The sequence below is a fragment of the Pseudomonas sp. B21-028 genome, assembly GCF_024749045.1.
Taxonomy (GTDB): Bacteria; Pseudomonadota; Gammaproteobacteria; order Pseudomonadales; family Pseudomonadaceae; genus Aquipseudomonas.
The window spans coordinates 2,922,511-2,980,181 of the sequence record NZ_CP087184.1 but is presented as its reverse complement, the minus strand read 5'-3'; the positions used below and the strand labels follow the sequence as shown (position 1 = coordinate 2,980,181).

Sequence of the window (57,671 nt, the reverse complement as noted above, 5' to 3'; positions counted from 1 at the left end):
TAAAGGAATGGAACCCTACCGAAGCCTTGAGCATTGTTGAAAACGCCCTGACGCGGAACAACAACAAGATCGACGGCATCGTCGCCTCCAACGACGCCACCGCAGGCGGCGCCATCCAGGCCCTGGCCGCGCAGAAAATGGCCGGCAAGGTGCCGATCTCGGGCCAGGACGCCGACCTGGCAGCGGTCAAGCGGGTGATCGATGGCACCCAGACCATGACCGTCTACAAGCCCCTGAAGCTGATCGCCTCCGAAGCCGCCAAGCTTTCGGTACAACTGGCGCGTAACGAGAAGCCGTCCTTCAGTTCGCAGTACGACAACGGCAGCAAGAAAGTCGACACCATCCTGCTCACCCCGACCCCGTTGACCAAGGACAACATCGACCTGCTGGAAAAAGACGGCTTCTATACCAAGGCGCAGATCGCCGGGCAGTAAGTTGAACACCACCGGTCAGTGAAGCACAGTCTGTGGGAGCGAGCCTGCTCGCGATGGCGGTAGCACATTCAATATTGATGCAAGCTGAACCACCGCTATCGCGAGCAGGCTCGCTCCCACAGGGAACTGATCGGCAGGTTTATGTGTAAGACCTTCCCACGAGTCCTTGCCATGTCCGATTACCTGCTGCAAATGAACGGCATCGTCAAAACCTTCGACGGTGTCAAAGCCCTGAATGGCATCGACATCAAGGTCCGGCCGGGGGAATGCGTCGGCCTGTGTGGCGAGAACGGCGCCGGCAAATCGACCTTGATGAAAGTCCTTTCGGCGGTCTATCCCCATGGCACCTGGGACGGTGAAATCCTCTGGGACGGCCAGCCGCTCAAGGCGCAGTCCATCAGCGAAACCGAAGCCGCCGGGATCGTCATCATTCACCAGGAGCTGACGCTGGTACCCGACCTGTCGGTGGCCGAGAACATCTTCATGGGGCACGAGCTGACCCTGCCCGGCGGACGCATGAACTACCCGGCGATGATCCATCGCGCCGAAGCCTTGATGCGTGAGCTCAAGGTACCGGACATGAACGTCTCGCTCCCGGTATCGCAGTACGGCGGTGGCTACCAGCAACTGGTGGAGATCGCCAAGGCGCTGAACAAACAGGCGCGCCTGCTGATCCTCGACGAACCTTCATCGGCCCTGACCCGCTCGGAAATCGAGGTGCTGCTGGATATCATCCGTGACCTCAAGGCCAAGGGGGTTGCCTGCGTCTACATCTCCCACAAGCTCGATGAGGTGGCGGCGGTCTGCGACACCATCTCGGTGATCCGCGACGGCAAGCACATCGCGACCACCGCCATGGCCGACATGGACATCCCACGGATCATCACCCAGATGGTCGGGCGGGAAATGAGCAACCTCTACCCCACCGAACCCCATGACATCGGCGAGGTGATTTTCGAAGCGCGCCACATCACCTGTTACGACGTCGATAATCCCCGGCGCAAACGGGTTGACGATATCTCGTTCGTGCTCAAGCGTGGTGAAATCCTCGGCATCGCCGGGCTCGTCGGTGCCGGTCGCACGGAACTGGTGTCGGCGCTGTTCGGTGCCTACCCTGGCCGCCATGAAGGAGAAGTCTGGCTGGATGGCCAAGCGATCGACACCCGCACACCCCTCAAGTCGATCCGCGCCGGCCTGTGCATGGTCCCCGAGGACCGCAAGCGCCAAGGGATCATTCCAGACCTGGGCGTCGGCCAGAACATCACCCTCGCCGTGCTGGAGAATTTCTCGAAGCTGACCCGCATCGACGCCGAAGCCGAACTGTGCAGCATTGAAAAGGAAATCTCGCGCATACATCTGAAAACCGCGAGCCCGTTCCTGCCGATCACCAGCCTCTCCGGTGGTAACCAGCAAAAAGCCGTGCTGGCGAAAATGCTCCTGACCAAACCCCGCGTACTGATTCTCGATGAGCCGACCCGGGGCGTGGACGTCGGCGCCAAGTACGAGATCTACAAGCTGATGGGCGCACTGGCGGCCCTGGGTGTGTCGATCATCATGGTTTCCTCGGAGCTGGCCGAAGTGCTGGGGGTTTCCGACCGCGTGCTGGTGATCGGCGAAGGCCAGTTGCGCGGGGACTTCGTCAACCACGAACTCACCCAGGAACAAGTGCTCGCTGCTGCGCTCAGCCATCCCGATGGCCATAACAATAATGATCGGAAGTCCGCGTAGATGAATCAGGTCAAACAACTCTTCACCCGCTACAAAATGCTCGCGCTGGTGATCGCCGTGGCGATCATCTGGCTGTTCTTCAGCTGGCAGACCGACGGCGGTTTCCTGACCCCGCGCAACCTGTCCAACCTGCTGAGGCAGATGTCCATCACCGGGATCCTCGCCTGCGGCATGGTGCTGGTGATCATCAGCGGCGAAATCGATCTGTCGGTGGGCTCATTGCTCGGGTTGCTGGGTGGTCTGGCGGCGATTCTCGACGTGGTCTATCACATACCGCTGCTGGCCAACCTCAGCCTGGTGGCCCTGTGCGGCTTGGTCATCGGCCTGGCCAACGGCTTCATGACCGCCTACCTGCGCATCCCTTCGTTCATCGTGGGTCTGGGCGGCATGCTGGCGTTTCGCGGGGTTCTGCTGGGCATCACCGGCGGCACCACCATTGCCCCGGTGTCGCCGGAGCTGGTCTACGTCGGCCAGGGTTACCTGCCGCAAACCATGGGTATAGCGTTGGGCATACTGCTGTTCGCCCTCACCGTTTTCCTGACCTGGAAACAACGCCGCAACCGCGCCCTCCATGGCTTGTCGGCACATTCCCTGGTGCGTGACGTGTTGCGCGTGGTGACGATTGGCGCGGTGCTGGCCGGGTTCGTCCATACCCTCAACAGCTACGACGGCATTCCGGTTCCGGTACTGCTCCTGCTGATCCTGCTGGGGGTGTTCAGCTACGTCACCAGCCAAACCGTGTTCGGACGCCGCGTCTATTCGGTGGGCAGCAACATGGAAGCCACGCGCCTGTCTGGCATCAACGTACAGGCAGTGAAACTGTGGATCTTCGGCATCATGGGCGTAATGTGCGCCCTCGCCGGCCTGGTCAACACCGCACGCCTGGCCGCGGGCTCACCCTCGGCCGGCAGCATGGGCGAACTCGACGCCATCGCCGCCTGCTTCATCGGCGGCACCTCCATGCGCGGTGGCTCCGGCACCGTCTACGGAGCCCTCCTCGGCGCGCTGGTCATCACCAGCCTGGACAACGGCATGTCGATGCTCGACGTCGACAGTTACTGGCAGATGATCGTCAAGGGCAGCATCCTGGTGCTGGCGGTGTGGGTGGATGTGAGTACGCGGGTGGGGCGGCGTTGATGGGGCATGGCGGCATCAACAACCCTTGAGCCCTCTGGCGAGCAATGCTGTCACTTAAGGTTTGCTTGATTCATTGTGGCGAGGAGATTTAGCGAAACGTCGCACCGCCCCGCTGGGGCGCGACGCGTCCCAAAACCTGAGCATGCGGTATGTCAGACAGGTTGAGGGGGACTGCTTCGCAGCCCAGCGGGGCGGTGCGACGTTTCGCTAAATCCCCTCGCCACAGGTTCATCTACTGCCTTAAGTGAATAGCATTGTCCCCTGACGAGGGGATCTAGCGAGACGTCGCACCCCCGCTGACTCGTGCGGAACAAGGAGAATATCTGGTCTATAGTTTCCCTCTAATCAATTGATGTTTTTTCGTACGGACGCGCGGGTGTCATTCAGGGAGCACATCATGTCGATCCAACGGACAAGTGGACTGAGACTGGCTCCCGGTATCACGGCATCCGAGTACACCGCGTCCAAGGGACCGAGCCATGTCTTCCGTGATCGGCTCGGCCACCTCAGGGAAGCCTATATCCTGCTTCCGCTGTTGTCCGCCCTGCTCTTGTTCGCTCTCTGGTCCGCCACCCTCTACCTCATCAAGGTCGAGCAGACCCGTGCCCAGCGCAACGCCGCCGCCGTCAGCCAGGAAATCGGCGCCACCTACGAAGCGCAGATACTGCGTGCGGTCCGGGAGATCGACCAAACCCTCAAGCTCGTCAAATACGCCTACGAGGCCGAGGGCGAACGCACCCCATTGCCCCGGCTCAAGGAGCGGGCGTTGTTGCCGCCGGCCCTGCTGTTTGATGTCAGTGTGGTCAACGTCGACGCCAAGCTGCTGGCCAGCACCCGAGCGAACGAAACGGACCCCGTCAGAGATCGGGATGAACTGCGGACGTTGCGCAACAACGACACGTTGCTGATCAGCCGCCCGTGGAAGGATCCCCTGACCGAGGAATGGCGCTTGCGCTTCAGCCGGCGCCTCAACACGCCGGATGGCACGTTCTCGGGCATCGCCAGGGTCGAGGTCGATGCGGCCTATTTCGCCAGCAGCTATGACGCCTCGAAACTCGGTGAGCGGGGTGTGCTCGGACTGCTGGGCACCGATGGGATCTTCCGGGTGCGACGCACCGGGGAGTCGATCCAGGCCGGCGATACGGTCAACTATGAGGCGTTGGTACCGGATACCGAAGACATCCAGACATCGTTGTTGACCAACAGTTGGGACGGGGTGCGGCGTTATACCAGTGCACGCCAGCTCTATGACCTTCCCCTGGCAGTGATCGTCGGCTTATCCGAAGAAGAACAACTGGTGGTCGTGAACCGGCAAGCCCAGACCTATCTGCGGCGCGCAGCGGGTGTCAGCCTGTTGCTGGTGCTGCTCGCCGGCCTGTTGAGTCGAATGAGCTGGCAGCTTGCACAAAGCCGGCTGCAGGCCGCCGAAGCCAAGGTGGCCTATGCCGAGCGTGTCGAATACCTTGCCTATCACGACGCCCTCACGGCACTGCCCAATCGCAGCCTGTTCAGCAAATTGTTGATTCAGCACATCCACGAAGCCCATCGTTATCAGCGACAAATGGCCGTGCTGTTCCTCGACCTGGACCGCTTCAAGCAAATCAACGATACCCTCGGCCATGACGCCGGCGACCAGTTGCTGCAAGAAGTCGCGAACCGCCTCAAGGCCTGTCTGCGCGAGAGCGATATCGTTGCCCGATTGGGTGGTGACGAGTTTGTGGTGTTGCTGCCACAGTTGTCTGATGAAAAGTATGTGGCGGCCACCGCCCAGAAAATCCTCGCCGCGATTGCCCGCCCCTTCAATCTTCGAGGGAAAGAATTCCGGGTCACCGCCAGCATCGGTATCAGTCTTTTTTCCCGGGATGGCCAGGACGAACAGACCCTGAAGAAAAACGCCGATATCGCGATGTACCAGGCCAAGCAACAAGGTAAAAACACCTTCCAGTTCTATTCCGAAAAACTGAACGCGGAGTCATTGGAACGCCAGACGCTGGAATTCGGCTTGCGTCATGCACTGGAACGTAACGAGTTCCGGCTGCATTACCAGGCCAAGCGGGATATTCGCAGCGGCCAGATCACCGGCATGGAAGCCCTCCTGCGCTGGGAGCATCCTGACCTGGGGCTGGTGGCTCCCATGCAGTTCATTCCGGTTGCCGAAGAGACCGGCCTGATCGTTCCCATCGGCAAGTGGGTACTCAGGACTGCCTGCGAGCAAAACGTGGCCTGGCAACAACAGGGCCTGCCGCACCTGTGCATCGCCGTGAACCTGACGGCCCGCCAGTTTGTCGATGAACATCTCTTGAGCGACCTCGCGACGATACTGACCGACACCGGCATGGACGCCCGTCTGCTGGAGCTGGAGATCACCGAAAGCCTGCTCATGCAGGATGTCAGGAAGACCCTGCAGGTGTTGACCGGCCTCAAGGAACTGGATATCCGGATCGCCATCGATGACTTCGGTATTGGCTACTCCTCGCTCTCGGCACTCAAACAGTTCCCGCTCGACTCGATCAAGATCGATCGCTCGTTCATCCGTGACGTCACCAGCCAGGCAGAAGACAGAGCCTTGACCGAAGCCATCATCACCATGGGCAGGAGCCTCAGCCTGACCGTGGTTGCCCAGGGCGTGGAAACCAAGGAGCAAGCCGATTTCCTACGGGACAACGCCTGCGACGAATTCCAGGGGTTCTACTTCAACAAGCCGGTTCCTGCCGATCAGTTCAAGGTATTGCTGCAAGCACAGACGGTGCGTACCAACACGGACGTGTAGCCGCTCATTGCGGATCGGCCGGCACTACCCTGACGCTGTCATCCACTTCGCGCGCATCGATATAGCCAATGGCAGCGGGATTACCGGCCACGTGCGTCTTGACTTCCGCACTGTTCGAAACAGTATCCGGAGGCTGGCCCCGACCGGTAAATATGATTTTTGACCAGTGCGTCTTGAGTTGTGCGGCGGATTTGCCGGTGTATCGGGTGTAGAACTCATCGCGCACGGCAGCGCCTTCAGGCTGGTCGATTGGAATGGCCTGCCCGCCCTCGGGAAAGCGACTGGCCTTGCCCAGGAAAATATTCGCCACCTGGTTGCTCGCCAGGGTTTTTACCGGGTTGGCCGTCGAGACGATCACCACCACATCAGCCATGACGAACGTGCTGCCTGCGCACAAGGTGATTCCCGCCACGGCGCATCCGGCGCGCTTGAGAAACCCCATGATCGGCCTCATCAGAAAACAAAATCGACAGCGAGGCTGAGCACGCTGAACGAGCCGCCCGGTTTGAAACCCGGCTGGAAGTTGGTCAGCGGGCCCGTCGTGATGCCATCCATCCGGGTGTGGTCGTACTGCAATTTGGCGTCCATGTTTTTCGTGAAATCCCAGCGTACACCCAGCGACAGGGTTTGCTGGCGGCTGCCGGCGCCCAGGATGGAGTTGAGCGTTCCGTTGAGCTCCCCCGCGGCATCGGCCAGGTCCGGGGGCAATGTCGAGGTGTCCAGCCCTTCGCTGGACGTGTCGCTCAGTGTCTTTGACCGCGCATACGTGATGTAAGGCGTGAACGCCTCGATCCGGTATCCACCGCTGACATACCAGGCACTCACCTCACCAAACACCGCATGGCTATCGAAATGCCCCCACTCGCCCATGACGAACCAGTCGCCGGGATCATAGATGGCCCCGACACCGACGAAATTGAAGTCCTTGCCCTTGGTGTCGTAGCGGTCGGCGATGACGTCGCCGTCTTCGCCGAACTGCCGGAAACCATCGAAGAGCGGATTGAACGGCTCGTAGGTCAAGCGCGTGTGCTGATAGGTAATGCGCGTGGTCAAGGCACCGTATTCGGTCAGGTTGGAAACACCCCATGAGCCTCTGGCCCGTGTCTCGCCCGTGTCATTGGGCATCCGGACCGTGCTCTGACCGACGTTGCCTTGTACGGTACTGATGACATCGCCCATGTGCAGCCGGTAGCTGAGGTCCATGCCATCGGTCGCGGTGACGGGGATCATGCTGTAGACCTCCCCCGGGGGGCGCACCCAGGGAAGCGTATAACCGACCTTGCGGGTGTCGGAGAACAGGAAGGCCGGTTGCACCGTACGGCCGATACGCAGGCTGAAATCGGGTGTGACCTGATATTTGAAGTTTGCCCATTCGACGTAGGGGCGATAGCTGTTGTCGTAACGCTGCTCAGAAATTACCTGCACCACCGCCGAGAGTTCCGGAGTGAAGCGTGCCGTCACTTGCGCACCGACCAGGCTGTCGATATCGGCATTCCAACTGCGCGTGTGGCCGGCGCCGTTGGGCTTATAGATGCTGGAGGCGAAATCGGCTTTCTTCTCGCTGGAATGAACCACACCGACCGTGCCGAAGCTGCTCACGGAAAACGTCGGCCCGTCGGCATCGGCGGCGTTGGCCGTGCAGGCATAAAGCGACATCACGGCCAGGGCCAGCGGATTGAATCGGGGAGCCATGGAATCAGTGCAGCCCCGACAGGAGAACCCACTCATCCAGGCAGGCTATCGCGCTGGGGCCTTGTTCGAGATTGCCTGAAGGGATTGCCACCATTCGTTCCAGTCCTTATGACGTCGGCTCAATACCATGAGCGAATTGTAGACGACAAAATTCTATCTGCCCGGATCATGCGAGGGTCGCCTGGCTCAAGGCTTTGATGGGCAGTTCCAGGGTGAACGTGGCACCCTGCCCCGGCCCGTCGCTTTGGGCTCTCAGCACACCGCCCATTTCCATCGCCGCCAGGACACAGCTGTGCAAACCGAAACCATGGCCCTCTTTGCGAGTGGTGAAACCATGGGCAAAAATTCGCGTCAGGTTCTCCTCGGCGATACCTTCCCCATTGTCGACCACCTGAATGATCAGCTTGTGCTCCGGCGTCAACTCAGTATGAAGAGTGATCAGCGGCGATCGATCCGACATATTGACCATCGCGCCGCAGGCATTCTTGATCAGGTTGACCATGATCATCAGCACTCGATGCTTGTCCAGCTGCACTGCGGGCATTGCCGAAAACTCCTTCAGCACCGAGACCCGGCGAGCGGTGATGATGCCGGCGTTCATGCGCAGCGCGTCCTCCAGCAAACGCTCGACCTGGACGCTCTCACAGAGACTGGATACACCCGAGTAAGATTGCTGGGCCGTGACGACCTCCTTGATGTGATCGATGCTCTTGACCAGTTGTTCCAGTTCATCGGACATGCTTTTCTGTTCGACAGCCAACGCTTCCGTCACCTGATTCAGATACCCCGGAAGCAGCTTTCCTTTCTCGTCTTCAGAGAGAAACTGGCCCAGGTTCGAGGCATGCTGGTTCATCAACTGCATAGCCTTGCCCAGCCCCAAGGCCTTGCTGGTACGCAGTTTTTGCGTCAGCACTTCCGCGGAGACGTTCACGCTGTTGAGCACATTCCCCACGTTATGCAGGACGTTGGTGGCGATCTCGGCCATGCCGGCCTGACGCGCAACAGCCACCAGTTGGGTCTGGGCTTCGGCGGTGCGCAAACGGCTTTGTGCCAGCTGCCAGCTCGTCCGGCTCAGCAAGACAACCAGAAACACCAACAACAGGCTGCCTCCTGCGGCCCGCCACTGATAGGTGTGGGCTAGCTCGGTCACGGCGGCCAGTTGTTCCTCTTCGGATAACCCGACGATCACCGCCAGGGGAAGATCATAGAGCTGGCGGGCACTGGTATAACGCCGCACCTCGTCCCAACTGTTGGTCAGCAGCTGCGCCTGGGTGTCCTCGCTGTCCGGGACCAGCGCCCCATAATCGACCGCATCGCCGGCCTGGATCGACTCCCCGGTGCGTCGCACCCGGAAGATCCCATCGGTGCCCAGCAGTCCGAGCACACCCCGCTCACCGAGTTTCGAGGCGTCATAGCTGCTGGCGAAATAGGCCGCATCGACCTCGACCCTGGCGACACCCGAAAACGACCCATCCGGCGCATCGAGACGACGACTGAAACGCAGACGCCACTCATCCGTCGAAGGGTCTTTCCAGGGGAGGCTGATCAACAGCGAATCATTGCTGCGCAGCGTTCGCAGCTCATCCGGGTCACTGACCGGCCCCGTTTCGTTGGCCCGGGTGCTGGCCACAAGCTTTGCGTCGGCACTGACCACACTCACATCAAACAACAGGGCCGGAGGCAACAACGCCCGCTCCTTGAGCCGGGGCAGTGGGTTGCGCTTGCCCTCGGCCTCGTAGGTGTATTTGACGAGTTTGAGGGTTTGATCGATCTCGTGAACCGCCCGCAACATCTGCGCTTCGTAGGTGGCGCTGATTTCCTGGCTGACCGTGGCGGCGTTGTATCTGGCACGCGCCAACTCACTGTTGATGAGGTAGAACGTCGTCATCCAGATCGCCAGCAATAGCAGAACGGCGAGCAACGGAAACAGGACGTAGGCTTCCTTGACATGAGCCATCCCACGTCGAAAAGCCCGCCCCACGCCCCCCGCGGCAGTGTCCGTTGACGGGGTGATACCGGAGACCAACCTCAGCCCATGGGGCCGTTGAAACAGCATGCTTTGCTCCCTGCGTTGTATCAGCACTTCAGGTTAGCGGGCACCCGCCGGGGCTTGAGCTCAAGGAGATGCCAGGAGTCTCTTGCGGCGTCCGTGCGAGGCAGATTGCCGATGGGTTTGCTGGAAACTATAGATCACAAAATGCGGGGGCGAGCCTGAAGCTGCTGGGATACCGCTATCGCGAGCAGGCTCGCTCCCACCCTGATCTCGGGCTGGTCACAACATCGGGGGATGGCCCAATCCACTGTGGGAGCGAGCCTGCTCGCGATGGCGGCAGCACATTCAAACATCCATGCAAGACGGCTGCTCCCGCTCGGCTGCGCAGCAGTCGTGTGCTTTGCCGAGGCCTACACAACATCAACCAACATCACCGGCAAGCGGGCCAAATTCCTACGTGAAGATGGGAAAGTGGTGGCTTGTAGTACTTGTGTGGTGGGGTCTATATTTTTCTCGTCGCCCGAAATGGCGATTCGGGTTTGGCGACCTGAATACAGAGAATGCGAAAGCTACCGGCTCATTTGCAGGTACCTACGCACCCGCAAAGCCGCTATATTCCGCGGTGGCTGTGCGCGGGAGATCTTCGGATCTGCCGGTTTTCTCTGTAATCGGTTCGCCAACCTGCGTACAGCCACCACCCATCGTTTGGCGACGACTGGGTGATGGCTTCAGCCAATCAAACAGAGATCTTCAAAATGAATCGATACATGCCTATCACTGGCATCGACTGCGTCCCCGCTACCCTTCTCATCGACACCGAAGCACCGCTCGATGTCCTCTTCGAAACTGCCGACTACCGTATTCGTAGCGTGACCCAGGTGTTGGAGAATATTGCGTTTCGTTCCGATATCGGCTCGGATACGGTGGTGCTCTCTGACTTTTGTAAAATGCTGACGATAGCGTTGCGCGATGGGTGTGATGTGATGGATGTGATTGGCAGGCGGTTGCGGGAGCAGGCTGCCGAATAAATGCAAACGGGCGATCCAAGGTCGCCCGTTTAGCTTGCACTCATGCTATTTGAGGAAGGCTCCTACTTGACGGGTATATACGAGTATCCCTTCACCATCGCTTTCCCTTCCTCGGCGTTCCGTATCCGGATCATTTCGACTGCATACTCCTGTGTATATTCAACAAAGTATTCTTTGCCCGGTTCGACCGGCAGGTTCAGAAATACGTTATTGGGGTGCGGACGTGGCCCAGCCGATACCTTATGCAGACCCGGACTCACCTGCACCCAGGAATAGGTCTTGTTATTGAGCCCCACAACCGCACTGTCATTGATGCTGAACACGCTGTCATAAAAGCTGCCTTGAAGGACCTGAGTCCGCATCATGTAAACCAACGCCTTGCCCTGTGGTAACGGCGGTGGTTCGAAATATGGCTGACTGGAACTGGTGTGAGCACAGCCGGCCAACAGCAGTATGAACAATAGGAGCGGTATAGTTTTTGATATTGAACTCATTTATTTTGCCCTAGCAACTGATTAATCACAGGCGTCATTTTCTGCTCGACCGAGGCTATCTTAGACGGATCAAAACCGCCCTCGCCCACCAGATGGTATTGCCCAAAACCTATCTGCTGATCGCCCTTGAAGAGCCGGACGCTAGCATCGGACAAGTATGGGGAAATGTCCCAAGAACGAATGGCGGTGTAAGTAAGGCGGTACTCACAACTACTTGGAACGGGCGCCGTGTAAAGCCGACTTTCGATGCCGTGCTGGTGCAGTAGTGTTTGCAAGCCATCCACGAAGTCATACGTCACCACTTTCGGGTTTTCTTCGATGCAAAGCTGCGAAATTTTGTATTGAGAAGCGACCGGCTCGACTGTGACATTGGTACAACCGGCTAATATCAATAGAAGACCTGTGGTGATGGCTCTGTGCAGCATGTTCTGTCCTTAGAATGGAATACGAAACGATATCAGAATAGTGGCACCATAGTAATTTTACACAAGCTCCCTAGTCAATGAGAAAGGGAAACCCATTAACCCTGACTTGGAACAGGCTAATGGGTGTCCTTCTTTTTCAACACCGGCGAGCAGAAAACGTGGCCTATCCCCATTACTCCCAAAGGATCAACAAGGGCTAGAGGAGACCGAGCAAACGTTACGCTCCGAGGCGATGCGACAGATGCGGGGCCTGGGATAGATTTTTGGGGATCCCTCAGGGTCTGTCCCGGTTTTTCTGCCGTTTTTCTGCCCCCGTTTTTCTGCCCTATTCAAACTGTCACATTTTACCTAGTCGAAAGGAGACACCCATTAACCTTGACCTGGAACCGGATAATGGGCCTCTTTTTTTTGCTCATCAAAACTACATATCAACGCCTAATCTATCAGCCACTTCTCTTAGCCGCAGAGAAATTTCAATAATTTCATCTTTATTGAAACCACAATACGTCGACAACGAACCATCTGGAACATTCTGTATTAGAGCCATCCCACACGATACAAAGTACCTAAGTTCCCTTGGTGTAATCTTCAGCTCAATAAAATCCAAATTATTTTTTAACCCACTCATTTTTGGGGACCTGAGATTTTAGATAGTTATCCCAACCGACGCCGCCTTTTTGATCAGGCCCAAATGCAGTTGCCTCGCCTCTCTGCCCTCGAATAACAATAGTCTTCGTAGAGCTATCGAGATAGTACATCGTCCCATCAACAGATTGGCGGCGCTCGATTGCTGGATTATAAACGATATTTTTAATAAAGCTCTGAAACTGGCTTTTTGTACTGATACCAAGATCAGAGAACTCCTGCCGTTCCACCACGTGTTTTTGGAAAGCATGTCCACTCGCGACCTCTTCAGCCAAAAGTTGAGCATTGAGTCGGCCCTGATTGACAGCGCTCTCAGCTCCGGAACTCCCCGGAGCTAGCAATAGATGGACATGATTCGTCATCAGGCAATAGGCGTAGACCTTCACGCCGAGTGCATCCTTTAGCTCCCGCAGATCCGCGAGATAGCGCTGATAATCCTCAGCCACCGCAAATACCACCTGGCGGTTATGGCCGCGCTGTACGACATGGTGCGGGTAATTCGGTAAAACAATACGGAGAATCTGGGAGGGCTCAGGGAGATGACGCTCCCCCTCGGCGCGGAAGCGCGCTCCAATGGGCCGCCCCTTTTTCCTTTATTGACCGCAATTCAACAACAGGCAAACTCCACCAGCTTTCACGACCAAGCTAATAGGCATCTTCGTAACACCATCATCAGTTGATATTTCTACCAATAAATTCTCACTCTCAAAATACTGCAACTCAGAAATAAGCTGCTTAATCGTCTTTCCCCGCCCAACCCAATCAGGATTCTTCTTATCGCTCATATCAATCTCCAATACGCTTTAAATTTATATCATAGGTTCCTGAGCGCATCTCCTTTCGACCAAGCGCCTTAACTGCATCTGCCATTTTCCAGGCGCCGCCATTGTGCCCATCAAGATCTCGGATTAAAAAATAAATCTGTCCCCTTTTTTCTAATTAACCTTCAGAGAAATACAAAAGTCCGGCCCAAGCTCAATCTTCAAATTTTCAACCAGTCGTTCCCCTTCCCTCTTGAATTCTTGCTCTAGTTCTCTGCTCTTGAACCCAGAATTCGGAGGATAATCAACATCTAGTGTTTCATCATACGTTGCAGCCCATGCCAATAGCCTTAACTGCAACTCCTCAGAAATAGGGAGTTCGCTAGGTGCCATATCCCCATACTCCTCCAGGGACATATTCCAAAGCGGATAACAGTGATAATCCGCCATCAACCTTATATTCTTCATTTAACGCTACCTCTTGGGTTCGCACCGACGACAAAGCCGTTGCTACCGACAGTCACCGCAATCCGCTGCGGCTTTCCATTAATATCTAACTCATAAACCGGTCGCCCATGGAAAAAGCGGAAAAAGGGGACAGATTTATTTTCCCGGCGCTGTCTTTGGGCGGCCCTGCCCTCGCTGCTCTACCCGCACTCCAACGATCCGCTCTACCTCATCGACGAAACGACTTGTACCCGTTAGCTGACCCCGCTGCAAAGCATCGCGGATCAATTGAATCTGATCAGCCGGAATCGCTTGGCGTACAAACGCCTCGTACCGATGACGTCGTTTCATCGCGGTATCACCCAAAGCAACGAAGCATGGATCAGCATCCAACCAGCAGCTATCAGGCTCATCACCCGTCCGGCTTCGATAGCTCGACCACGGATAGTCTGCGACATCAGCAACTATATGAGCACGTACAGGATTCAATTCAATGTAACGACAACAGGCAAGCAAGTAGGCATCCGACTGCACCACACTGGATTAGTAACGGCTTTCCCATAGGGTACCTGAACGCCCCTCCAATCGATTGCGATAGCGTGTCGCACGCGCCGCCAGGGCTTTCATTAACTGCCCTAGCCCAGTGATCGACTCCCCCGGAGCTAGCGATAGATGGAGATGATTCGTCATCAGGCAATAGGCGTAGACCTTCACGCCGAATGCATCCTTTAGCTCCCGCAGATCCGCGAGATAGCGCTGATAATCCTCAGCCACCGCAAATGCCACCTGACGGTTATGGCCGCGCTGTACGACATGGTGTGGGTAATTCGGTAAAACAATACGTCCCATTCTGGGCATATCTGAATCCTCCATCCGTGGAAGCTCTCAGAGTAGTAGAGGATTAAAAAACAAATCTGTCCCGAATGGCACTTACTTAACCTTCTTCGGATGTCCATTCTTCCTGACCTCGGCCCTTGCTGATCGACGTGTTTTCATCAGCATGGGGTAAGGCTTGGGTCTTCGTTTTATGGCTCGCGGCTCAATTCTGCCTGGACGCTTACCGACGCGCTTCTGGGCAATCAGCTCAAGCAGATTCAGCATCTTGTCCTCTTGCTCTTGAGCCCCGTACTGCCTCAACGCAAGGCACAGCTGAAGGCTATGCTTGAAGCTCAGTTCGCGAGGCAGGCAGTCGACTAACAGAGCTGATTGCGTCATGAGCATCCGTATCAGGTTGTGCGCCAACAAGTAAATCCATAACTCTTTGACGGCCATATCCGGCGTCTTGCAGCTCAGTGCTTCAAGCCCCAGCGTAGTCTTGAGGTTGCGCAGATCCAACTCCACATGCCATCGATCCTTGAACAGGGATTTGAGGGACGCTTTGGGCACTTGCTGCGGGCAACTCAAAGTGGTGACCAGGATTTTCCCTCCGGCCTTCAACTCACGTACCGTCAGCGTTTCAGGTGCCCTTTCGTAATAGGCCTGACTCATCCAGGACGGCTTTGCCTTTGGTTTTTTCAGTTCAACCAAATGATCTTCCGACCCCAAGGACTTCCCCAACTGAAAATCCGTGCTGCGCCGTCGAGCGCCGTATTGTTCGAACACCCCGTCCACGCCCCTACGGTGCAGTTCACACAACAAAAAGTAGGTAGCGTAGTAGGCATCGCCTAGGACAATGTCACCCCGTTCCAAGGTATCAAGCATGGTTCTGAGCAACGTTTGCTCATCGCCTCCTTTACCGCGAAAACGTCCCAACGAGGCATCCAGAACAGCACCGCTGGCGAGGCAAACGATCCCCACTAAACGGCAGATGGGAAAGCCCAGTCCTGCCTTCTGCCCACGAGATTGCGGGTAGGCCTCTTGGTTGGCCGGCGTATCCGGCAGGGTCACCGTAGTGCCATCCACGAGACGAACTGGTCGCCCCATCCAACGCCACGATGACGGACCCCGGTTGCTCATTGATGACCCGGTGGAACGCAACAAGGTTGAAACCATCTCCACCGGCAACCGCGCTCTGGCTCTGCAGTAGGCCCCCGTATGGACGCTGTTGGGTTTCAACCCTTCGCAGGAGCGTTTGATAGATAAATCATTCACGGCATTCTGGCAGGACCGATCGGCGCTCATTGCCTGGGACAAAAACATGGACAGCGTTTCGGTCGGGGGAAATAGCCGCTGGCGATGCTTGGGTATCGACGACTCGACACCCGCAATAACTCTGGATCGGAGAGCAGCTTGAAGAAAGCATGAACATTGCTGTTCATGGCGTGCTGGCGCATACGGTGCTGTTGATGTCGGACGATTTGGCGTCTACGATTCACTCGGGCTGTGTCCTTGCTTGATCGGTGTGTGTTCGCAACTATCACCGTAGACCAAGGCCAGCCTTTTTTTATTTTTTCGCAGTCGTATCAGCTAGTTAGCTGTTAAGTAAGTGCCATTCAAATCTGTCCCCTTTTTTCAGGTAGCGGCGTTGCCAGAGCTGGCCCGGCTGCTTTCGACCACACTCGAAGAGCTGTTTGGTCAGCAGCAGGAAACCACTGTGCGTAAGCGTGGGCCGGCTCCGAAATGGCAACAGCAACTGGAAGCCATCGACCAGCTACCTAAGAGCCAACAGAAATTCGTTGCGCATATGCTCGATGCCCTGATCGCTCAGGCTACGACCAAGGCGAACAGTGAAGGAAGGGAAATTTTGCAGTAAGCGGATAAAACAACACCGGCACGAGGCCGGTGTTGAGTGAAGGCTATGCAGAACAACTACTCATAAACTTTCGAAGCACACAATATCTTTGCAAAAGTACTCCAGCTAGGGCTAGTAACATCACTATCACCAGAGTTTTTTGCATACATATCTATTGACCGAATCCAGGCTTCCATTGCAGCTAGAAACCTCTCTAAGTCCGGATTTTCCCAGTCATCGGGATTAAGCACCAACCCCTCTCGAAACTCTCCAACAAAATCCGCAAGATCTTCTTTTGTCTGTATATCTCTAACTCGTTCAAAACTCATACAACCCTCACTTACAAACGCCTCGAACACAGATAATCGAACCATTATTGGGCGTAGTCATTTTCCATCCCTCCCTGGCAACCTCCGCTGGCGTAGCGGGAACAACTTTGATTGGAACGCCCGCCTCAGACGCTGCAAGCAATCGTCTATTATCCAAACTGTAAACCGCTCCGTCCTTCTCAAATACCCGGATAGGAGGCAAGTCATCTGGAGAGATTTTCCCTGACTTCAGCCCGTCAATTGTTGACTGAAGAGTTTGGCCATCTTTAAAGGTGTTCGAAACACTATCTTGCGTGAACCGGATATCCTTCGGGTTCGCATAACCAGTCAAGTTTTCTGGCAAAGCAGAGGGCAGCTTTTGTCCTACAGCTCCTACTTCTTTTGCACCGGCAGCCAAGCTTGCCTCACCTATCGCCTCCCTCGCAACTCCTCTTCCAAAAACAGATCCCAAGACCTTACCCACCCACGCCATAGGCAAAGGCACGAGCGCCCCAACTGCCAAGGCATCTTTCGCCGCCTTTGCGTCTCCTGCGCTGATCCAACGCTGCGTTTCTGGATCCTTCAGATCAATGGCGCCACCGCTTGCAACACACGAAGCGTCACCACAAGGTAGAAAGCGCGGATTGAACGCCTCTCCATCTACAAGAACAGGCGAGCGGAAGCCACCCTCAGCATCGAGCACACGCCCCGAGAGACGATCTCGAACCTCATCGCTGACATTGGGTACTTTGCTCCAGTCATAATCAGGGGCAGCAGGAAACGCCGCCCATGTGTAATTGCTGGTCGACGCTTGGATAAAAGCTATGAGATCCAGATCGGGCTTTGCTAACTGCTGGACAAATTGGCCGTTACCCAGGTCCACCCATTTTGCCGAAGAATCGTAAATGCCATCCTTGGTGGTAACTATGTCGCCTGCACGGATGTCAGTGCCCTCAACATTGGAAAGACGCAGCTGTTCTTCGATTTGTTCGACCGTGTATTTTCCACCACTGCGAGCCGCCAGTTGTTGGGCGAGTTCACGATCTTCTTTGTGCAACTGCCTGTTGTATTGCGAAGCATTTTTTGCGATCCACGCAGCTTTCTCCAATGTGCTCGCATCAACGTCTTTTTGCGTAGTGGCGGCCAAGATCCCAACAATCTGAGAACTCATCGTCAAGAGGTTCTCATTACCTTTAACCAGATTATCCAAGTCTGCTACCAGGGCCTCATTCGCTCCTGCCGCCAAGGCGCCTGTTTTGAAGTCCCCGCCAGTGGCTTTAGCCAGCAAGCCTCCCACCATGGCGTGTATAGCGATTTTTTGCAGAGAGCCGTCGTCAATTACTCCTTTTGTATAACCACCTACCGCATTGAAGCTAGCTGCCGCCAACGTGTTGAATAAGGCCGCTTTTAGCGCGTCACTTCCGCTCCCCCCCTGCCCGAGCGCCTTGCTCAGCAACGCAGATGTTTCGCCTTGCAGAATCTGATTTCCAGCGAACCGACCAACCCCATCCAGACTGCTCAGGTCAACGGTAACTTTCCCCGTAACCGGATTAGTCGTTGTTTTCAGCATGCCGTCAAAGACACCAGCTGTTAACCCAGCCGTCACCCCTGAAATGACATAACCTTTAAGCGCATCCGAAGACGTCACGTCCTGGAACACCGCCCCAAGATTTCCTCCATTGTTGATAAAACTAGTCGTCGCATTCGTCGCAGCACCTGTCGCCACCGCTGCAAGGCCTGCGGCTCCGATGGACCCCAGACTTGCAAAAGCACTCAGGGCAGCAGGCCCGACAACGGCCGCCATAACGATAGCAATGATCAATTGCGAAGCAGGCCCAAGCCCAGAGTTGCTGTACTTGAACGACTCATGAATCTCCTTCACTTGCCGCCAATCCACATCTCCTCGCGCTTCAGCCTCTTTCAGCCAGGCCAGTTTCGGATCCGCCTTGACCATCGCGTCGATGGATTGGCTGACCGTTTCCTTATTGACCTGCCGGATATCGATCTGCAGGCCATCTACGGCTTGGATCATGATCTTGCCGGCGGCGACTATTTGCGTCTGGCGCAAGGTTTCGTCGGTGTGGCCCTTTCCTTTCGATGATGTCCAGAAAGCATCGCCATTGCTTTTGGTATGGCTCTCGTCGTGGAGATCTTTCACACCCTCAAAAACAATCGCCCCACCGCTCTGCAACATCAGATCATTACCGCTCTCCAACTTGGCAGCCTGATAACGCTGGTCATCCCCACTCACCAGCGTCAGATCTCCACCCGTGGTGATCTGACTGCTCACGTTAGTGACCTTGGTGAGCTCATCATGTCGGGTCTGCTTTTTCCCAAAGCTGCCCTTTTTCTTCTTGTCATACAGCGAGTAATCACTGTCCTGCGCCGCCAGCACGTCGAGGTTCTCACCCGCCACCAGATACGCTTCGTCACCTGCACTGATGCGACTGGAGACAAGCGCCATGTCCTTTCCGGCGCTCAGGTCCACATCGCCGCCCGCCGTGACACCGGACATGACCTGGCTGACGTGATCTTCCTGGCGGGTCACTTTTTTGCTTTTCGACAAAGAATGCTCTTCATCCGCCGCCGAGCTGATGCCGAGGTTCTGGGTCGCGGCCATGGCGATGTCGCGCTTGGCATCGACCTGACTGGCGATGACATTGATGTCGCGCCCCGCCTGGGCTGAGAAGTCGCGTCCCGCGTCTAGGCTGGCGCTGAGTTGGGTGATGTCACTGCTGTTGTATCTACGGCCACGTGACTCACTGTTGGTGACCTGCGTGGACACGATGTTCACGTCCCGGTCGGCGTCCAGCTTCATGTCGAACCCGCTTTGCAGCACCCCTCCCACTACGTTGATGTCTCGCCCTGCTCCCAGCGTGAGGTTGTTCGCCGCCTCGATGCGCGCAGCGTTGTCCGCATAGTCGTGATGCTCCGTGCCGAAGCGGCTGCTGCCGTCGGACGACGTAAGGGTGCGCTCGACAAGCACGTCTCCGGTCAGCGCAGTCATGTTCACATCGCGACCGGCGATGATGCCGCCCGATTTGTTGACGATCTCGTTAACCGCCAATACGTCCAGGCGATTACCCGCCTGCACCAAACCGCTGTTGACCAGGTCTTTGCCTGCTGTCGCCGACAGGTTGTTGGAAGCGCGCAGGGTGCCGACGTTATCGAGGTTCTGACCGGCGATCAGCGTCACGTCCTTGCCTGCGATCAGCGCGCCGGTAGGCCCGAGGCGGCCTTCGGCCTGGGCCAGATACAGCACCGGCACCAGAACTTTTTCGCCATTCACTTCGTGTTCTTCGAGCCAGACGATGTCGTGGGTCAGCGCGGCGACTTGCTCTGAGGTCAGCGTTACCCCCACCGACAGACCGAGTTCCTGTTTACTGGCGATGGCGTTGTTCATCAGATACTTGAACAAACCTTCGTCGGTGGTCTGGCCGTCGATGAAGCGCTGGCCGGTGCGGGCGACGACCGCTTGCTGGATCAAGCGTTGTTCATAAAGGCCGTCACCCAGGCGCTTGGCGCTTTGATCCGGGTCGTAGCCGAGGTTTTGCAGCAGGTAATCCGAGCTCATGAACGACTTGAGCTCGGTGAGCACCGGGTTGGTTTCGATGAGGTATTTGTGGGCGTTGGAAGGTGCCGTGGTGTTCGGCAGGCCGGTAACGCGAGTGGCCGGCCCGTTGGCTGTTACCTGGGGAGCGGTTGGCGTGGGGTTGAGTGTATCTACCGTGCGAGTACTGCCGGAAGGTGCAACCGAGGTGTCGATAACCCGATCGCGTACGCCACCGTTGATCGCGGCAACCAAATGATCTTGTGCCGTGACGGCTCCGCCGCCGATGGTCCACGTCGGTGACGGGCCGACCGATGAGGAATCGCTTTTACCTATACCGCTCAAACGGAATAGACCGTTCTCTCCGGTTGGCAGAGAAAAACCAGGCAACGTCAGCGGATTGACCTGTTGTTGGGCGACGTCAGGTGGCAACTGGCTGTTGATGCGGACGACCGCAGTGGTGGTGCCGGCAACCTTTGTATCGACTACTTTATTGGTGCCACCCGAAGAGCCGTAGTCTTCATGGATAACACTGTTTTCAAGATCCTTGGCAGCGGTGATCGAAACGTTACCGCCGGCCTGGATTATGGCGTTGCGGCCGGTGGCCGTACCGATGGCACCGGTGTTGTCTACGGCGACTTCTACAACAGACTGCGGCGTGTACTGGGTCAGCTGACTCGGCAGTTCGAGCAGGTTATTGGGGTCATACAGGGATGGCATTGAGGTTTCGAAACCATAGCTCAGCCCTGACAGCCCCCTGCCATAGCGGCGCTTGCTGACATCCTCGCCGGTTGCAGTGTCTGTAAGTGAAACGGTGTCGTACGTCTCTCCGTCTCGACCACCCTCTCTGACATGAACCGACTTAGGGATGGCTTTGCGGATCGGATTTTCACTCCCGACAACTACGTAGTACACATTCGGAAAGTCAGGATTATTCCGCTGGTTGTATGGCATCACGACGTTGGAAAAGAACCGCCCAGTGCCACCATCGGTCAGTTCGAATACATATGACGTGGTGCGTTCGATCGTCCCGCTTTTTGCGCCGATATTTTTAAGGGTGTCCGCCGTGATATTGATGTTGCCGCCTGCGGCAACCGTGCTTTTGCTATTGAGGAAACTTCCACCCTGGAACGTGAAATCCTTGCCGACGTTGAGCACGGCAGAGGCGCTGGTGTCGCTGTCCGTGCTTTGAAAGGTTTCCCGCGCCATGATGTAGATGCTGTAGATATCCCCAACGCAGTCACCGCAGCTACCGGCGATCAGACCCGACACCAGCTTTCGGTCAGCCGACATCACCGCACCTTCGGTGCGATTCTCAAATGCGTCAGCGTTGATCGTGAACCCGCCACCACTCTCCATCGAGCCGGAAATGTTGTAGACACCCGCAGCCCTCGGCGCGCCGCCATAGCCTCCAATGACGACATTGCCCAGTCCGTAAAGATCGCCGCGCTGATTGGTGAGGTTACCTACACCCAGCGTCATGTCTGCGCCGCTGAATACCAACCCACGGTCATTAAGCAGCGAAGGGGTTTTCAGAACGAGGTTCCGGGCCGAACCCAAAGTTCCGGAGTTGATGAGGCTGCCGGCCTGGACGATCAGGTTTGCATTGGAGGTCAGACGCCCGGCATTGGTTAGCTGTCCGCCTACCTTGACGGTGGAGTCATCTCCACCGGCGATGCTGGAAGAGACTCTCAGGTTCAGTTGCGCCGCAGTCAGGTCGATACCCCCGAGACTCGACAGCCGCCCGCTACCCCCATAGCTGCCACCCAACGCTAGGCTGATTGAACCATCGCTGGCGATCAGACCATCGTTGCTCCAGTTACCTCCGCTGCCCACCAGGCTGGTGGAGGCTAGCAACTGCCCGGTGCTGGTCTGGGTGAGGTTGTTGACGTTGACGGTCAGCCGTCCCGCCTGGATCACACTGCTGTTGGTCCAGTTATCTGCGGTGAGAGTCAGGCCTCCACGGGTGACGAGGTTGCCGCCGGCGTTGTTGAGGTTCGCAGTAGAAATGTCAAAGAGCCCGGTGCCCACGTGCAGCAGGCTGCCATCGGTGTTGAGGAAGCTGGCAGCGCCAAGCGTCAGATCAGTGTTGGCGGTTTCCAGGGTACCGTTGCGGTTATCAAACAACCCACCAATCTGAAACTCGGTCTTGCCGCTAGTACCCAACGCCCGCAACTGCCCGGTCTGGTTATCCAGGCTTGCCGCCTTGATCGCCAGGGTGCTGTCACTCTCGATGATGCCCAGGCGGTTGTTCAACGCCCCGGTCAGATCCAGATCGATCTGACTACCCGCAATCTGCCCGTCGTTGTCGCCACTGTTGTCGAAATCGTTGGCGGTAACGCTGACCTTGCCCTTCGCGTAGAGCCCACCGTTGCGGTTGTCGAAGTTGCGGGTGGTGACGGTGGCGTCGCCGGTCTGGGCCGAAATGCGTCCGCCGTAGTTGTCGAGGCCGCCCAGGGCGATCAGGTTCAGGCGCTGGGCCTGGGTGATGCCGCCCTGGCGGTTGTTGTTCAGGTCGTAACCGTTCTTCAGCACGCCGCTCAGTTGGGTGGTGAGCAGACCTTGCAGGCTGGCGAGCACGCCGCCACGGTTGTCCAGGTTGCGGGCAACGACCATCAGGTCACCGGCCTTGGCCTGGAGGCGACCGCTCTGGTTGTCGATGTCGTTGGCGACGGTCAGGGTCATGGCGCCCTGGCTCTGCACGGTGCCTTTGCCGTTGGTGAGGCTGGCGGCGTCGATTTGCACGCTGCCGTTCTGGCTGTAGATCAGGCCATCAGCGTCGTTCTGCACGGTGCCGGTGCTGGTCAGGACGAGTTGATCATTGGCGGCCACGGTGCCGCGATCGCGGTTGTCCAGGCCAGCGGTGAGCAGGGTCAGCAGGCCCTGGCTGGCGATCTGGCCGCGCTGGTTGTCGATCTGCGTGGCGCGTTCGACCCGCAGCGGGCCGGCGCTGGCGATCTTGCCGTTGGTATTGGTCAGGGCGCCGAGCAGGTCGAGGGTCACGGCGGCGTTGCCGATCAGTTGGCCGCCAGTGTTGTCCAGGTCGGTGCCGGTGAAGCTCAGGGCATTTTGGGCGTTGACGGTGCCGCCGGCGTTGCCGAGGGTCATGGCGTTGATGACCAGGGCGGCGCCGCTGTCGATCAAGCCGCCTTGGGCGTTGTTCAGCAGACCGTCGGTGACGGTCAGGGTCTGGTCGCCGCCGCTGGAAAGAATGCCGCCACCGTTGTCCAGGCTGGCGGCGCTGACAGTCAGTTGTTTCTTGCCAACCAGCGCGCCGGCATTGCCGTTGAGCAGCGCCCCGCTGAGGGTGGCGCTGAGGTCTTCATCGCGGCTCGACAGGGTGCCGCTGTTGCGGTTGTCCAGGCTCGTGGCGGTCAGGCCCAGGCCCTTGAAGCCGGACAGCAGACCTCCCTGATTGATGACGTCGCGGGCGCCCACGGTCAGCACGCCGTTGCTGATGAGTTGGCCGGCGCTGTTGTCCAGGTCGCGGGCATTCAGGTCCAGGCTCTGGCTGCTGGAGATCTCGCCGTGCTGGTTGTTCAGGTCCCGCAGGTGCTTGAGGCTGAGAACACCGGCGGTGGTGATCAGGCCGGCGCTGTTGTTCAGGTCGCCGGTGGCGGCGCCGAAGTCGATGGCGATGGCGCTGCCCAGCAACGAGCCTTGCTGGTTGTTCAGGTCACTGGTGTGGAGGTTCAAGGCATCGGTGGCGCTGATCAGCCCGTTGCTCTGGTTAGTCAGTGAGCCGCTGAGGGCCAGGTCGAGGTTGGCGCGGCTGGTCAGGGTGCCGCCGCTGTTGTTCAGGCTCGCGGCTTCGACGTCCAGCGCAGCGGCGGCGATCAGGCCCTTGAGGTTGGTCAGGGCGTTATCGATGCGCAGGGTCAGGGCCTGGTTGCTCAGCAGTTTGCCGTTGTCGTTGTTCAGGCTTTGCGCGGCCAGGGTGAACGTCTGGGCGCTGGAGATTTCGCCGCCGTCGTTGTTGACGCCCTTGAGGTTCTTGAGCACCAGCAGCGGTGCGTTGATCAGGCCGCCCTGGTTGTTCAGTTGGCCCTGTTTGAGGTCCAGGGTCAGCGCCGTGTTGCTGAAGAGTTGGCCGCCCTGCTGGTCGAGGCCGGTGACGTTGGCGGTGAGTGCGCCGTTGCTGGCGATGCGGCCGCCGTCCTGGTTGGTCAGTTTTTGTGTGGTCAGGTCGAGGCTGGCGGCGCTGCTCAGGCGGCCGGACTGGCTGTTGTCGAACGCGCCGGTCTCGACCAGTACGCCTTGCTTGCCGCTGATGGTGCCGTTATTGCGGTTGTCGAGGCTGGCGCTTTTGACGGTGAGGCCGGCGTCGGTGAGGATCTCGCCGCCCTGGTTGAGCAAGGCATTGTCGAGCGTGAGGCCTAGGGCGCCGGCACTGGAGACGCTGCCTTGCGTGTTGTCGAGGCTGCCGGCCTTCGCGCTCAGGGTGCCTTCGCTGCTGATCAGTCCAGCGACGTTGGTCAAGGCGTTGTCGAGGCGAATATCCAGGCCTTGATCGGCGACGAGACTGCCGCCACTGTTGTCCAGGCTTTTCCCGACGACCGTGGTGGTGCCCGTGCTGAACAGGAGGCCCTTGGTCTGGTTGATGATTTCCGCGACTTTCAGCCCCAGGTCAGTGCCGGCCAGGACCTTGCCATTGTCGCTGTTGTCCAGGCGCTCGCCGTCGATGTCGATCCCCAGCGAACTGGAAATCTCCCCGCCGCGGTTGTCCACGGCGTCGACGTCGAGTGTCAGCGCGTTTGTCGCACCGACCAGGCCGCCATTGCGGTTATCCAGGCTCTGACCGCTGACGGTCAACAGGCCCTGGGCAACCAATTCGCCGCCCTGGTTGGTCAGTTGGGCGACGTTTGCGGTGAGGTCAGTTTGGCTGGAGATGCGCCCGCCGCTGTTATCGACGCCGGTGGTTTCCAGGTGCACCGGGCCAACCGCAGTGAGCAGGCCGCCGGTGTTATTCAGTTGCGTGCCATCCACCCGCAGTCCTGCCTGGCTGCTGAGCAGGCCTTGCTGGCTATTGTCCAGGACCCCCACAGTCAGTTGCATGTCTTGGGCGGACTGGATCTGGCCGGCATGGTTGTCCAGGCTGGCGGCCGTGACCGTCAGCTTGGCGCCAGAACCTAACACGCCATTCCGGTTGTTCAGGGCCCCGATCAAACCGATGTTCAGGGCCACGTCACCGCTGAGCAGACCGTCGCTGTTGTCGAGGGTGCTGCCGATGAGCTGGGTGGTCGCGGCGCTGGAGACTTCGCCGTCGTGGTTATTCAACTGCCCGACAGTGGCCGTCAGGTTGCCGTTGCTACTGACGACGCCCTGGGTGTTGAGCAGTGTGTCGGCGGTGACGGTCAGCGTTTTGTTGCTCAGTACCCGGCCGTTGTTCTGGTTATCGAGGGTCCCGGCTTTTACCACCGAGGCCTGCCCAGCACTCAGCGTTCCGCCCTGGTTGTTCAGGGTCTGCGCCACGTTGGCCGTCAGGTTGCGGCTGGCGACCACGCTCTTGCCACTGTTGTTGAGATGCTGCGCGGTGAGGCTCACATCCCCCTTGGCGTTACGGGTGGAATCGGCATTGACCCCAGCTTCGATGACGCCGTTGTTGGTCAACTGCCCGCCGCTGCTCAAGCTGATCTGGTCACGGGCGGCAATGCTCTGCTGCACGTCCAGCGCGCCGCTGGTTTGCACGTTGACGCTGGCACCGTAGACCGCGCCTTGCACATTGGCGCTGGCGGCCTTGGCGGTGACCGCGCCGGTGGCCGAGGTGTCGACCATGCTCAGATGGCCGTTGGCGTCGAGCTGGATATCGCCACCGCTGGCGATCAGCTTGCCGTCCAGCTTCACCCCGACACCGGCCTCGGTGCCCACCAGTCTGATGGCGCCTGCGTACATGCCGCCCAGGGCCGAAGAGTCGATGGCCAGTTGCGGTTTGACGCTACCATCGTCGGCGCGGGCGGTGGCGTTGAGGTTGGTGACGTCGACGTCGTTGCGGCCGGCGATGATGGTCAGGTTTTTCGCCTGGATCTCGGCGTTGATCTTGGCGCTGCGGGTGATGATTTCGAAGCGGTCGACGTTGGTGGCATTGAGGCCCGCGCCTTCGACCGTGACGTTGCCCTGGTCGACCTGATAGCGGCTCACCTGGCCGTTTTCCACAATGGGTTTGCCGGTGGTCAAAGTTGCCCGGGGGGTGTTGATGAAGCCACAGCCGTTACAGGTGATGCCATAGGGGTTGGCGACAATGACGTGGGCCGACTGCCCCGCCACTTCGGTGTAGCCGCGCAACTGGCTAGGGCTGCCGCCGTTGACTTCGTTGAGGATGGTGGTGGCGGCCGCGCCGTTGAGGTTCGGGTTGCCAAGGATGATCCCGCCCAGTTGGGTGGACTGAGTACGACCGGTGGCATTGTTGAGGATCACGCCGTTGCTGCCGACGTTGTAGTCCTTGAACCGGTTGTGGGACAGACCATTGCCGTTGGGCTTGGCGATGTTGACGATGGGCACGCCGTTGCCCGCCTGGCCGAGGCTGGTGCCCGGCGCACTGACGACGATGCCACCAGCCTGGGCCCACATCGGTTGCCAGAACATGACGTTGGCCAGCAAAAACGCCAGGCCGCGCTTGGGCATGCCGCAGAACCGTTCGCGGTTTTGCAGGGCAGCGGAAGGTTGGCGGGCCAGCAAGGCGTATTGGCGGTCGTCCATGATCAGGTCTCGTTACGAGGGGCGCAGAAGTGCCATCAAAATAGTGGCGCGATGGTAGATAGCCATCATTTTGGCGTCAACTTTTGATTTATCGGAAGGGAGAGGTTTCGTCGGAAAACCAGGGGGTGTGGGGAAGACCGCCTTCGCGAGCAGGCTCGCTCCCACAGGGATTCAGGGTGTATGCGATGTATGCGAACAGCTCGGAAATTGAGGGAGCGAGCCTGCTCGCGATGACGGCAACACATTCAATATCGATGCAAGCTGACCCACCGCTATCGCGAGCAGGCTCGGCTCCCACAAGTGGTTGGCATCAACACATAATCAATCCGCCACAAAGCCCTCTGCAAACGTCTCCCGCAGCCAGGCCGTAAACACACTCACCGCCCGTGGCACATGGGCGGAGTAAGGGCGAATGGCAAACAAGTGGGAAGCGAACGCCCCGGTCGACTCCCAGTCGGGCATCACCTCGACGAGCGAGCCGTCACGCAGCGCGGCTTGCGCGCTGAAGTCCGGCAGCAAGGTGATGCCTAATCCGCAAAGTGCCGCCTCACGCAACGCTTCGCTGTTGTTGGCGGAAAATACGCCGACGATCGGCACCGTCGTACGAGGATGATCAGGCGCCGCGTTCCTTGGTACGAAATGCCAGACCGGCTGACCCTGGCGCAGATAGTAAAGACAATCCTGATCCGCAAGCATGTGGGGCTCCGTAGGAGTTCCGCGACGCTCCAAATACTCGCGACTGGCAACCAGGAGCGTGCGTGTGCGGCAAAGCGGCAAGGCAACATGGGTGTCCGGTGGAGTCTGTGTATGGCGAATAGCGAGGTCGAATCCTTCCGTCGCCAGGGCGCTGATGTTGTTCAACATGGACAGCTCAACGCGGACCTCCGGATAGGCCTGAAAGAAGGTCGTCAGCCTGGGAACCAATTGCTGCCGGGCCAATGCGACAGGGGCCGTGATCCGAAGCAATCCCCGAGGCGTTTGTGCAAGGTCCTGAACACTGGCAAAACTATGGGCGATTGCACCGAATGCCGTGCGGGTTTCCTCGACCAAGCCACGGCCGGCATCCGTGAGGCGCACGCTGCGCGTGGTTCGCTGCACCAGGGCTATCCCTGCCTGCCGCTCCAGCTCGGCGATGTGCTGACTCATCGCCGCCTTGCTGACCCCAAGACGGCGTGCCGCCGCGGTAAAGCTGCCCTGCTCCGACAACACGGTGAGCCAATGGAGCTGGTTCCAGGGAATGTCGAGGGGTGACTTTTTCATAGGGTGATTGTTTGCCGTTGTGAACAATGAGTTCAATCTTAGACGGCTAGGCGATCCAGCGCACCCTTCCTACACTCCCGAAGGTTCCTACTACCTCAACGGAGAGATTGCATGACTGGCCCTGTTTCCCCAATCGATCACTACATCCATGGACGCCACGTTCCGAATACCTCCGGGCGCTCGCAGGACGTATTCAATCCTGCCACCGGCAAGGTCACCGGCCGTGCGGGCCTGGCCGGTGTCGATCAGGTCAACGCCGCCGTGCAATCGGCCGCCGAGGCATTTCCCAAGTGGGCCGACACGCCGCCAATACGCCGCGCCCGCGTCATGTTCAAGTTTCTTGAGTTGCTGAACCAACACCGCGACGAGCTCGCCCGGTTGATCACGGCGGAGCACGGCAAAGTCTTCACCGATGCCCAGGGCGAAGTCTCCCGGGGTATCGACATCGTGGAATTCGCCTGCGGCATGCCCCAGCTGTTGAAAGGCGATTTCACCGAGCAAGTGTCGACCGGCATGGACAACTGGACCCTTCGCCAGCCGCTGGGCGTAGTGGCCGGCATCACACCGTTCAACTTCCCGGTGATGGTGCCCATGTGGATGTTCCCGGTCGCCATCGCGGCGGGCAACACCTTCGTCCTCAAGCCCAGCCCGACCGATCCGTCACCGCCGCTGTTCATTGCCGAGCTGTTCAAGGAAGCCGGTTTGCCGGATGGCGTATTCAACGTCGTGCAGGGCGACAAGGCAGCGGTCGATGCGCTGCTCGATCACCCTGACGTCAAGGCCGTGAGCTTTGTCGGCTCGACACCGATCGCCAACTACATCTACGAAACCGGTGCCCGCCAGGGCAAGCGCGTGCAGGCGCTGGGCGGCGCTAAAAACCATATGGTGGTGATGCCTGACGCCGACATCGACCAGGTGGTCGACGCGCTGATCGGCGCGGCCTTCGGCTCTGCCGGCGAACGTTGCATGGCGATCTCGGTGGCGGTGTTCGTCGGGGATGTCGCCGACAAAGTCATGCCGAAACTGGTGGAACGCACCCGGGCGCTGAAGATCCTCAATGGCATGGACCTGACGGCCGAAATGGGCCCGATCGTGTCGAAAGCGGCGCACCAACGCATCACCGGCTGCATCGAACAGGGCATCGCCGAAGGCGCAGAAATGCTGGTGGACGGTCGCGACTTCCGAGGGCACGAGGCCGGCGACGGTTGCGAGGACGGCTTCTGGCTGGGCGGCACGCTCTTCGACCACGTCACGCCACAAATGAGCATCTACAAGGAGGAGATCTTCGGTCCCGTATTGGGTTGCCTGCGGGTCAACGACTTGAAGGAAGCCGTCGACCTGATCAACGCACACGAATTCGGCAACGGCGTCGCCTGCTTCACCCGTGACGGCAACGTCGCCCGGGAGTTCAGCCGACGCATCCAGGTCGGGATGGTGGGTATCAACGTTCCGATCCCGGTGCCCATGGCGTGGCACGGTTTCGGCGGCTGGAAGCGCAGCCTGTTCGGCGACATGCACGCCTATGGCGAAGAAGGCGTGCGCTTCTACACCAAGCAGAAATCGATCATGCAGCGCTGGCCCGAAAGCATCGACAAGGGTGCCGAGTTCGTGATGCCGACGGCGAAGTAACGAGTCCGCCATGATCGTGAGCCCCGGCGCAACTACTTCGGTAGTGGGCGCCGGGATTCGCCTGCATCCGGCTGCCATGTCCACTAGATCCTCACCATCCATTCCCCGTGCAAATCTGCTTCCCCGTGCAATACCTCGATCACCCAGTCAATAAACACCCGCACCCGTGGCGACAGCTGTCGGTGGGGTGGGTACACGGCTGAAATCGGCCACAGCGGCAGCGGATATTCGCTCAGGACCTGCACCAGGCGTCCCTCGGCCAACTGCCGCTCAACGTGATAGCGCGGCACCTGGATCAGACCGAAGCCTGCCTCGCAGGCGCTGACGTAGGCATCGGCATTGTTGACGGTCAGTTCACCCGGCATCTGCAGCTCACGCACCTGCCCCGCCACCTCGAATTCGAAAGGAAAATATCGCCCATTGCCGGAGGCGAAGCTGATGGCGCGATGCGTCGCCAGATCCTCCAGTTGCCGAGGCGTGCCCGAGCGAGCCAGGTAGTCGGGGCTGGCGCAGGTCAGCTGATGCAATCGCACGATGGGCCGTGCCACCAACGCCTGGTCGGTGATGTTACCGGCGCGGATCGCACAATCCACGCCTTCGCGCTGCAGATGCACTTGCCGGTCGTGAAAGCCGATGTCCAGTTGCAACGCCGGGTAGCGCCGGTAGAAATCCGCCAGCCGCGGCAGGATCCAACTGCATCCGAAAGCGATGGGCATGTCCACCCGCAAAGTGCCGCGAGGCTGGCTCCGCTGGGCCGACAGTGACCCCTCGAGATCATCCAGATCGTCCAGCAGTTGGCCGCAGCGCTGGTAATAGGCTTCACCATCGAGCGTAGCGCGCACCTGCCGTGTGGTGCGCTGCAGCAGTTGCACGCCCAGGTGCGCTTCGAGCTGCTGAATCAGCAGGCTGACGGTGGCTCGGGGCAATTCCAAGTCGTCGGCGGCCTTGCCGAAGCCGCCCAGCTCGACAATGCGCCGGAACACCTGCATGGCCTGTAAGCGGTCCAATGGCTTACCTCACTATTCAGAAATCACGAATAGTTAAACCAATATTCACGGATTTATCCATGCAATCGTTTACCGGAAACTGAGCGTGTCACTCATCTGCAGGAGCAGCATCATGAAAACCCGCCAACTGGGTCACCAAGGCCCTCACGTTTCCGCCATCGGCCTGGGCTGCATGGGCATGTCGGATTTCTACACCACCGGCGTCGACGAACAGGAGTCGATAGCCACGCTGCATCGGGCGCTGGAGCTGGGGGTGACGATGTTCGACACCGCCGACATGTACGGCCCTCACACCAATGAAGAACTCCTCGGCCGGGCCTTGAAAGGCAAGCGCGACAGCCTCTACCTGGCGACCAAGTTCGGCCTGGTGCGCAGCAGCGATCCCCATGCCCGAGGCGTCAATGGCCGGCCCGAATACGTCAGGCAATCCGTCGACGGCAGCCTCAAGCGCTTGGGTACCGATTACATCGATCTCTACTACCAACACCGCATCGACCCCCAGGTGCCCATTGAAGAAACCATCGGGACCATGGCCGAACTGGTCAAGGCCGGCAAGGTCCGTCAGATTGGTATTTCCGAGGCCAGCGCCGAAACCATCCGACGGGCGCACGCGGTGCATCCACTGGCAGCGGTGCAAAGCGAATACTCGTTGTGGTCCCGCGAGCCCGAACACAATGAGGTGCTCGATACCTGCCGGCGCCTGGGCATCGCATTTGTCGCCTACAGCCCGCTGGGCCGGGGGTTTCTGACTGGCGAGTTGAAGACACCGGAAGACTTCGCCGCCGATGACTATCGCCGCTTCAACCCGCGCTTCCAGGCAGACAACTTCAACCGCAACCTGCTGCTGGTGGACAGGGTCAAGGCACTGGCCGCGAGCAAACACATCAGTGCTTCACAACTGGCCCTGGCATGGGTGCTGGCCCAGGGTGACCACATCATCCCGATTCCGGGGACCAAACAGCGCAAATACCTGGAGAGTAATGTGGCGGCTGTCGAGGTGGTCTTGAGTGCCGATGAACTGGCCCGGCTGGATGAGATTTTCGGCGCCAACGAGGCGGTGGCGGGCGAGCGATACGATGCCCGGACGATGACGTTGCTGAATGGCTAAGTGAGTGGAACGGCTGGCGTCACCGTTGGCTGAGCCACCGCTATCGCGAGCAGGCTCGCTCCCACACTGGGCTTGGGTGTACACGGCATTTGCATACACCACCAGCCCCTGTGGGAGCCGGGCTTGCCCGCGATGGCGGCGGCACATTCAACATCTGTATGACGGCCACTCCGCTTTCGCGAGCAAGCCCGCTCCCACACTGGACTTGGGTGTACACGGCATTTGCATACACCACCAGACCCTGTGGGAGCCGGGCTTGCCCGCGATGGCGGCGGCACATTCAACATCTGTATGACGGCCACTCCGCTATCGCGAGCAGGCTCGCTCCCACACTGGACTTGGGTGTACACGGCATTTGTGCACGCCACCTGACTCTCTGTGGGAGCCGGGCTTGCCCGCGATGGCGGCGGCACATTCAACATCTGTATGACGGCCACTCCGCTTTCGCGAGCAAGCCCGCTCCCACACTGGACTTGGGTGTACGCAGCATTTGCATACACCACCAGACCCTGTGGGAGCCGGGCTTGCCCGCGTTGGCGGCGGCACATTCAACATCTGTATGACGGCCACTCCGCTATCGCGAGCAAGCCCGCTCCCACACTGGGCTTGGATGTACACGGCATTTGCATACACCACCAGACCCTGTGGGAGCCGGGCTTGCCCGCGATGGCGGCGGCACATTCAACATCTGTATGACGGCCACTCCGCTATCGCGAGCAGGCTCGCTCCCACACTGGACTTGGGTGTACACGGCATTTGCATACACCACCAGACCCTGTGGGAGCCGGGCTTGCCCGCGATGGCGGCGGTACATTCAACATCACCGCAAGCTGACCCGACGCTATCGCGAGCAGGCTCGCTCCCACAGGTCCTTGGCGCAGGCAAATTCTGCATTCACCAGCAACCACTGTGGGAGCGAGCCCTGCCCGCGATGGCGGCGGCACATGTGGCGAAAAAATCACTTTGCCATCAAATCGCCTTGCAAAAAGACGATGCCCGTCTAGATTCAAAACTGTCTTCACCAGCGCAGCCCAACGCACTTGGGTGAGTCCCTCAAGCGAGAGTCTCTATCGACCTGAAAACCACCAGACGCTGCTTTTAGATTACTGACACGGAACCAGTCAAAAATATAAAGAGGGATGCTTGATGAAGCGTAGCCGGTGGTTTCGTGCACTCTCGCAAAAAGGTCCAGCCACACCTTTCTGGCTGTCGCTGATCTGCTTCTCAGGCCTGGTGATCGCCAGCTTCGTGCTGTTCGAACAGCAAATCCAGGACTTCCTGACCCATCTCAACCTCTACCTGCCTACGACGCCGTCCCAGAAACTCAACCTGGCGCTGTTGCTGGTCGCCCTGCTGACGCTGGACGTGGTGTTGCCAGTGCCGTCGAGCATGGTTGCGCTGCTGGCCGTGGCGATGCTTGGCAGCCTCGGTGGTTACCTGGTGATTTTCCTCGGGCTGTGCCTGGGTGCCGGGCTGGGCTATGCGTTGGGGGCCGGTTATTTCCGACTGTTGTCCGGCCGATTGGGTCTGCATCAGCGTCAACCGGGACAGCTGGGGTATCGGTTGGGCACGCTGTCGTTGATCTGCCTGCGGGGTGTGCCGGTGCTGGCGGAAACCTCGGTGGTGGCGGCCGGGATGCAACGCTACCCGTTGCGTGCGTTCGTGCCGGTAATTGTCCTAGCCAATGCCGGCCTGGCGCTGGCCTACAGCGCAATCGGCACCTTCCTCGTCGAGCAGAATGCGTTGCTGGTGACCCTGCTCGCCAGCATGGTTTTGCCCGGGTTGTTCATCGCCGGGTACAGCCTGTTCAAAAACCTGCGCAAGCGCGACACCGAGCAACCCCTGCGCGGACGCTTCGAGGTCAGTTACGACTACCCGGTGATATTCACCGATCATCTGTTCGCCCCGCTCAATCCCTGCCTTCACCGCCAGCTCACCGCTCGACAACGAGGCCCGGTGACGGTCCTGGTGTTCGCCGATGAGCAATTGCTGCACAGCGTCCCCTCGTTGCGGGAGCAGATCGACACCTACTTCGCCGCCCACCCCGCAGACCTGAATCTGCAGGCACCGCCGATTGCGGTACCGGCTGGCGAACTGAGCAAGGATTCACAAGTGCTGCAGCAACTCTACAGCGACATGCTGCAGCATGGCCTGGACCGGCATTGCTATGTGCTGGCCCTGGGCGGTGGTGCGGTGCTGGATGCGGTGGGCTATGCCTGCGCCACTTTCCACCGCGGCATGCGCCTGATCCGTATTCCAAGCACGGTGCTGGCCCAGAACGACGCGGGCATCGGCGTGAAAAACGGCATCAATGCCTTCGGCCAGAAGAACCTGCTCGGCGCGTTCTACCCCGCCACGGCGGTGATCAACGATTTCCAACTGCTGATCAGCCTCAGTCATCGCGATCAGATCGCCGGGTTGGCCGAGGCGGTGAAAGTCGCGTTGATCAAGGACCAGGCTTTCTTCCAATGGATGGAGCAACAGGCCGACGCCCTCGCCCGTTTCGATCACGCCGCCAGCCGCTATGCCATTCGCCGCTGCGCCGAGCTGCATCTGGCGCACATCACCGGGGCCGGCGACCCGTTCGAACGCGGTAACGGTCGCCCGTTGGACTACGGCCACTGGGCAGCGCACAAGCTGGAAAATCTAAGCCATCACCGGTTGCGCCATGGCGAAGCGGTGGCGGTGGGCATCGCCTTGGACAGCCTTTACGCCAACGCCCTGGGCCTGTTGAGCGATGTCGACAGCGAGCGCATTCTGCGCCTGCTGCTCAAGCTCGGCTTCAGCCTCAACCCCGCGGAATTGAACTTGAAAGATGCACAGGGTCGTTCGCTGGTGTTGCTCGGGCTGGAAGAGTTCCGCCAGCACTTGGGCGGGGAGCTCTCCATCCCCATGCTCAACCGGATCGGCGAATCGCTGGACCTGCATGAGATCGATGCCGCTCGAATGGAGCAGGCATTGCAGCGGCTGTCCGCCCTCGGCGATCCGGCGCTCACCCTGAGCGAAGGCTGCGCGCAATGAGCCTGGCACCGCTGAATATCAAAACCTGGATGACCCTGGGCCGGGTCTCCAACCTGCCCACGGTGTGGACCAATACCCTGGCCGCCGCCCTGCTTGCCAGCAGCGCCGGTGCCCTGGCGCCGCCGTCGTCCCTGGTGTGGCTCCTGCTGCTGGCCGCCCTGTCGCTACTGTACCTGGCCGGCATGTTGTTGAATGACCTGCTGGACGCCGATTGGGACCAACAACACCATAACCCCCGCCCCATCACCCTGGGCCTGGTCAGCCGCCAGCAAGTGCGGCTGGCTACCGCAGTGTTGCTGCTGCTGGCCGCCGCGACACTGCTCGGCCTGAGCCGGTTGATCGATCAACCACACTGGATGCTGGGCAGCGCCACCCTGCTGGTGGGCTGCATCCTGGGCTACAACGTGCTGCACAAGAAATACGCCCACAGCGTCTGGCTGATGGGCGCCTGCCGCTCGGCACTCTATCTCACGGCGGCGGCCAGCCTGGCGATTCCACCGGGGCCGATCTGGCTGTGCGCGATTCTGCTCGGCGTCTACATCAGCGGCCTGACCTATCTGGCCCGCCAGGAACACCGCAATCAGTTGCTCAGCCGCTTGCCCCTGCTGCTGATGCTGAGTCCGTTGGTGCTGGCGTTCTACTCCAATAGCCTCTGGTTCTGGCCGGTCATGCTGCTGTGGCTGGGATGGCTGGGCCGCAATTACTGGCGTCATCTGGCGAACCCGCGGCAGCGACAGGTTCGGGCGTTTATCGGCGCCGGCCTGGCGGCCTTGCCGCTGTTCGATGCGCTGGTGCTGGCGGTGGCTGACCAGCCACTGGGCAGTCTGGCCTGTGTCCTGGTGTTTTTCCTGCTCCCACACTTCCAACGCTGGATCAAACCGACATGAACACGGACGTTACCGCGCCGTCATCGACGGCCTTTGAAATGCGTCACGATTGCCTCGCTGAACATCGCCAGTTGCTCGCGCAGCAGCTCGACGATGCCGAACGGCAGTGGTGGAATCAGGCCCAGGAACAGCTTGCCCAACGCCCGGACGCGACGACCACGGCGCTGTTGAGCAGCCAGTGCAAGCGTCATCTCAAGGAACATGCGCTGCCCGGCAAGACCGACTGGAGCACTGTGCAGCTCACACGGGCACTGTTGCTGGCCCAGGTGCTGGAGCAACAGCCCGCCGCCGAGCAGTTTCCCTTGCTCCGCCAGTTGTTCCTGTGGGGCGATGATCAGGAAAAGATCGCGCTCTTGAAGGCCCTCGACTGGCTCGACAGCCAGGGAGCGTGCGTGGAGCTGGCGCTGCAAGCCGGACGCACCAGCAACAGCCAGGTGTTTGCCGCTGTCGCCCTGGACACCTTCTATCCGTCGCGTCACTACGACGACCGGGCCTTCCATCAACTGGTGTTGAAGGCCCTGGGCATGGGACTCGATGTGCGGCGCCTGCTCGGCCTGACACAACGGCGCAGCGTCAGCCTCAACCAATTGGCCCTCGACCTGCTGGCCGAACAGCTCGCCGCCGAACGGACGGTGTCCGCCGGGTTGCCCCGCATCATCGATTTCGACCTGCTCAGCCAGGCGCAACGCCAGCGCCTGGTCGGCCTGGGCCAGCAGCAACGCCTGCCACCGGAATGGCACGACGACCTGGCCAACATCTCACTGAACTGATGCCCGACGGTTCCCTGCTTCTTGATGAGGACTCACCATGCCCAAGTACTTCGATCCGCATATTCATATGGTCAGCCGCACCACCGATGACTACCAGAACATGGCGGCCGCCGGCATTACCGGGGTCATCGAGCCGGCCTTCTGGCAGGGCCAGGCCAGGACCAGTGTCGGCAGCTTCATCGACTACTTCGACACCTTGCTGGGCTGGGAGCGCTTTCGCGCCAGCATGTTCGGCATCCATCATTTCTGCACGATTGGCCTCAACCCCAAGGAAGCCAATGACCTGTCGATCGCCAACGAAGTACTGGAGATCCTGCCGCGCTACCTGGTGAAGGACGGCGTGGTCGCGGTCGGCGAAATCGGCTACGACGACATTACCCCGGAAGAGGATCGCTTCCTCGCCGCGCAACTGGAACTGGCCCGGCAGTTCAATCTGCCGGTACTGGTGCATACCCCGCACCGCGACAAAATCGGCGGCACCAAGCGGACCCTGGCGGTCATTCGCGAAGTCGGGATTGACGAGCACCTGGTGATCATCGACCACCTCAACGAATTGACCCTGCCCCTGGTGCTGGAAACCGACTGCTGGCGCGGCCATTCCATCTACCCCAATACCAAGATGTCGGAACAGCGCATGGTCGCCCTGTTGCAGGAATACGGCACCGAGAAAATGGTGGTCAACAGCGCCGCCGACTGGGGCATCAGCGACCCGCTCAAGGTGCCGAAAACCGGCCAGGCCATGCTGGCGGCCGGCTTCAGTGAAGCGCAGGTCGAGCAGGTGCTGTTCCACAACCCGGTGGACTTCTTTGCCCAGAGCGGCCAGTTGGACAAGACCCTGGTCAGCACCCCGCTGCCCATCGACCAGCGTCGGCAATGGCAGGAAAACTCCGCCCTGCGTGGTCAGGAACCGGTGATCAAATGAACGTCGGCATGGGCTGGCAGGCCGCGCAGGTCGGCTATTGCAGCAACGTGCACCCGACCCGTGACCTGGCCGGGCTGCGGTCTTCCATCGAGCAGCATTTCAAGGGCGTGCGCACGCTGCGCAGACTCGACGAACAGGACAGCGGCCTGTGGATCAGCGCCCTCGCCGCCGCCGAACTGCAACAGACGGCGGCGCGCATGGACTTCCTCGACCTGCTGCGGCGCAGCGGGCTGCGCCTGACCTCCCTCAACGGCTTTCCCTACGGCCAGTTTCATCAGGGCGCGGTGAAGGCCGAGGTCTACCTGCCCAGTTGGGCCGATCCGAAGCGGTTGATGTACAGCCTGAACCTGGCGCGGATCCTCGCCCAAGCCCTACCGCCGGATTGTCAGCAGGGCGTGATTTCCACCGTGCCACTGGGGTACGCCGCCCACTGGAACGCAATCTTGCACCGGCGCGCCGAGCATCAGTTGCGCCAACTCACCGCCTCGCTGCACAGGCTGCATGAGGAAACCGGCAAGAAGATCGTGTTCTGCCTGGAGATGGAGCCGGATTGCGTGCTGGAACACACCGACCAGGCCATCGCTTTCTTCCACCGTCTGCAAGCCAGCGATCCGCACCATGATCATCTGGCGCTGTGTTTTGACGTGTGCCACCAGGCCGTGGTCTTCGAGGACTGTTATCAGTCGCTGGACAAACTGCGCCAGGCCCGGGTGCCCGTGGGCAAGATCCAGCTGTCCAACGCCTTGATCTGCCAACTGCCCCAGGATGTCGAGCGCCGCGAACAGGTCCTCAAGACCCTGGGCGATTTTGCCGAAGCCACCTACCTACATCAGGTGAAGGCCCGCGACGGGCAGGATCGCCTGGCGGCCTGGGCAGACCTCCCCGCCGCCCTCGACGAATGCGCGCGCAACCCCGGGCAACACCCCGAATTGCGGATTCATTTTCACATTCCGCTGTTCAGCGAACACTTGCTGCTGCCCGAACTCAGCGGTAGCCAGATCGCCCTGGCACAGACCTTCGACTTCCTTGCCGACCACGAGGATTTTCGTCCGGTACTGGAAGTGGAAACCTACAGCTGGGGCGTCCTGCCCGAGCAACTGCGCCCCACCACCGCGCATGCCCAGCTCCAGGGCATCGCCAGGGAACTGCGCTGGGTCGAAGAGCAACTGCGCCAACGGCAACTGCTGCAACCTCAAGCGCGGGAGGTGTATGCCAATGCCCTCTGATCGACCGCGCCAGCCGCTGCTGCTGATCAACGTGGTGGGGCTGACCCCGGCACTGCTGGGCGCGTCGACGCCGCACATCAACGCGCTGCTGAAGACGGCCAGGATGACCACCCTGCAACCGGTGTTCCCGGCCGTCACCTCGTCGGTGCAAGCCTCGATCCTCACCGGGCTGACACCCTCGGAACACGGCATCGTCGGCAACGGCTGGTATTTCCGCGACCAGGCCGAAGTGCGTTTCTGGCTACAGCCCAATGCCTTGATCCAGGGCGAGAAGGTCTGGCACACACTCAAGCGCCAGCTTCCGGGGTTTCGCTGCAGCCAGTTGTTCTGGTGGTACAACATGTACGCGGACGTGGACGCCGCCATCACCCCTCGCCCGCACTACCCCGCCGATGGACGCAAGATGTTCGGCCTGTATTCGGCACCGTCCACGTTGCACGAACGTATCGAACAGCAGATCGGCGAGTTCCCCTTCCCAGCCTTTTGGGGGCCGGCCGCCGGCATCGCGTCGAGCCGCTGGATCGTCGACTGCGCCATCGCTGAATTCGACATCAACCGTCCTGACCTGCAACTGATCTACCTGCCTCACCTGGACTACAGCCTGCAACGCCTTGGTCCTGATCATCCGTCGATTGCCGGTGAAGTACGCGCCATCGACAGCGAGGTGGGTCGTCTGCTGGATCTTGCCCAGGCGCAAGGCGCAGCGGTGATGTTGCTGTCCGAATACGGCATCGAGGCCGTCCGCCAATCGGTGTCTATCAACCGGTTGTTGCGCGCGGAAGGTTTGTTGCAAGTGCGTCAGTCCCTGAGCTGGGAATTGCTCGACCCCGGCGCCAGTGCCGCGTTCGCCGTCGCCGATCACCAGATCGCCCATGTCTATGTGAAACAGGCGCAGGATATTCCTCGGGTCAAGGCGCTGTTGCTGCGCCAACCCGGCATCGAGCAGGTGCTGGATAAAGCCGAACAGCGGGCCTGGCACCTGGACCATCCGCGCAGCGGTGAACTGGTGGCCGTGGCCGAGCCGGGTCATTGGTTCGATTATTACTACTGGTTCGACGACCGCAAGGCCCCCGACTTTGCCCGCACCGTGGACATCCACCGCAAGCCGGGCTACGACCCGCTGGAGCTGTTCATCGACCCGGCCATTCGCTTCCCGAAACTGAAAGTGGCGCGCCGCCTGCTGCAAAAGAAGCTCGGTTTTCGCTACTACATGGACCTGATTCCACTGGACACCGGCCTGGTTCGCGGCAGCCATGGACGCCTGCCCGACAGCGAGCTGACCGGCCCGCTGCTCATCACCAATTGTGATCTGCCATTGCCCCAGCAGCTTGCGGCCACGGCGGTGAAACAACTGCTCCTGGAACACTTCCTGGGGCGCCCTCACACCGACACGGCCAGTGCCAAGGAGCTTCCATGCGGCGAGCCATTTCCATCACAGTTCTGAGTGCCCTGGCCGGATTGGCCCAGGCCGAGAACACCAGCCCCTTCAGTTGCGACAAATTCCTGCAATTCGGAACGGACGTCGACCAGACCCGGGCCGCGTTCAACAACAGTCCCGAAACCATGGCCTGGAACTGGTTCGTCTGTCTGAACCAGTCCGATGCCAAGGGCTACAACCGTCAGTGGGAATTGTTCAAGCCTTCCGATCAGGTCTATCTGGCCAATGGCGCCAACCCCGGTTCATATGACAGCCGTGTGAAACCACCGGATGAGGTGATCAGGCAAGCCCAAGCCCTGGGGCTGAACTCGAATCGTCTGCTGCATAACCTCAACGCCGTCCAGCAGGTCGACGGTCTGAGCCTGGAGATGGGCGGCAAAGCCGTGCCTGAGGCACAAAAAGGTCACGTCGTGCGCTTTCAACTGCTGATGGGCCAGGACACCTACAACTACATCGTAAAAAACAATGTCTACAACGTGAATGGTCAAGCGGCCCTGACGAGCAACCTGAACTTTCCGGCCACGGCCTGGGAGTTGAAAGCCTCCTGGCTGTGGATCGGCACGGACGCGAACTACAAGACGCAGCTGGAAAAAGATGGCTACTTCGTGGCCCAGGCCTACTACGCCGTGGGCACCGACTACCAGGTCGGTTATGCGGCATTGAGTGGCTTGCATGTCGTCAACAAGCTGGACGCCAACTGGGTCTGGACCACCTTCGAAAACATCAATAACCACAAGTACACCGTGACCAAGGGCCATCCACCCAAGCCGATGGAAAACCTCACCGGGCCGACATCGGCCGCCATACCGGTCAATACCCAGTTCCAGGCCAATAACCCGACGCTGTCGAAGTACGAGCTGATCGGCGTGGAGTTCCAACCCATTACCCAGGTCCTGGCGAACTCGCAGCTGGAATCGGCATTCCAGGACTCGTCGTCCTGCCTGGCCTGCCACAGTACCGCCGCCTACTCGAAGAAAGACGGCTACTTCAATTTCGCCATCCCGAGTTCAGGGGGTCTCACCTACCCCACTGCACCGCTGCCGGACAAAGCCTTCGACGGCTACAACAAACTGGATTTTGTCTGGTCGCTGAAACGCGCCCAGTGGAAACGCTAAGGAGAGCACGACATGAGCGTATTGAATTTCCCTCGCATCTACCTCAACGGCGAGATGTTCTGGAACCCGCCGACGGCCAATAACAATGATGTGTACCCGCTGTATGACGCGGTGAAGATGGACATCAACTGGCCGTTCGTGAAGCACTTCGGCATCGACCCCCTCAACGCCCCCGACACACTGATGCCATGGACCCTCTCGACGCAGTACATGGCTAACATGCCGACCTATGTGCAGCAGGTGCCAGGCAATATCAATCCAAGCCATGACCCCTACATGCCCGCTGAATGGGACCTGTTCGGCGACAACGGTTGCGGCCTGGTGAACTACGGGAAAACCACCTCGACCGTCATCGGCGGCGAACTGCTGGCCAATACCTACATCGACCATGATTCGCTGGTCGGCAAGCCATACCAACTGCTCGGCAGCCCCCTGGGCAGTTCTGCCCCGACTCCGGCACGCTTCGTGGATATCAGCCCATGGCAGAACACCTTCACGGCGTTGTATTTCGACAAACTGGTGCTGGGGGATACCACCTGCGGCCTGACCCTCAACCGCAAGTACCGGATGATGGACCGTTTCCTGAACTTCAGTTGGGGCGCCCTGGGTGGTCTGGTGAATGTCAGCACCACCTGGCAGACCTGCTTTCCCAAGGACAACCTGAAATGGGTGATCGGCAACTCCGCTCTGCTGAGCAACCTCCAGCAGCAGATGGAGCAGCAAGGCGCGCAGGGCCTGATGTTCCGGTTTTCCGCCTACCTGACCTGCTACGACAAGAACGGGATATTCAACGATTACCCCCAGCGTCTCAACACCCGCTCCAACGACCCGAACGTCATGGCGCATGTGCGTGAGCTCTACGAGAAGGGCTTGAACAACGTCAACGACATTTTCTTCAACCCCGCCTACAGCCGCACCTCGGCGGTGCTGGGTCTGTGGTTCGCCAACGAATACCCTACCGCCCCCACAGGGCTGCGCCTGGTACCCGACAAGGCGGTGTCGATGTTCCAGACAAATTTTCAGGATGTGAAAAAAGCCAAGCTGGGGGTGATCTCGGCACAGTTTACCGACGACACTTTATCTCTGGACCTGGGCAATACCTTTCCGAGTTATCCAGTAGATGCCACGGCCGATATCCTCGTTCCGGAAAAATTCAACGCCGGCACCTACCAGTTGGGCGCCGTGAAGGATGGACGATTTACCCCGGCGGCCCTCTTGAACTTCGCGGACTACCGGCAAGCGGCCTTCAACCAACGCTCGGGCATCCTCGACATTCCCCTCGACGCTTACAGCAAGGGGATACTGCAATCCGGTCCACTGGCTCTGCGTCAGTTGGGCCAGAACGGCGCCCCCCCGACCGACGCCGCCGCCCAACAGACATGGACCGCCGAAGTGATCGAGAGCGGCAGCTTCATCGACGTCGGTGAGCGCAAGGTAATGAGCATCATGGTGCAGAAAAATGGTCAGCCGGCCGCCAACACCACGTTGTATGTGGCCGAGTATGGCAATCCCTACATGGTGACCAGCAGTAACTATTACCTGGCATTCAGCAACGCAGCCAACTTCACCCTGTTCTACGACAACCCGCCGGACCGCAGCAAGAACACGGCCAATCTGCCGCAGTTCACCGATGCGGCTACGGTCGATCTCTATCGCAGCACCGGCAGCGGTCGTCGACTGACCGATCTGCAGGACGTGTTCGAACCGGTGGGCAGCCCGGTCGGTTATCAAGACTTCCTCCATCATTCCGGTACACCGGTCGCCATCAACCTGCGCCCCTGCCTGGTTTTCGAGAAGGGCATCAATGCCACCGGCACACTGCAAGACAAGACGGCCAGCAGCATCAGTTACTCCTACGCCGTCATCACCACCAACGCCCAAGGCATCGCCCAGATAGCCTACCGGGCAGTGGCGCCGGGCTTCCCCACCTTGCGCTTCTTCGTGCAGGAGAACGACAAGAAACCGGTCATCCCGTTCAGCTTCCCGATCACCCAGACCTTCGTCGATTTCCTCGCGCCGATACGAGTGCTGCCCGTGGACATGAAGTTGCAAGAGGACTTCATCAGCGCCTGGAATGGCATGTGCACGGCCACGGACGCCCCGGAAAAGATATGGAACACGTTCATCTTTCCAAAGGTCCTGCAGACCTTCTATTACCTGTACCCCATCATGAACAAGTACATGCCGCTCGATTCCCGCACGCGTGTGGAGGGCGCCGTCGATCAGTTGATCATATTGATCAGCAAGGAGAACCAGGAGGAAAGCACCCTGGCGATGCCCATCACCCGCGACCTGTCACAAAGCCGCCGCGCCGTACTGGAGCTGTGGGCCAAGCGCCTGGTGAAGCTCAACTTTCCGCCCAGCACACTCAGCATGAGTGACTACAACGGCCTTTGACGATTTCACCCAGGATCACCGGGTGGCGAGCCCGCCGCCCGGCACTTCACAGGAGTGTCGATATGAAAGCCAGCATTTTGAGCCGACTGTTGCTACTGATCCTGTTGTTCAGTCCGGGGCTTTTCGCCCAGGACAGCGGCGCGGTGTACTTCACCATGGGAGTGCACAACACCGAGGGCTGTAACGAACAGAACGGCAACTGCATCGCCAAACGCGCACCGGGCGACCCTTCCGATCCGTTTTTCCCGGCGTTCTGGATCAGCGACTGGACCATGTACCGGGTGATGCACAACTACGAGAAGAACCCGCCGCCCTACAGCAACCCACCCACCACCCTCGTCCCGGCGGACTACACCGTGTCCTGGGGCACCAGCTACTACGACACCACCTACATCCCGCCGGATGGCGACGGCTTCGGCGCGATGATGGAACACTACGAGAAATACTGCCTGCCGATCTTCCCGATCAAGAACAACAACTACACCTGCTCCTTCGTGTCCCTGGGCAACAAGGCGTACTTCCTGACCTATCCGCAGGATCGCCCCAAGGACATGCCGGCCTGCTGCATGTTCTCGCCGATGAACCATCCGCCACGGCAGGATTTCATCCAGCATCTGCCCTACAGCGCCGCGCGCAGCCAGAACCTCAATGGCAGCGTGCAGGCCTATGCCCTGGACCTCGACTCACCGCAAGGGCCAATCCTGTTCGGCTACGCCTTTTACAAGCAGATGTCCGGGCAACCACCCTACCGGCCGCCGCAGTCGTTCTATTTCTCCGGTGACGCCAGCGTCGCCAACGCGCCCATCGTCAGCCAGAACTACACCAACTTCCGCATCGCCAAGCCCGACCCGGCCCAGACCTGGGCACAGGTAGCCGCCATGTGCCCGTCAAACCCACCGCCCTGCCAGTTGTTCGAGCCGCCGGCTTCGCAGAACAACGGCCAGAAGGCCCAGTGGAACAAGCTGATGCAGCGCAAGCCCTGAACACTCGTTCATGGATCTGGAATGAGGGGCGACTGTTCCCGCTGGACCCGTAGGAGCTGGCATCAGTAACAGTGGATTAACTCAAGACGAAGGATTGCCATGAAAACGTTCATCCTGATATTGCTGGGGCTCGCCAGTCTGCCGGCCCTGGCCTTGAATCAAACCCGCGACCAGAGCGAACCAGTCCAGGCCAGCACCCTGAACTGCCAGCCCCCCACTACCGCGCCCGCCGCCAACGCCAGCCAGGACCTGTTCGATCAGTACAGCTGGCAGATGTTCATCGCCATGAACTGGCCCGCCCAGAACGGGCAGCGCGGTGATCCCGACTGCAGCAAACAACCTGGGGGCGCCGGCTACACCGTCTGGCAAACCTACAAGACCGTGGAAGAAATCTTCCTGCCGCAGGGGGCAAATCCGGGCCCCTGGAACACCCCACAAAAAGCCAAGAGCCTGGGCATCATCAACATCGCGGCGCTGAAAAACAGCACCCAGGTGAACACCGTCGACCAGGCCGTCGGCGGTTGGCTGATCGACCAGGCCGGCAACCCGACCTACTACGATATCTCGGCCAACGAGGACTCCTACGACTACATCGTCGACAACCAGTACTACAACGCCGATGTCGTGTCCAAGGCCAACAACGTCAGCTTTCCCAGCGGCGTCATCGAGATCAAGTCGAGCTGGCGCATCCTGAGCACCAGCGACAATGCCAGCCGCTACCTGACCCAGCTCGCCCGCGTCGCCACGTTCGATGACCAGGGCCAACGCACCGGCGTTACCGAGGCCTACCTGGGCCTGGTGGGCCTGCACATCATCACCAAGGTGAACGGCTATCCACAGTGGATCTGGTCGACCTTCGAGCAGATCGACAATGTGCCGCCCAAGGCGCTGGTGCACGGTCAGTGGGTCGACCAGCCGGCATCGGGCATGGCTTATTCCTACTTCAACGCCAGCGCCCCCGCCGCCAGCCTCAACCAGTCACCCTGTGACTGGCAGACCCAAGGCGCACACCTGGTCTGCGTACCCAAGCCCGGCACCACGTTCCAGACCCCGAACCCGTTGAACCGGGTCACGCCGATTGCCGAGGTCACCAACAAGGTGAATGCTGACTACCGCAGCAACCCGGACCTGCAGAAAAGCGTGTTGAAGTACTACCAGCTCATCACCACCCAACGCCCATTGATGCCGGACAACCCCAGTAATCCCCTGGGCCAGCCGACCCCGTCACTCTCGGCCAACGTGACCATGGAGAGCTACATCCAGCCCAACAGCAGCTGCATGAACTGCCATTCCATGGCAACGCCGGTCAAGAGCGCCTACAAGTCCGATTTCTCCTACCTGTTCAAATTCGCCAATTCACCGGTCATCAAATCCATCAAGGACGAGGAATAAATCATGAGCATCCTGAACGGACCCCGACTGAATTTCTGGGGCGGCATCCGCACCGACGTCAGCCTGCCGAACAACTCCCCCACCATCCCCTTCGACGGCAACGACAACTGGCCGCTCTTCGACCTGACCACCTCGACCCTGGCACCGGGCGCGCAGTCCTACACTGACGACCAGCTGAATGACATGATCAATGCCCCCACCGGTGACTACTACACCGCCGGCGGCTGGAATCACTACGGGCAGCATGTCGTCGACATGCAGAACGCCTTGATCAGTTCCCAGGGCATACCGGGCGGCATCAGCACCACCGGCGACCTGGTGGGCCAACCGGTCTACCTGCTTGGCTCAGTGGATCCGGTGACGGGCCAGGCGCCCGTTTCCGGCCCGATGATGGTGGACCTTGATCCCACCGGCACCACGACCACACAGATCTTCGTCGGTGGTCTGCAAATCGGCGGAAACAGCGACATCCAGCTGTTGATTCACAGCAATACCGTGTGCAGCAGTTTTGACGTGGCCGGGCGTGTGTTGCTGCCGAAAAAGATGGATTCACCAGGCTCCTTTCACGCCAGCGGCACGTTCCAACTGACCTTTCCCCTGAGCAGCATCGTCAGCTGGAACACGAACAGCGCCGGCCTGCGCGCGATCATCCAGGCGCCGGGGGCAACGGGGATTGTCCTGCGTTTCGTCATGTTCGAAATGTGCCCGACGATGACCACCGAGCAACTGGACGCCGACTACGCGGCCGGCCGATACACTCCCAACCCGAGCATCGGCCGGGTCATCGGCACGCTGGCCACTGCCTACGCCGACGAACCGCTGAGCTGTCAGCCGGGCCGGCAACTGGTCAACCAGGGCACGGGGAATGCCGGCTATGCCGACCTGGGCAAGGGTAACGGTTACCTGAGCATCGACATGGTGAACGTCATTCCGAAGGAAACCTTCCGCGCCGTCAGGGACGACATCACCAGCCCCATCGGGCCCAACGCCAATTACGGCCCCGTCACCATCAGTGCCGGCACCACCACCCTGGCCACCCTGGACCCGACCAGCAGTCCGTTATTGAACTACTACGTGTACGGCGGCATCGTCGACCTGCCCATGACCGCCAGCCAGATACAAGCGGTGCAGACCAGCCCCCTGGCGATCAACGCCCCCGGCACAGTCGCCGACACCACCTTGCAGGCCACTGAATCGACCTATCGTCTGTATGCCGACCAGCGCAACGTCTACCTGGAAGACTACCCCAATGGCCTGTCGATTACCCTGCAGGTCCGGTACCTGGGCGGGCCGGTGCCCAGCGCCACGGAAATCGGCGTGAAGGCGTCGGCGACCGCGGCCTATGTTCTGCCAAAATACTGGGATTTCCTCGACTTCCCCGACTCGCTGACCGTCAACGCCGGCCAGCTTGCCGTCAGCTTCCCCGTCACCGTCAAGCAGGCCAGTGCCGCCCAGGCAGGTTTCGTCACGCTGACCTGCACCGTCAATGGCGTGGACAGCAGCGCCTGCTTCAGCAACTTCCGCAAATACGCCCAAACCGATTTCGGCATCCCCAAGGGCACCACCATCACCTGGCCGCTGATGTACCCCAACGTCCTGCGCTTTCACTACCTGGCCTTCCCCGCCATGTCGCGCTACATCCCGTTGAATCAGCCCGATGCGATCATGGGCGCCAAGAATCCCATCCTTGCCCGGACCTCGGACGCCTACAAAGGCACCACCCTGTTCATGCCGGTGGTGCGCTCGATGTCGCCCTGCCAGCGGGCCCTGTTGCGGGCCTATCTCACCGGTGAGCCGTGGCAACCGCCGCAGTGATCGCGTCCCCCTTCATGACGGAGAGCCTCTTCATGTCTATCCATATTCCTGTGCAACCCAGCCAAAGTCTGCGCCCGGTTACCATCATTGCCGAGGGTCTGCTGAACCCTCGTGGCGTCTGCGTGCGGGCCGATGGCAGCCTGTTGCTCGTCGAGGCCGGTTCCGGCCTGCCGGAACAGACCTTCAGCGGGCGCATCAGTCGCCTGCGACCCGATCCTGATCGACCCGGCGCCTACCTGCCCCGTGAAACGCTGGCAGACGGGTTTCGGGCCATGAACATGCAGGTTCGCATGCTGCGTGATGAGATCATGGGGCTATCGGACGTGGCCTGCGGAGATGGGCGTTATCTGGTCAGTCAGACCGATTACGTCGAGGGTTCCAAACTGCTGGACCTGCAATTCACCCCGCCCGAACCGGTGTTTCGCAGCCGTGGCAATCTCAACGCCCTGTGCTACCACCCCTCTCGCCGCAGTTGGCTGGCGGTCAAGCCTGATACCAACCAGTTGGTGGAGTTCGTCGCCGGCCAGGACGAACGGGTACTGGTCCAGTTACCCGAACTGGACCAGGGCCAGGAAGCCGTCCCCGTGACGTTGGTGTACGAGCCGGCAACGGACGCTGTGCTGATCAGCCTGTTCTCCGGCGAACGGCAAGGCGACCCCGCGCGCAAGGGCATCGACTTCGTCGAGAAGGCGGGTCAGGTGATCCGGGTCCATCCCGGCAGCGGGCAGATCGAACGGCTGATCGACGGCCTGCAACTGCCCACTGGCCTGGCGCTATGCCCAGCCGGAAACCTGCTGGTACTGGAACTCTGCGACCGCCTGCAACAACCTCTGCTGCCGGACTGGAACGGCGAACCGCTGCATGGCGGCTTCACCCGGTTCACCGGTCGATTGCTGAGCTGCAACCTGCAAACCACCCAGGTCACCGTGCTCGCCCAAGGCCTGGATACCCCATCCAACCTGTGCGTAGTGGGGGATGCCGTGCTGGTGAGCGAAGGCATGGGCCTGACCGGACGGCGACTGCCCACACCCGACGGCCATGTCGTCCCGCTCAGTGGCAGGCTTCGGCGGGTGCAACTTTAAAACCGTGCGTGCCTGCTTACTCCCACAAGAGATCTGGGATGTACACGGCCTTTGCATACACCATCAAACCCTGTGGGAGCGAGCCTGCTCGCGATGGCGTCGGTACATTCAACATCTGCTGGACAGACACTCCGCTATCGCGAGCAGGTTCGCCCCCACAAGGGATCTTGCGGTATACACGGCCTTTGCAAACACCATCAAACCCTGTGGGAGCCGGGCTTGCTCGCGATGGCGTCGGCACTTTCACATCTGCATGACAGACACTCCGCTATCGCGAGCAGGCTCGCCCCCACAAGGGATCTTGCGGTATACACGGCCTTTGCATACACCATCAAACCCTGTGGGAGCCTAGCTTGCTCGCGATGGCGTCGGCACTTTCACATCTGCAGGACAGACACTCCGCTATCGCGAGCAGGTTCGCTCCCACAAGGGATCTTGCGGTATACACGGCCTTTGCAAACACCATCAAACCCTGTGGGAGCGAGCCTGCTCGCGATGGCGTCGGTACATTCAACATCTGCAGGACAGACACTCCGCTATCGCGAGCAGGCTCGCTCCCACAAGGGATTTTGCGGTGTACACGGCCTTTGCATACACCATCAAACCCCGTGGGAGCGAGCCTGCTCGCGATGGCGTCGGGTACATTCAACATCTGCATGACAGACACTCCGCTATCGCGAGCAGGCTCGCCCCCACAGAGGGTTCTGGGGTGAGCTGCAGCTCGTTAACGTGTCAGCTAACAAGCGCTAACACCGAATAACTGGTGGTCGACACCGCAAGGCATCACCCTTGAGGCTCACCACTGCCAGGGACAACAGGTCCATCCAACTGTTGCGCCTGGGCAGTGACCCAATGACTCAAGAGGGGTTCGATCATGACCGAAGGCTGCCGCGATAGCTGGCTGTGCAGAACCGACCGTCTGGGGAACGATGAACTGTGTGCGTTGATGGCCAAGGTCGCCAAACACGGCCCGCGGGCTTCACAGCAGCTGCTGGCAACAGTGAAGCCGCTGCTCAGCGCCTTCTACGAGGGCCAGGTACAAGCCGGGCGGGCCAGGCGTGAAGAAGTCGACGGTCTGATCCAGGAGGCTTTCATGGCGCTCCAGCAACGACGGGCAGACTATGACCCCGGCGTTCCGTTTCGCGCATGGCTGATCGCGATTGCCCGGGAAACCTTGCTCTACCGCTGGCACAACCAAGGCCGCGATGCCGGCGTTGCAGCCCCCCTCAACGAAGCCGGCAGAGCGGTCTGACTCGCGCCTCGCCGTCCTCCTGATCAGGAAATGCCGATGATCAATATCGAAAAAGTGCTTTACACCAGCCATACGTATACAACAGGCGGTCGAGAAGGCGTTGGGCGTAGTGACGATGGTCGACTGGACCTGCTGTTATCCCCCCCAGGCGCGCCTGGAGCCGGCACCAACCCGGAACAACTCTTCGCAGTCTGCTGGTCAGCCTGTTTCCTGGGTTCCTTGCGTCACGCCTGCAACGCTCGCAAGATCCAGTTCCCGGCCCGCGCAGCCGTCAATGCGCAAGTTGATCTGGTCCATGGCGAACACGGTTTTTTCCTGCAAGCCCGGCTGGCCGTTTCGCTGCCCGACATCGAGCCCGATACCGCACAGGAACTTGTCGAGGCTGCCCACCAGAACTGCCCGTACTCCAAAGCCACCCGCAAGAACATCGACGTCACTCTCACCATCGTCTGATTACCCAGCGCAGGCCCATCCTGTCACACCCGGCTAACGGGACGGTCGTACTTGAACGTTTAATCAAAACACCTATCATGCAGACTCGCCTGTAAGGACAGTCGTACAGCAAAACACCATCCTATTTCTAGAGAGTCCTTCTTGTGGAGTCAGCCCCGGACGACCTGCACGAATCGTTGAGCCTGCAACTTGCCTTCGGTCCTTTCTGCGTGACGCCGGGCAAGCGATTGCTCACTAAAAGTGGCTCCACTGTGGAAATCGGCGGACGAGCGCTGGACTTGCTCATTGCATTGCTCGAGCGTCCCGGACGGGTATTGTCCAAGCGCGAATTGATCAAGCGGGTCTGGCCCGATATCGTGGTCGCGGAAGGCAGCCTTCGTTTCCACATGACGGGGTTGCGTCGAATCCTCGGGGATGGAGAAGACGGGGCGCGCTATATCTCCACCCAGGTGGGTGTCGGCTACGCCTTTGTCGCGCCCATCGAACGGCTCCAGTCCGGCGACTCCGCCATCTCCTCTGTCACGTCCGCCCAAGCCGGCGGCAAACGCTTCATCAGCACGGTTGGCAACTTGCCGGCCCGCGCCAGGCTGATCGGTCGGGACGACGATGTGCAGAGGGTTATCGACCGCCTGCAAGAGCCCAAGCTGCTCACCATCGTCGGGCCTGGCGGGGTCGGCAAGACCAGCCTGGCCGTTGAGGTGGGTCACAGGCTCGCTGCCGACAACGACGACCCGGTACGTTTTGTCGATCTCGCTCAAGTCGAGGACGCCACGCTGGTGCCCTCTTCGCTCGCCGGCTCCCTGGGCATTCCGGTGCAGGCCGAAGACCCGCTGTTCGTGTTGCTCGCGCACCTTCGAGCCCGCAAGCTGGTGCTGATCATCGACAACTGCGAACACCTCATCGATGCCGTTTCGGCCGTTGTCGAACAGATCAGGGCGGCGGCGCCCGGCGTGAGCCTGCTGGCGACCAGCCGCGAACCGCTGCGTACCCTGGGCGAACACGTACATTGGCTAAGCCCCTTGGACTTTCCGGGCGAGACACAGGCGCTGAGCGCCGATGAACTGTTGGGATTCGCGGCGGTGAAGTTGTTTGTCGACCGCGCCTCGTCGGGCAATCCTTCGCTGTTTCTGGAAGCCGGCAACGCGCAGATGATTGCCGACATGTGCCGACGTCTCGAAGGCATGGCCTTGCCTATCGAGCTGGCTGCCGTGCGTGTTGCCAGGCACGGCCTGCACGCCACCCACGCCCTGCTGGGCGAGCGTTTTTCCCTGGGCTGGTCCGGACGAAGGACGGCGCTGCCACGCCATCAGACGCTGCGCGCCATGCTCGATTGGAGCTACGCCCTGCTCTCGATGCAAGAGCAACTGGTGTTCGATCGCCTCGCGGTTTTCGTAGGACCGTTTTCCCTGGAGGCAGCCTCGCAGATTCTCACCGACACCCAGATCGACTCCCTCACCGCGGTCACGACGCTGGATGAACTGGCCTCCAAGGGCCTGGTCAGCGTTGATCACAGTGACGCGATGGCAACCTATCGCCTGCTGGAAATGACCCGCGCCTACGCGCGCGAGAAGCTTGTGGCCCGGGGCGATACCGAGGCGCACGCGCTGTCGTTCAGGCACGCGGCCTACTTCATGGACTTGCTCGGTCGGCTCGGCAGCACCCCCGATGAAATATTCGAGCAGTCCTCGCGACTCGCCAGCCAGCTGGGCAATATCAGGAATGCGCTGGAATGGAGTTTCGGCCCTCAGGGCGATCCAGGGCTGGCGTTGCCCCTGGCCGCCGCGAGCGCACCGTTGTTCTTGCATTTTTCGCTGATGGTCGAGTGCCGCACCTGGTGTTCACGGGCCACCGAACTGCTTGAGTTGGGTTACTTCGGGACACCGACCGAAATGGAATTGCAGGCCGCCCTGGGCCTGGTGTTGATGTTCACTCGGGGGAACAGCGAGGCGGCACACAAAGCGCTGCTCAGGGCCCTGGCCATTGCCGAGGGGCTGGGCGATCACGAATCCCGGCTGAGGCTGCTCGGACGCCTGCAAATCTTCTCGGAGCGCATTGGCGACTTCCCGTCATCGCTGGCCTGGGCCGAACAAGCCGTCGCCGTGGGCAACCTCATCGGCACACCCGAGGCCATCGCCGTGGCCGCCTCGCTGGCCGGTATTTCCCATCACCTGCTCGGCAACCAGACGCTGGCGCGGCGGGAACTGGAAAAGTCCCTGCGCAACAGCCTGCCGTCGGAACGCAGCAGCACCGTTCATTATGGTTTCGATCATCGCAACCGCACCGGGCTGGCCCTGGCGCGGACACTGTGGTTGATGGGGTTTCCCGATCAGGCCCGGCGCTGGGCCGAGCAGGTCGAGGCAGAGGCCGCCGCGTTGGACCACCCGGTGACTTACTGCATCGCCTTGGTCTGGACACTGTGCATTTACATCTGGACGGGGGACCTGGAGAAGGCCGCCAACGGCCTTGAGACCTTCAGGAAAACCGCCGAGGCCAATGCGCTGGCCCCTTATGTAGCAGCGGCAATGGGCGTGCAAGGGGCTATCGCGATCCGTGCCGGGCAACCCGGTAACGCGGTGGCCTTGCTGGAGGAAAGCCTGGCGCGGCTGCGAGGCATGCGTTACGAACTGCTGACCACTTCGTTCGAGACGTCCCTGGTCGAGGGCCTGGTCCTGAGCGGCCAGTACGAGAAGGCGTCGGCGCAGGTCGAGGCCACCATCCGCCACTGCCGCCAGAGCGGCGACGCCTACGCCCTGCCAGAACTGCTTCGGATCAAGGCCGCTATCCTCAAGACACTGGGCCCAGGCAATCCCGTTGCGGTCGAAGACACGCTCAATGAATCGATTGCCCTGAGCCAGCGGCAAGGCGCCTTGTCGTGGGAACTGCGGTCCTCGATGGATCTCGCCACTTTGTGGCTGGAGCAGGCCCGGGTCCACGAGGCCAGGAACCTGCTGGCGGCGTGCAACGAACGAATGTCCGAAGGGCATGACACCCTGGACGCGCGCCAGTTGCAAGCTCTGTGGCAAAGGACGCTGGCATCACCGGGGCTCAGCTGAGCGCCAGGGTCAACTGGGCATCCATTTTCACCAGGTCAGCCAGGGAGCGGGCCTTCATCTTGCGCATGACCTTGCCTCGATGGGCCTTGACGGTGATTTCGCTGATCCCCAGTTCCGCCGCGATGACTTTGTTCATGCGCCCCGTGACAACCATGGCCAGGACCTCTTGCTCACGGGGAGTCAACGTTGCGTAGGCTTCTCGCAGCGCACGCAGGTCCCCCTCGCGACTCAAGGCGGTACGGCTGCCTTCCAACGCATCGGCGATGGCGTTGAGCAGCACTTCGTCGTCGAACGGTTTGGTCAGGAACTCCACGGCGCCGGCCTTCATGGCACGCACCGAACGCGGCACATCGCCGTAGCCGGTGATGAAGATGATCGGGATCATGGGCCGGTCACCGGCAATCGCATTCTGCAGGTCCAGCCCGCTCAGGTCCGGCAGGTTGATGTCGAGTATCAGGCAACTGGGAACCGCAGGCCGGGGCTGGGCAAGAAAGGCCTGGGCGGACTCGAACAGTTGCGGTCGCCACTGGGCGTGACCGATCAGCAATTCCAGCGACTCGCGCACGGAAATATCATCGTCGACGACAAACACGATGGGCGTGTTGTCCATCGCCGAGCCGCGACGCTCGGCGCCAGCTCTATTGTTCGCGCTCAACACGCTACCTCCTCCAGTAGTCGTCATTGGCAGTCAACTGACCGGCAACGCAGCGCTGAGCGCCTTGAGCAGCGCCTCCTCGCTGAAGGGCTTCATCAGGCAATCCACTGCGCCCTGGCTTATCAGGTGTGCACATCGGGCCGCATCGCCCAGCGCCGTGATGAAGATGATCGGGATGTTGAAATGGCGCAAGGCGAGTTCCTTTTGCAGCTCCGGACCCGACATACCCGGCATGGCGACGTCCAGTATCAGGCAGTGGGTCTGGCTGGGATACCCGGACGAAAGAAACGCCTGGGCCGACGAAAACGCCTGGACCGCAAAACCGAATTCCTTGAGCAAGTCCGGCAAGGCTTCCCGCACCGATTCGTCGTCATCAACCACCGATACGAGCAAAGGCTTATCCATTGAAAACCTCTCTGGTGGGCTCGCAATCCCTCTCGGCACCAGGCTCGCGGACGCCCTGGATGACTTCGGCTGGATCACGCTGGCCTTTGCAGGGAATGGAAAAACGAAACGTTGCGCCCGGTCCGATATCGTTCACGCAGGCCCAGATCCTTCCGTTGTGTTTTTCGATGATCGAATGACTGACCGACAAGCCGATCCCCATGCCCGAACTCTTGGTTGTGTAGAAAGCACTGAACAGGCGCTCCGCGTCCTGGGGATCGAAGCCGACGCCGTTGTCCCTGACGTCGAGATAAACGTGATCGTCCTGCAGGCCGGTACTGACCTGCATGCGCCGAGGCCGGTCGGTCATCTTGCTCATCGCCTCCTTGGCATTCAGGATCAAGTTGAGAATCACCTGCTGCAACTGTACGCGATCACCGCGGACTGGCGGCAGGGCGTCAGCGAATTCGGGATGCAGTATCACCGCGCCTCGCTGCAACTCGCCCAGCAACAGCGCGATCACCTCCCGTGCGGCTTCGTTGATGTCGACGTCTTCAATCGCGATGCTTTTCTTCGAAAACAGCACCCGCAACCGATTGATCACATCGGAGGCGCGGTTGCCATCCCGGATGGTACGCCGTGCGGTTTCCAGGGCGCCGTCTACATTCGGTGGATTGGCGCCGAGCATGCGCAAGCAGGTGCTGGCGTTGGTGATGATGCCGGCCAGCGGCTGGTTGACCTCGTGGGCAATCGACGCGGTCAGCGCACCCAGGCTGGCAACCCGGGCCAGATGAGCCAGCTCCGAGCGGACCTTGCCGAGCGCCGCTTCGGAAAGACGCCGCTGGGTCACGTCCTGCAACGCGGCGATGTACTCCAGCCGGCCCTCCCCGTCCCTCATCGCATGCGCCACCAAGTGGACATGTTTGACGGTACCGTCAGGTAACTGCAGCCGATGTTCATGCTCGAAGTCCTGACCTTTTTGGCGCTGGTGCCTGATCATCTCCTTGTAGGCCGAGATATCGTCCGGGTGGATGCGGGTGTAGATGAAATCCAGCGTGGGCGTCACACTCGGATCCAGGTCGAGTATCCGATAGATCTCCTCGGACCAGGTCAGCTCATCCGAGCCGACGCGCCACAAGAAGGTGCCCGTCGAACTCAGCCGTTGCGCCTTGGCCAGGAACGCCTCGCTCTGGCGCAGTGCCGCCTCGCCCCGTGCCCGATCGATGGCAATGCTTGCAAGGTGAGTGATCTGGGCGATCAGGGTCTGCTGCAGGGGGCCAGGGGCTGTCGATTCGGGATGCAGGATCGACAGAACTCCTGTCACCTCGCCGTTGACGGAGGTGATCGGCGTCGACCAGTTCGCTCGCAAACCATTGGCCAGGGCAGTCGAGCACCAATCTTGCCAGCGCGTCTCACTGGCCAAGTCGCAGCAAATCACCTGTTCGTTGCGGATCGCAACCAGCGCGGCGGGACACGCGTCCGCATCCGCCACCCGCCCGTCGAGGCCTGCCACCAGGCTCGCCGGTATGCTCGGCGCAGCCCCTGGCAATATCCGTGGGATGGCTTCCTGCGTCGGATACGGGTGCTTGCGGTCGACTTGCACGATGCTGCACACGCAACCGTCGAGACTCGCCTCGGCCAATGCGCAAAGTGCTTCGAGAATTCGTTTGAGGGCGGAACCTCCGGCGATCATGCCCAGCAGGCGTTTCTCCCCGGCCAGCAGCATTTCGGCGCGTTTGCGATCTTCGATATCGGTGTTTTCCCCGTACCAGCGCGCCACCTGGCCCGACTCATTGCGCTCCGGTACCGCCCGGATCAGAAACCAGCGGAACGTGCCGTCGAAGCGACGCAACCTGGCCTCGAATTCACCCGGTTCGCCCGTTGCCAGCGCTTTCCAGTAAGCGGCCAACGCACCGCCGTCATCCGGATGAATCGCGGCCATCCAGCCGGTACCGCACGCGTCTTCCAGCGCGATACCGGTGTAATCGCACCACCGCTGGTTGAGAAAGCTGACATTGCCATCGGGCGTGGCGCTCCAGACAAAACCGGGCACCGCGTTGATGATGCTGCGCAACCGGGCTTCCGAGGCGCTGATCTCGGCCAGCGCCTTGGCGATCAGGGCCTTGTCGCGCTTCTGCTCGTCGATGTCGATGGTGATGACCCACCAGCGGGTGATGCGACCGGTCTCATCCCGCATCGGCATGCCGTTGGCGATGAACCAGTGGTAGGCGCCGTCCGCACGACGGATGCGCAACTCGGCGCGAAAGGGATTACCGGTGGCCACCGCCTGAGCCCAGCTGTCGATGATCCTGGGACGGTCCTCGACGTGAATGATCTCACTCACGGCCCACTCCTTGAGCTCTTCAAGGGTGGCGCCCATGTATTCCAGGTTGTGGATGTTCACGCATTCCAGGTCCCCGCTGGGGCTCATCAGCGAGACCAGGGCCGGAATGCTGTCGATCATCGTCCGCAAACCGGGCTCGGCCATGCAGGCGGGCTGGGCGACCGCACAGTAATCCTCGATGTCGGTACAGATTCCACACCATTTGCGGACGGCTCCGGCCGTATCGGTCAACGGGCTCACGCGCACGACGAATCGGCGATAAACCCCATCGGCCCGTCGCAGGCGTGCCTGTATGCCCCGTGGCTCATCACCGTTCAGAATTGCGCGCCAGCATTCGAACACCTGCGCACGGTCGTCGGGATGGACGGCGGCATGCCAGCCCTCTCCCATTGCCTCCTCGCGATTGCGCCCGGTGTACCGGCTCCAGTACTGATTGACATAGTCGACGCCGCCATCGACACGGGCCGTCCAGGCCATGCCTGGCAGTCCGTCGATGATGCTGTCGGGTTCGTTATCCATGCCGGTTCCGCTCTGTAATGGCCCTTCAGAGAGCATGCCCCCGGTGCTGGGGCCCGCCTATCATACCTTGGTGTCACACGCGCCGATCAGTGTAGCGCCGGGCATGGGAAACCGACCAATACCAACGTGTAATCGCCCTTTCAGCAACACCCTGCTCTGATTAATCCTGGCAACCGACAC

General features: G+C 60.1%; 38 protein-coding genes and 3 pseudogenes (1 of these 41 running past the window's edge). 23 read left to right on the top strand and 18 right to left on the bottom strand.

What is annotated here, in order from left to right; translation table 11 throughout:
• The 4 genes from xylF to LOY35_RS13055 all read left to right on the top strand — a co-directional run.
• Positions 1-434, top strand: the final stretch of a protein-coding gene (xylF, locus tag LOY35_RS13070; RefSeq protein WP_047703337.1) for a D-xylose ABC transporter substrate-binding protein. Its footprint begins 568 nt before the window's first position; only the last 434 of its 1,002 coding nucleotides appear in the window; the start codon falls outside the window, past its left edge; it ends in the stop codon at positions 432-434.
• Between the two features lie 171 nt (positions 435-605).
• A complete protein-coding gene (xylG, locus tag LOY35_RS13065) occupies positions 606-2,162 on the top strand; it encodes a D-xylose ABC transporter ATP-binding protein (RefSeq protein ID WP_258633047.1) in 1,557 nt (518 codons plus the stop codon).
• Complete coding sequence (locus LOY35_RS13060; protein ID WP_258633045.1) at positions 2,163-3,299, top strand: sugar ABC transporter permease; 1,137 nt, start codon at positions 2,163-2,165, stop codon at positions 3,297-3,299.
• 397 nt (positions 3,300-3,696) lie between these two features.
• A complete protein-coding gene (locus LOY35_RS13055; protein WP_258633042.1) occupies positions 3,697-6,069 on the top strand; it encodes a bifunctional diguanylate cyclase/phosphodiesterase in 2,373 nt (790 codons plus the stop codon).
• 4 nt (positions 6,070-6,073) lie between these two features.
• Here LOY35_RS13055 and LOY35_RS13050 read toward each other — a convergent pair whose 3' ends face one another.
• From LOY35_RS13050 to LOY35_RS13040, 3 genes are all read right to left on the bottom strand, one after another.
• Entirely contained in the window at positions 6,074-6,511 is a 438-nt protein-coding gene (locus tag LOY35_RS13050; protein WP_258633040.1) for a phosphate ABC transporter substrate-binding protein, read from the bottom strand.
• Positions 6,512-6,522: 11 nt separating this feature from the next.
• The gene (locus LOY35_RS13045; RefSeq protein ID WP_258633038.1) at positions 6,523-7,761 is read right to left on the bottom strand and encodes a porin; all 1,239 of its coding nucleotides are present in this window, start codon (positions 7,759-7,761) and stop codon (positions 6,523-6,525) included.
• Positions 7,762-7,927: 166 nt separating this feature from the next.
• Positions 7,928-9,817 carry an ATP-binding protein gene (locus LOY35_RS13040; RefSeq protein ID WP_258633036.1) on the bottom strand — a complete coding sequence of 630 codons (1,890 nt, stop codon included), beginning with the start codon at positions 9,815-9,817 and terminating at the stop codon, positions 7,928-7,930.
• A 692-nt stretch (positions 9,818-10,509) separates the two neighbouring features.
• On the opposite strand from LOY35_RS13040, the gene LOY35_RS13035 reads away from it, so the two are divergent.
• Positions 10,510-10,782, top strand: coding sequence for a hypothetical protein (locus tag LOY35_RS13035; protein WP_258633595.1), 273 nt, complete (start codon positions 10,510-10,512; stop codon positions 10,780-10,782).
• 62 nt (positions 10,783-10,844) lie between these two features.
• Here the strand turns inward: LOY35_RS13035 and LOY35_RS13030 are convergent, their stop codons facing one another.
• From LOY35_RS13030 to LOY35_RS12995, 8 genes and pseudogenes are all read right to left on the bottom strand, one after another.
• Complete coding sequence (locus LOY35_RS13030) at positions 10,845-11,276, bottom strand: DUF2846 domain-containing protein (protein ID WP_258633033.1); 432 nt, start codon at positions 11,274-11,276, stop codon at positions 10,845-10,847.
• Entirely contained in the window at positions 11,273-11,701 is a 429-nt protein-coding gene (locus LOY35_RS13025; RefSeq protein ID WP_258633031.1) for an Sbal_3080 family lipoprotein, read from the bottom strand. The genes LOY35_RS13030 and LOY35_RS13025 overlap by 4 nt, the downstream gene beginning before the upstream one ends.
• 965 nt (positions 11,702-12,666) lie before the next feature.
• Positions 12,667-12,867 (bottom strand): annotated as a pseudogene (locus LOY35_RS13020) (transposase); the annotation flags it as partial.
• Between the two features lie 72 nt (positions 12,868-12,939).
• Complete coding sequence (locus LOY35_RS13015) at positions 12,940-13,131, bottom strand: hypothetical protein (RefSeq protein WP_258633029.1); 192 nt, start codon at positions 13,129-13,131, stop codon at positions 12,940-12,942.
• Between the two features lies 1 nt (position 13,132).
• Positions 13,133-13,255 (bottom strand): toxin C-terminal domain-containing protein, encoded by a 123-nt coding sequence (locus tag LOY35_RS13010; protein WP_408981254.1) that lies wholly within the window; start codon positions 13,253-13,255, stop codon positions 13,133-13,135.
• A gap of 26 nt (positions 13,256-13,281) precedes the next feature.
• Positions 13,282-13,575 (bottom strand): hypothetical protein, encoded by a 294-nt coding sequence (locus tag LOY35_RS13005; RefSeq protein WP_258633028.1) that lies wholly within the window; start codon positions 13,573-13,575, stop codon positions 13,282-13,284.
• Positions 13,576-13,710: 135 nt separating this feature from the next.
• Positions 13,711-14,412 (bottom strand): annotated as a pseudogene (locus LOY35_RS13000) (transposase).
• A 72-nt stretch (positions 14,413-14,484) separates the two neighbouring features.
• A pseudogene (locus tag LOY35_RS12995) lies at positions 14,485-15,869 on the bottom strand (IS4 family transposase).
• A gap of 149 nt (positions 15,870-16,018) precedes the next feature.
• On the opposite strand from LOY35_RS12995, the gene LOY35_RS12990 reads away from it, so the two are divergent.
• Positions 16,019-16,246: a hypothetical protein gene (locus LOY35_RS12990; RefSeq protein ID WP_258633026.1), complete on the top strand. Its 228-nt coding sequence runs from the start codon at positions 16,019-16,021 to the stop codon at positions 16,244-16,246.
• Positions 16,247-16,302: 56 nt separating this feature from the next.
• Here LOY35_RS12990 and LOY35_RS12985 read toward each other — a convergent pair whose 3' ends face one another.
• The 3 genes from LOY35_RS12985 to LOY35_RS12975 form a co-directional block, all read right to left on the bottom strand.
• A complete protein-coding gene (locus LOY35_RS12985) occupies positions 16,303-16,554 on the bottom strand; it encodes a hypothetical protein (RefSeq protein WP_096480655.1) in 252 nt (83 codons plus the stop codon).
• Between the two features lie 7 nt (positions 16,555-16,561).
• Positions 16,562-26,779 carry a filamentous hemagglutinin N-terminal domain-containing protein gene (locus LOY35_RS12980; protein ID WP_258633023.1) on the bottom strand — a complete coding sequence of 3,406 codons (10,218 nt, stop codon included), beginning with the start codon at positions 26,777-26,779 and terminating at the stop codon, positions 16,562-16,564.
• A gap of 321 nt (positions 26,780-27,100) precedes the next feature.
• On the bottom strand, positions 27,101-28,039 hold the full coding sequence (locus tag LOY35_RS12975; RefSeq protein ID WP_258633021.1) for a LysR family transcriptional regulator: 939 nt from the start codon (positions 28,037-28,039) through the stop codon (positions 27,101-27,103).
• A 111-nt stretch (positions 28,040-28,150) separates the two neighbouring features.
• On the opposite strand from LOY35_RS12975, the gene LOY35_RS12970 reads away from it, so the two are divergent.
• Complete coding sequence (locus LOY35_RS12970; RefSeq protein WP_258633020.1) at positions 28,151-29,668, top strand: CoA-acylating methylmalonate-semialdehyde dehydrogenase; 1,518 nt, start codon at positions 28,151-28,153, stop codon at positions 29,666-29,668.
• Between the two features lie 83 nt (positions 29,669-29,751).
• Here the strand turns inward: LOY35_RS12970 and LOY35_RS12965 are convergent, their stop codons facing one another.
• Entirely contained in the window at positions 29,752-30,675 is a 924-nt protein-coding gene (locus LOY35_RS12965) for a LysR family transcriptional regulator (RefSeq protein WP_258633018.1), read from the bottom strand.
• 112 nt (positions 30,676-30,787) lie between these two features.
• On the opposite strand from LOY35_RS12965, the gene LOY35_RS12960 reads away from it, so the two are divergent.
• From LOY35_RS12960 to LOY35_RS12885, 16 genes are all read left to right on the top strand, one after another.
• The gene (locus LOY35_RS12960; RefSeq protein WP_258633016.1) at positions 30,788-31,783 is read left to right on the top strand and encodes an aldo/keto reductase; all 996 of its coding nucleotides are present in this window, start codon (positions 30,788-30,790) and stop codon (positions 31,781-31,783) included.
• A gap of 1,146 nt (positions 31,784-32,929) precedes the next feature.
• A complete protein-coding gene (locus LOY35_RS12955; RefSeq protein WP_258633015.1) occupies positions 32,930-34,804 on the top strand; it encodes a 3-dehydroquinate synthase in 1,875 nt (624 codons plus the stop codon).
• Positions 34,801-35,691, top strand: a complete 891-nt coding sequence (locus tag LOY35_RS12950) for a UbiA family prenyltransferase (protein WP_258633013.1) — start codon at positions 34,801-34,803, stop codon at positions 35,689-35,691. The genes LOY35_RS12955 and LOY35_RS12950 overlap by 4 nt, the downstream gene beginning before the upstream one ends.
• A complete protein-coding gene (locus tag LOY35_RS12945; protein ID WP_258633011.1) occupies positions 35,688-36,461 on the top strand; it encodes an EboA domain-containing protein in 774 nt (257 codons plus the stop codon). The genes LOY35_RS12950 and LOY35_RS12945 overlap by 4 nt, the downstream gene beginning before the upstream one ends.
• 37 nt (positions 36,462-36,498) lie before the next feature.
• On the top strand, positions 36,499-37,383 hold the full coding sequence (locus LOY35_RS12940) for a TatD family hydrolase (protein WP_041020008.1): 885 nt from the start codon (positions 36,499-36,501) through the stop codon (positions 37,381-37,383).
• A complete protein-coding gene (gene eboE, locus LOY35_RS12935; RefSeq protein ID WP_258633009.1) occupies positions 37,380-38,609 on the top strand; it encodes a metabolite traffic protein EboE in 1,230 nt (409 codons plus the stop codon). The genes LOY35_RS12940 and eboE overlap by 4 nt, the downstream gene beginning before the upstream one ends.
• Entirely contained in the window at positions 38,599-40,053 is a 1,455-nt protein-coding gene (locus LOY35_RS12930; RefSeq protein WP_258633007.1) for an alkaline phosphatase family protein, read from the top strand. The genes eboE and LOY35_RS12930 overlap by 11 nt, the downstream gene beginning before the upstream one ends.
• On the top strand, positions 40,023-41,162 hold the full coding sequence (locus tag LOY35_RS12925) for a hypothetical protein (RefSeq protein ID WP_258633005.1): 1,140 nt from the start codon (positions 40,023-40,025) through the stop codon (positions 41,160-41,162). Before LOY35_RS12930 ends, LOY35_RS12925 begins: the two co-directional genes overlap by 31 nt.
• 12 nt (positions 41,163-41,174) lie before the next feature.
• Positions 41,175-43,559, top strand: coding sequence for a hypothetical protein (locus LOY35_RS12920; RefSeq protein ID WP_258633001.1), 2,385 nt, complete (start codon positions 41,175-41,177; stop codon positions 43,557-43,559).
• Between the two features lie 62 nt (positions 43,560-43,621).
• Positions 43,622-44,542 carry a hypothetical protein gene (locus LOY35_RS12915; RefSeq protein ID WP_258632997.1) on the top strand — a complete coding sequence of 307 codons (921 nt, stop codon included), beginning with the start codon at positions 43,622-43,624 and terminating at the stop codon, positions 44,540-44,542.
• 99 nt (positions 44,543-44,641) lie between these two features.
• On the top strand, positions 44,642-45,934 hold the full coding sequence (locus LOY35_RS12910; protein ID WP_258632995.1) for a hypothetical protein: 1,293 nt from the start codon (positions 44,642-44,644) through the stop codon (positions 45,932-45,934).
• A gap of 3 nt (positions 45,935-45,937) precedes the next feature.
• Positions 45,938-47,749 (top strand): hypothetical protein, encoded by a 1,812-nt coding sequence (locus LOY35_RS12905; RefSeq protein WP_258632994.1) that lies wholly within the window; start codon positions 45,938-45,940, stop codon positions 47,747-47,749.
• A gap of 32 nt (positions 47,750-47,781) precedes the next feature.
• Positions 47,782-48,831 carry a hypothetical protein gene (locus tag LOY35_RS12900; protein ID WP_258632992.1) on the top strand — a complete coding sequence of 350 codons (1,050 nt, stop codon included), beginning with the start codon at positions 47,782-47,784 and terminating at the stop codon, positions 48,829-48,831.
• Between the two features lie 874 nt (positions 48,832-49,705).
• On the top strand, positions 49,706-50,083 hold the full coding sequence (locus tag LOY35_RS12895; RefSeq protein WP_258632989.1) for a sigma factor: 378 nt from the start codon (positions 49,706-49,708) through the stop codon (positions 50,081-50,083).
• A 36-nt stretch (positions 50,084-50,119) separates the two neighbouring features.
• The gene (locus tag LOY35_RS12890) at positions 50,120-50,536 is read left to right on the top strand and encodes an organic hydroperoxide resistance protein (protein WP_258632987.1); all 417 of its coding nucleotides are present in this window, start codon (positions 50,120-50,122) and stop codon (positions 50,534-50,536) included.
• 143 nt (positions 50,537-50,679) lie between these two features.
• Entirely contained in the window at positions 50,680-53,589 is a 2,910-nt protein-coding gene (locus LOY35_RS12885) for a helix-turn-helix transcriptional regulator (protein ID WP_258632985.1), read from the top strand.
• Here LOY35_RS12885 and LOY35_RS12880 read toward each other — a convergent pair.
• The 3 genes from LOY35_RS12880 to LOY35_RS12870 all read right to left on the bottom strand — a co-directional run bounded on the left by LOY35_RS12880 (position 53,582) and on the right by LOY35_RS12870 (position 57,491).
• On the bottom strand, positions 53,582-54,199 hold the full coding sequence (locus tag LOY35_RS12880; RefSeq protein ID WP_258633590.1) for a response regulator transcription factor: 618 nt from the start codon (positions 54,197-54,199) through the stop codon (positions 53,582-53,584). The genes LOY35_RS12885 and LOY35_RS12880 overlap by 8 nt on opposite strands.
• A 78-nt stretch (positions 54,200-54,277) precedes the next feature.
• A complete protein-coding gene (locus LOY35_RS12875; protein WP_258632983.1) occupies positions 54,278-54,649 on the bottom strand; it encodes a response regulator transcription factor in 372 nt (123 codons plus the stop codon).
• Positions 54,642-57,491 (bottom strand): PAS domain-containing protein, encoded by a 2,850-nt coding sequence (locus LOY35_RS12870; protein WP_258632981.1) that lies wholly within the window; start codon positions 57,489-57,491, stop codon positions 54,642-54,644. The genes LOY35_RS12875 and LOY35_RS12870 overlap by 8 nt, the downstream gene beginning before the upstream one ends.
• Positions 57,492-57,671: the final 180 nt, after the last annotated feature.

Bases quoted from the DNA above. Each gene is read 5' to 3' on its own strand.
- LOY35_RS13045 (WP_258633038.1), bottom strand. From the start codon at position 7,761: ATGGCTCCCCGATTCAATCCGCTGGCCCTGGCCGTGATGTCGCTTTAT.
- LOY35_RS12900 (WP_258632992.1), top strand. From the start codon at position 47,782: ATGTCTATCCATATTCCTGTGCAACCCAGCCAAAGTCTGCGCCCGGTT.
- LOY35_RS12875 (WP_258632983.1), bottom strand. From the start codon at position 54,649: ATGGATAAGCCTTTGCTCGTATCGGTGGTTGATGACGACGAATCGGTG.
- LOY35_RS12920 (WP_258633001.1), top strand. From the start codon at position 41,175: ATGAGCGTATTGAATTTCCCTCGCATCTACCTCAACGGCGAGATGTTC.
- LOY35_RS12910 (WP_258632995.1), top strand. From the start codon at position 44,642: ATGAAAACGTTCATCCTGATATTGCTGGGGCTCGCCAGTCTGCCGGCC.
- LOY35_RS12980 (WP_258633023.1), bottom strand. From the start codon at position 26,779: ATGGACGACCGCCAATACGCCTTGCTGGCCCGCCAACCTTCCGCTGCC.
- LOY35_RS13050 (WP_258633040.1), bottom strand. From the start codon at position 6,511: ATGGGGTTTCTCAAGCGCGCCGGATGCGCCGTGGCGGGAATCACCTTG.
- LOY35_RS13015 (WP_258633029.1), bottom strand. From the start codon at position 13,131: ATGAGCGATAAGAAGAATCCTGATTGGGTTGGGCGGGGAAAGACGATT.
- LOY35_RS12870 (WP_258632981.1), bottom strand. From the start codon at position 57,491: ATGGATAACGAACCCGACAGCATCATCGACGGACTGCCAGGCATGGCC.
- LOY35_RS13035 (WP_258633595.1), top strand. From the start codon at position 10,510: ATGAATCGATACATGCCTATCACTGGCATCGACTGCGTCCCCGCTACC.
- LOY35_RS12895 (WP_258632989.1), top strand. From the start codon at position 49,706: ATGACCGAAGGCTGCCGCGATAGCTGGCTGTGCAGAACCGACCGTCTG.
- LOY35_RS12880 (WP_258633590.1), bottom strand. From the start codon at position 54,199: ATGGACAACACGCCCATCGTGTTTGTCGTCGACGATGATATTTCCGTG.
- LOY35_RS12960 (WP_258633016.1), top strand. From the start codon at position 30,788: ATGAAAACCCGCCAACTGGGTCACCAAGGCCCTCACGTTTCCGCCATC.
- LOY35_RS13055 (WP_258633042.1), top strand. From the start codon at position 3,697: ATGTCGATCCAACGGACAAGTGGACTGAGACTGGCTCCCGGTATCACG.
- LOY35_RS13060 (WP_258633045.1), top strand. From the start codon at position 2,163: ATGAATCAGGTCAAACAACTCTTCACCCGCTACAAAATGCTCGCGCTG.
- LOY35_RS12925 (WP_258633005.1), top strand. From the start codon at position 40,023: ATGCGGCGAGCCATTTCCATCACAGTTCTGAGTGCCCTGGCCGGATTG.
- LOY35_RS12955 (WP_258633015.1), top strand. From the start codon at position 32,930: ATGAAGCGTAGCCGGTGGTTTCGTGCACTCTCGCAAAAAGGTCCAGCC.
- LOY35_RS13025 (WP_258633031.1), bottom strand. From the start codon at position 11,701: ATGCTGCACAGAGCCATCACCACAGGTCTTCTATTGATATTAGCCGGT.
- LOY35_RS13040 (WP_258633036.1), bottom strand. From the start codon at position 9,817: ATGCTGTTTCAACGGCCCCATGGGCTGAGGTTGGTCTCCGGTATCACC.
- LOY35_RS12970 (WP_258633020.1), top strand. From the start codon at position 28,151: ATGACTGGCCCTGTTTCCCCAATCGATCACTACATCCATGGACGCCAC.
- LOY35_RS12975 (WP_258633021.1), bottom strand. From the start codon at position 28,039: ATGAAAAAGTCACCCCTCGACATTCCCTGGAACCAGCTCCATTGGCTC.
- LOY35_RS12985 (WP_096480655.1), bottom strand. From the start codon at position 16,554: ATGAGTTTTGAACGAGTTAGAGATATACAGACAAAAGAAGATCTTGCG.
- eboE (WP_258633009.1), top strand. From the start codon at position 37,380: ATGAACGTCGGCATGGGCTGGCAGGCCGCGCAGGTCGGCTATTGCAGC.
- LOY35_RS12905 (WP_258632994.1), top strand. From the start codon at position 45,938: ATGAGCATCCTGAACGGACCCCGACTGAATTTCTGGGGCGGCATCCGC.
- LOY35_RS12945 (WP_258633011.1), top strand. From the start codon at position 35,688: ATGAACACGGACGTTACCGCGCCGTCATCGACGGCCTTTGAAATGCGT.
- LOY35_RS12930 (WP_258633007.1), top strand. From the start codon at position 38,599: ATGCCCTCTGATCGACCGCGCCAGCCGCTGCTGCTGATCAACGTGGTG.
- LOY35_RS13005 (WP_258633028.1), bottom strand. From the start codon at position 13,575: ATGAAGAATATAAGGTTGATGGCGGATTATCACTGTTATCCGCTTTGG.
- LOY35_RS13030 (WP_258633033.1), bottom strand. From the start codon at position 11,276: ATGAGTTCAATATCAAAAACTATACCGCTCCTATTGTTCATACTGCTG.
- xylG (WP_258633047.1), top strand. From the start codon at position 606: ATGTCCGATTACCTGCTGCAAATGAACGGCATCGTCAAAACCTTCGAC.
- LOY35_RS12890 (WP_258632987.1), top strand. From the start codon at position 50,120: ATGATCAATATCGAAAAAGTGCTTTACACCAGCCATACGTATACAACA.
- LOY35_RS12950 (WP_258633013.1), top strand. From the start codon at position 34,801: ATGAGCCTGGCACCGCTGAATATCAAAACCTGGATGACCCTGGGCCGG.
- LOY35_RS12915 (WP_258632997.1), top strand. From the start codon at position 43,622: ATGAAAGCCAGCATTTTGAGCCGACTGTTGCTACTGATCCTGTTGTTC.
- LOY35_RS12940 (WP_041020008.1), top strand. From the start codon at position 36,499: ATGCCCAAGTACTTCGATCCGCATATTCATATGGTCAGCCGCACCACC.